This window comes from Acidiphilium multivorum AIU301, assembly GCF_000202835.1.
Lineage (GTDB): Bacteria > Pseudomonadota > Alphaproteobacteria > Acetobacterales > Acetobacteraceae > Acidiphilium > Acidiphilium multivorum.
The window spans coordinates 3334505-3390296 of sequence record NC_015186.1 but is presented as its reverse complement, the minus strand read 5'-3'; the positions used below and the strand labels follow the sequence as shown (position 1 = coordinate 3390296).

General features: G+C 70.7%; 54 protein-coding genes, 1 pseudogene and 1 riboswitch (1 of these 56 only partly in view). Of the genes and pseudogenes, 23 read left to right on the top strand and 32 right to left on the bottom strand.

Going from position 1 to position 55792, the window contains the following annotated elements:
- Nucleotides 1–329: 329 nt before the first annotated feature.
- The 7 genes from ACMV_RS15475 to ACMV_RS15445 form a co-directional block, all read right to left on the bottom strand.
- Complete coding sequence (locus tag ACMV_RS15475; RefSeq protein ID WP_013641022.1) at nt 330–1268, bottom strand: ABC transporter permease; 939 nt, start codon at nt 1266–1268, stop codon at nt 330–332.
- Between the two features lie 9 nt (nt 1269–1277).
- Nucleotides 1278–2240, bottom strand: a complete 963-nt coding sequence (locus ACMV_RS15470) for an ABC transporter permease (RefSeq protein ID WP_013641021.1) — start codon at nt 2238–2240, stop codon at nt 1278–1280.
- A complete protein-coding gene (locus ACMV_RS15465) occupies nt 2230–3789 on the bottom strand; it encodes a sugar ABC transporter ATP-binding protein (protein WP_013641020.1) in 1560 nt (519 codons plus the stop codon). Before ACMV_RS15465 ends, ACMV_RS15470 begins: the two co-directional genes overlap by 11 nt.
- On the bottom strand, nt 3711–4799 hold the full coding sequence (locus tag ACMV_RS15460) for an ABC transporter substrate-binding protein (protein WP_007424332.1): 1089 nt from the start codon (nt 4797–4799) through the stop codon (nt 3711–3713). Before ACMV_RS15460 ends, ACMV_RS15465 begins: the two co-directional genes overlap by 79 nt.
- Nucleotides 4800–4985: 186 nt before the next feature.
- Nucleotides 4986–5924 carry a 3-hydroxyacyl-CoA dehydrogenase gene (locus ACMV_RS15455; protein ID WP_013641019.1) on the bottom strand — a complete coding sequence of 313 codons (939 nt, stop codon included), beginning with the start codon at nt 5922–5924 and terminating at the stop codon, nt 4986–4988.
- A 45-nt stretch (nt 5925–5969) separates the two neighbouring features.
- Nucleotides 5970–6914: a BKACE family enzyme gene (locus tag ACMV_RS15450; protein WP_007424330.1), complete on the bottom strand. Its 945-nt coding sequence runs from the start codon at nt 6912–6914 to the stop codon at nt 5970–5972.
- Between the two features lie 114 nt (nt 6915–7028).
- Complete coding sequence (locus ACMV_RS15445; protein ID WP_081479261.1) at nt 7029–7910, bottom strand: LysR family transcriptional regulator; 882 nt, start codon at nt 7908–7910, stop codon at nt 7029–7031.
- Between the two features lie 116 nt (nt 7911–8026).
- Between ACMV_RS15445 and ACMV_RS15440 the strand changes: the two genes are divergently transcribed.
- Together ACMV_RS15440 and ACMV_RS15435 are read left to right on the top strand one after the other, a co-directional pair.
- Nucleotides 8027–8905, top strand: coding sequence for an aldo/keto reductase family oxidoreductase (locus tag ACMV_RS15440; protein ID WP_012040303.1), 879 nt, complete (start codon nt 8027–8029; stop codon nt 8903–8905).
- A gap of 166 nt (nt 8906–9071) precedes the next feature.
- Nucleotides 9072–9926: a DUF2189 domain-containing protein gene (locus tag ACMV_RS15435; RefSeq protein ID WP_013641016.1), complete on the top strand. Its 855-nt coding sequence runs from the start codon at nt 9072–9074 to the stop codon at nt 9924–9926.
- A 70-nt stretch (nt 9927–9996) separates the two neighbouring features.
- Here ACMV_RS15435 and ACMV_RS15430 read toward each other — a convergent pair whose 3' ends face one another.
- Nucleotides 9997–10884 (bottom strand): LysR family transcriptional regulator ArgP, encoded by an 888-nt coding sequence (locus tag ACMV_RS15430; RefSeq protein WP_013641015.1) that lies wholly within the window; start codon nt 10882–10884, stop codon nt 9997–9999.
- A gap of 74 nt (nt 10885–10958) precedes the next feature.
- On the opposite strand from ACMV_RS15430, the gene ACMV_RS15425 reads away from it, so the two are divergent.
- Complete coding sequence (locus tag ACMV_RS15425; protein WP_007424325.1) at nt 10959–11591, top strand: LysE/ArgO family amino acid transporter; 633 nt, start codon at nt 10959–10961, stop codon at nt 11589–11591.
- Between the two features lie 110 nt (nt 11592–11701).
- Here ACMV_RS15425 and ACMV_RS15420 read toward each other — a convergent pair whose 3' ends face one another.
- The gene (locus ACMV_RS15420) at nt 11702–12877 is read right to left on the bottom strand and encodes a fumarylacetoacetate hydrolase family protein (RefSeq protein WP_013641014.1); all 1176 of its coding nucleotides are present in this window, start codon (nt 12875–12877) and stop codon (nt 11702–11704) included.
- A 106-nt stretch (nt 12878–12983) separates the two neighbouring features.
- The gene (locus ACMV_RS15415) at nt 12984–14345 is read right to left on the bottom strand and encodes an amidase (protein ID WP_013641013.1); all 1362 of its coding nucleotides are present in this window, start codon (nt 14343–14345) and stop codon (nt 12984–12986) included.
- Nucleotides 14346–14529: 184 nt separating this feature from the next.
- Here ACMV_RS15415 and ACMV_RS15410 point away from each other — a divergent pair, with 184 nt between their 5' ends.
- Complete coding sequence (locus ACMV_RS15410; RefSeq protein ID WP_013641012.1) at nt 14530–15333, top strand: tetratricopeptide repeat protein; 804 nt, start codon at nt 14530–14532, stop codon at nt 15331–15333.
- Between the two features lie 62 nt (nt 15334–15395).
- Here ACMV_RS15410 and speB read toward each other — a convergent pair whose 3' ends face one another.
- The gene (gene speB / locus ACMV_RS15405; RefSeq protein WP_007423713.1) at nt 15396–16310 is read right to left on the bottom strand and encodes an agmatinase; all 915 of its coding nucleotides are present in this window, start codon (nt 16308–16310) and stop codon (nt 15396–15398) included.
- A 28-nt stretch (nt 16311–16338) separates the two neighbouring features.
- On the bottom strand, nt 16339–16788 hold the full coding sequence (locus ACMV_RS15400; RefSeq protein WP_012040298.1) for a hypothetical protein: 450 nt from the start codon (nt 16786–16788) through the stop codon (nt 16339–16341).
- Between the two features lie 94 nt (nt 16789–16882).
- Between ACMV_RS15400 and ACMV_RS15395 the strand changes: the two genes are divergently transcribed.
- Both ACMV_RS15395 and ACMV_RS15390 read left to right on the top strand, forming a co-directional pair.
- The gene (locus tag ACMV_RS15395; protein ID WP_012040297.1) at nt 16883–18556 is read left to right on the top strand and encodes a formate--tetrahydrofolate ligase; all 1674 of its coding nucleotides are present in this window, start codon (nt 16883–16885) and stop codon (nt 18554–18556) included.
- Between the two features lie 13 nt (nt 18557–18569).
- Nucleotides 18570–20660, top strand: a complete 2091-nt coding sequence (locus tag ACMV_RS15390; protein WP_013641011.1) for a S9 family peptidase — start codon at nt 18570–18572, stop codon at nt 20658–20660.
- Here ACMV_RS15390 and dnaQ read toward each other — a convergent pair.
- Both dnaQ and purU read right to left on the bottom strand, forming a co-directional pair.
- Nucleotides 20624–21331: a DNA polymerase III subunit epsilon gene (gene dnaQ, locus ACMV_RS15385; protein WP_013641010.1), complete on the bottom strand. Its 708-nt coding sequence runs from the start codon at nt 21329–21331 to the stop codon at nt 20624–20626. The two genes, ACMV_RS15390 and dnaQ, sit on opposite strands and share 37 nt — an antisense overlap.
- 26 nt (nt 21332–21357) lie before the next feature.
- A complete protein-coding gene (gene purU, locus ACMV_RS15380) occupies nt 21358–22209 on the bottom strand; it encodes a formyltetrahydrofolate deformylase (RefSeq protein WP_007422984.1) in 852 nt (283 codons plus the stop codon).
- A 113-nt stretch (nt 22210–22322) separates the two neighbouring features.
- Here purU and ACMV_RS15375 point away from each other — a divergent pair.
- Nucleotides 22323–22937 (top strand): annotated as a pseudogene (locus tag ACMV_RS15375) (DsbA family protein).
- Nucleotides 22938–22974: 37 nt separating this feature from the next.
- On the opposite strand, the gene ACMV_RS15370 reads toward ACMV_RS15375, so the two are convergent.
- The gene (locus ACMV_RS15370) at nt 22975–23676 is read right to left on the bottom strand and encodes an SDR family NAD(P)-dependent oxidoreductase (protein ID WP_013641007.1); all 702 of its coding nucleotides are present in this window, start codon (nt 23674–23676) and stop codon (nt 22975–22977) included.
- A 92-nt stretch (nt 23677–23768) separates the two neighbouring features.
- Between ACMV_RS15370 and ACMV_RS15365 the strand changes: the two genes are divergently transcribed.
- Nucleotides 23769–24599, top strand: a complete 831-nt coding sequence (locus tag ACMV_RS15365) for a shikimate dehydrogenase (RefSeq protein WP_013641006.1) — start codon at nt 23769–23771, stop codon at nt 24597–24599.
- Nucleotides 24596–25243 carry a dephospho-CoA kinase gene (gene coaE, locus ACMV_RS15360; protein WP_013641005.1) on the top strand — a complete coding sequence of 216 codons (648 nt, stop codon included), beginning with the start codon at nt 24596–24598 and terminating at the stop codon, nt 25241–25243. Before ACMV_RS15365 ends, coaE begins: the two co-directional genes overlap by 4 nt.
- Here coaE and ACMV_RS15355 read toward each other — a convergent pair.
- Together ACMV_RS15355 and ACMV_RS15350 are read right to left on the bottom strand one after the other, a co-directional pair.
- Nucleotides 25224–26441: a polyhydroxyalkanoate depolymerase gene (locus ACMV_RS15355; protein ID WP_013641004.1), complete on the bottom strand. Its 1218-nt coding sequence runs from the start codon at nt 26439–26441 to the stop codon at nt 25224–25226. The two genes, coaE and ACMV_RS15355, sit on opposite strands and share 20 nt — an antisense overlap.
- A gap of 223 nt (nt 26442–26664) precedes the next feature.
- Nucleotides 26665–27543 (bottom strand): hypothetical protein, encoded by an 879-nt coding sequence (locus ACMV_RS15350; protein ID WP_231295293.1) that lies wholly within the window; start codon nt 27541–27543, stop codon nt 26665–26667.
- A 113-nt stretch (nt 27544–27656) separates the two neighbouring features.
- Between ACMV_RS15350 and queE the strand changes: the two genes are divergently transcribed.
- From queE to phbB, 5 genes are all read left to right on the top strand, one after another.
- Nucleotides 27657–28292, top strand: a complete 636-nt coding sequence (queE, locus tag ACMV_RS15345; protein ID WP_013641002.1) for a 7-carboxy-7-deazaguanine synthase — start codon at nt 27657–27659, stop codon at nt 28290–28292.
- 2 nt (nt 28293–28294) lie between these two features.
- Nucleotides 28295–28651 carry a 6-pyruvoyl trahydropterin synthase family protein gene (locus ACMV_RS15340; RefSeq protein WP_013641001.1) on the top strand — a complete coding sequence of 119 codons (357 nt, stop codon included), beginning with the start codon at nt 28295–28297 and terminating at the stop codon, nt 28649–28651.
- A 10-nt stretch (nt 28652–28661) separates the two neighbouring features.
- Entirely contained in the window at nt 28662–29132 is a 471-nt protein-coding gene (locus tag ACMV_RS15335) for an OsmC family protein (RefSeq protein ID WP_013641000.1), read from the top strand.
- On the top strand, nt 29129–29833 hold the full coding sequence (locus ACMV_RS15330) for a GNAT family N-acetyltransferase (protein WP_013640999.1): 705 nt from the start codon (nt 29129–29131) through the stop codon (nt 29831–29833). The genes ACMV_RS15335 and ACMV_RS15330 overlap by 4 nt, the downstream gene beginning before the upstream one ends.
- A gap of 107 nt (nt 29834–29940) precedes the next feature.
- Nucleotides 29941–30663 carry an acetoacetyl-CoA reductase gene (phbB, locus tag ACMV_RS15325; protein ID WP_007422894.1) on the top strand — a complete coding sequence of 241 codons (723 nt, stop codon included), beginning with the start codon at nt 29941–29943 and terminating at the stop codon, nt 30661–30663.
- Between the two features lie 69 nt (nt 30664–30732).
- Here phbB and ACMV_RS15320 read toward each other — a convergent pair whose 3' ends face one another.
- From ACMV_RS15320 to ACMV_RS15305, 4 genes are all read right to left on the bottom strand, one after another.
- Nucleotides 30733–31518, bottom strand: coding sequence for an enoyl-CoA hydratase (locus tag ACMV_RS15320; protein ID WP_013640998.1), 786 nt, complete (start codon nt 31516–31518; stop codon nt 30733–30735).
- Between the two features lie 21 nt (nt 31519–31539).
- Nucleotides 31540–33525: an elongation factor G gene (locus ACMV_RS15315; RefSeq protein WP_013640997.1), complete on the bottom strand. Its 1986-nt coding sequence runs from the start codon at nt 33523–33525 to the stop codon at nt 31540–31542.
- Nucleotides 33526–33550: 25 nt separating this feature from the next.
- Nucleotides 33551–34177, bottom strand: coding sequence for a hypothetical protein (locus ACMV_RS15310; protein WP_013640996.1), 627 nt, complete (start codon nt 34175–34177; stop codon nt 33551–33553).
- Between the two features lie 64 nt (nt 34178–34241).
- Nucleotides 34242–35852 (bottom strand): gamma-glutamyltransferase family protein, encoded by a 1611-nt coding sequence (locus ACMV_RS15305; RefSeq protein ID WP_013640995.1) that lies wholly within the window; start codon nt 35850–35852, stop codon nt 34242–34244.
- A gap of 88 nt (nt 35853–35940) precedes the next feature.
- On the opposite strand from ACMV_RS15305, the gene ACMV_RS15300 reads away from it, so the two are divergent.
- Nucleotides 35941–36294, top strand: coding sequence for a tRNA-binding protein (locus ACMV_RS15300; RefSeq protein ID WP_007422888.1), 354 nt, complete (start codon nt 35941–35943; stop codon nt 36292–36294).
- A complete protein-coding gene (gene gpt, locus ACMV_RS15295; protein ID WP_007422887.1) occupies nt 36294–36782 on the top strand; it encodes a xanthine phosphoribosyltransferase in 489 nt (162 codons plus the stop codon). Before ACMV_RS15300 ends, gpt begins: the two co-directional genes overlap by 1 nt.
- A gap of 252 nt (nt 36783–37034) precedes the next feature.
- Here the strand turns inward: gpt and ACMV_RS15290 are convergent, their stop codons facing one another.
- From ACMV_RS15290 to ACMV_RS15250, 9 genes are all read right to left on the bottom strand, one after another.
- On the bottom strand, nt 37035–38420 hold the full coding sequence (locus tag ACMV_RS15290; RefSeq protein WP_013640994.1) for a lyase family protein: 1386 nt from the start codon (nt 38418–38420) through the stop codon (nt 37035–37037).
- Nucleotides 38421–38443: 23 nt separating this feature from the next.
- Nucleotides 38444–39190: an amino acid ABC transporter ATP-binding protein gene (locus tag ACMV_RS15285; protein WP_039888436.1), complete on the bottom strand. Its 747-nt coding sequence runs from the start codon at nt 39188–39190 to the stop codon at nt 38444–38446.
- Nucleotides 39183–39911 (bottom strand): amino acid ABC transporter permease, encoded by a 729-nt coding sequence (locus tag ACMV_RS15280; RefSeq protein ID WP_012040280.1) that lies wholly within the window; start codon nt 39909–39911, stop codon nt 39183–39185. The genes ACMV_RS15285 and ACMV_RS15280 overlap by 8 nt, the downstream gene beginning before the upstream one ends.
- A gap of 15 nt (nt 39912–39926) precedes the next feature.
- Complete coding sequence (locus ACMV_RS15275; RefSeq protein ID WP_013640992.1) at nt 39927–40757, bottom strand: ABC transporter substrate-binding protein; 831 nt, start codon at nt 40755–40757, stop codon at nt 39927–39929.
- The gene (locus ACMV_RS15270) at nt 40754–41707 is read right to left on the bottom strand and encodes a hypothetical protein (protein ID WP_231844434.1); all 954 of its coding nucleotides are present in this window, start codon (nt 41705–41707) and stop codon (nt 40754–40756) included. The genes ACMV_RS15275 and ACMV_RS15270 overlap by 4 nt, the downstream gene beginning before the upstream one ends.
- A complete protein-coding gene (locus tag ACMV_RS20040) occupies nt 41704–42270 on the bottom strand; it encodes a LysR family substrate-binding domain-containing protein (protein WP_331429021.1) in 567 nt (188 codons plus the stop codon). Before ACMV_RS20040 ends, ACMV_RS15270 begins: the two co-directional genes overlap by 4 nt.
- An 8-nt stretch (nt 42271–42278) precedes the next feature.
- Nucleotides 42279–42599: a LysR family transcriptional regulator gene (locus ACMV_RS20930; RefSeq protein WP_013640989.1), complete on the bottom strand. Its 321-nt coding sequence runs from the start codon at nt 42597–42599 to the stop codon at nt 42279–42281.
- A gap of 217 nt (nt 42600–42816) precedes the next feature.
- The gene (gene uppS, locus ACMV_RS15255; protein WP_013640988.1) at nt 42817–43668 is read right to left on the bottom strand and encodes a polyprenyl diphosphate synthase; all 852 of its coding nucleotides are present in this window, start codon (nt 43666–43668) and stop codon (nt 42817–42819) included.
- A gap of 48 nt (nt 43669–43716) precedes the next feature.
- Complete coding sequence (locus ACMV_RS15250) at nt 43717–44484, bottom strand: COG4705 family protein (protein WP_231295292.1); 768 nt, start codon at nt 44482–44484, stop codon at nt 43717–43719.
- 240 nt (nt 44485–44724) lie between these two features.
- Between ACMV_RS15250 and ACMV_RS15245 the strand changes: the two genes are divergently transcribed.
- The 4 genes from ACMV_RS15245 (at nt 44725) to ACMV_RS15230 (ending at nt 51248) form a co-directional block, all read left to right on the top strand.
- A complete protein-coding gene (locus ACMV_RS15245; protein WP_013640986.1) occupies nt 44725–45654 on the top strand; it encodes a dihydrodipicolinate synthase family protein in 930 nt (309 codons plus the stop codon).
- 159 nt (nt 45655–45813) lie between these two features.
- Nucleotides 45814–47217, top strand: a complete 1404-nt coding sequence (locus ACMV_RS15240; protein WP_013640985.1) for a TolC family protein — start codon at nt 45814–45816, stop codon at nt 47215–47217.
- Nucleotides 47214–48134 (top strand): hypothetical protein, encoded by a 921-nt coding sequence (locus ACMV_RS15235; RefSeq protein WP_012040273.1) that lies wholly within the window; start codon nt 47214–47216, stop codon nt 48132–48134. The genes ACMV_RS15240 and ACMV_RS15235 overlap by 4 nt, the downstream gene beginning before the upstream one ends.
- 9 nt (nt 48135–48143) lie before the next feature.
- A complete protein-coding gene (locus tag ACMV_RS15230) occupies nt 48144–51248 on the top strand; it encodes an efflux RND transporter permease subunit (RefSeq protein ID WP_013640983.1) in 3105 nt (1034 codons plus the stop codon).
- Between the two features lie 18 nt (nt 51249–51266).
- Here the strand turns inward: ACMV_RS15230 and ACMV_RS15225 are convergent, their stop codons facing one another.
- Both ACMV_RS15225 and ACMV_RS15220 read right to left on the bottom strand, forming a co-directional pair.
- Complete coding sequence (locus ACMV_RS15225; protein ID WP_172637336.1) at nt 51267–52565, bottom strand: PQQ-dependent sugar dehydrogenase; 1299 nt, start codon at nt 52563–52565, stop codon at nt 51267–51269.
- Between the two features lie 174 nt (nt 52566–52739).
- On the bottom strand, nt 52740–53315 hold the full coding sequence (locus tag ACMV_RS15220; RefSeq protein ID WP_013640981.1) for a hypothetical protein: 576 nt from the start codon (nt 53313–53315) through the stop codon (nt 52740–52742).
- Between the two features lie 248 nt (nt 53316–53563).
- Nucleotides 53564–53674: riboswitch (guanidine-I (ykkC/yxkD leader) on the top strand.
- 81 nt (nt 53675–53755) lie between these two features.
- On the opposite strand from ACMV_RS15220, the gene ACMV_RS15215 reads away from it, so the two are divergent.
- The 3 genes in view from ACMV_RS15215 to ACMV_RS15205 are tightly spaced (at most 8 nt apart) and all read left to right on the top strand, a layout consistent with a single transcriptional unit that may run on beyond the window.
- Nucleotides 53756–54835, top strand: coding sequence for a putative urea ABC transporter substrate-binding protein (locus ACMV_RS15215; protein ID WP_013640980.1), 1080 nt, complete (start codon nt 53756–53758; stop codon nt 54833–54835).
- An 8-nt stretch (nt 54836–54843) separates the two neighbouring features.
- A complete protein-coding gene (locus tag ACMV_RS15210) occupies nt 54844–55662 on the top strand; it encodes an ABC transporter permease (protein WP_013640979.1) in 819 nt (272 codons plus the stop codon).
- Nucleotides 55659–55792: the 5' portion of an ABC transporter ATP-binding protein gene (locus ACMV_RS15205; RefSeq protein ID WP_013640978.1), read on the top strand. Its footprint extends 670 nt past the window's final position; only the first 134 of its 804 coding nucleotides appear in the window; its start codon is at nt 55659–55661; its stop codon lies off the right edge, out of view. Before ACMV_RS15210 ends, ACMV_RS15205 begins: the two co-directional genes overlap by 4 nt.

Sequence of the window (55792 nt, the reverse complement as noted above, 5' to 3'; positions counted from 1 at the left end):
AATATCCTTAATCAATTACTATTTTTCGGTACACTCATGGATATATCGCGCGCCAAGACAGTTGGTGGGCCTCGACGTAGCCAATCCCGCTGAGTGGTCCAGATTTAAAATTATTACATGTTCACATGATACGCTTGGAGTTCGTGCCCGAGATCAAAGTTAGTCTATTGCTCTTCCGGCCTCGGTTGGGGAAATTTAGGATTTTAATAGCATGATATCCCGCCAAAGTAAGATGGTTCAGATGGCCAGCCTCTGAGCATCCCGCGTTTTCCGTGCAGATCATCTTGCGCTTCTGTTCATCTGAATGCCGTGCCCGCCGGAACGGCTGGTCATGTTCCCTGTGGCGTCGCGACGGCGAGGACACCGATGATGACGCCGCCCGTCGCGATCAGGCGGACACCCTCAGGCATGTGCAGCAGGTTGAGCATCGTGACGAGCAGCCCGAGCAGCATGGCCGAGCCCCAGAGGCCGGGCGGGGCCGGGTCGCCGCCGGCGATCGAGGTGCCGCCGATCACGACAACGGCGATCGACATCAGGAGATATTCGCGCGCCATGTCGAGCGAGGCGCCGCCGGAATAGGCGGCGAGCAGGATGCCGGCGATGGCGGCGAGCAGGCCGGAGGCGAGATAGACCAGCGAGAGCGCACCTCCAACCCGAAAGCCGGCGAGCGAGGCCGCCCGGCGGTTCTGCCCGAGAGCGAGCACCGCCCGACCCGCCCGCGTGCGCTGGAGCCCGACCGCGCAGGCGGCGGTGAGCAGGATGAACAGCACCGTCATCGCGGAGACGCCCAGCACGCGGCCGGACGTGAACGCCGCGAGCAGCGGCGAGGGCTGCGTCACCGCGTGGCTGGAATAGGCGATGGCGGCGGACTGGTAGATGAAGCCGGAGGCGAGCGTGCCGACCATCGGCGGGATGCGCAGCAGGCGGATCAGCGCCAGATTGAAAAGCCCGGCACCGAGGCCGATGAGCAGGCCGAGGGCGAGGCCGGAAAGCAGCCCGGCATTGCTGCCGTGCATCGCGCCGGTCGCTAGATAGCCGGCGAGCGTCATCACGCCGGGGATCGACAGGTCGATATTGCCCGGGCCGGCGGTGATCACCAGCATCTGCCCGAGCCCGGCGATGACAAAGAATGTGGCGAATTGCAGCGCGATCGAGAAGGTCTGGAAACTGCCGGCGCCGGCGGCGATGACCACGATCGCGAAGTAGACGACCGCCGCCGCGAGATAGGACCAGATCCAGCGCGGAGCGTTCGCGAAGCGTTGTCCCATCCGCCGCTCCTATGCCGTCCGCGCCAGGGCGCGCAGGCCGAGCACCACGATCAGGATGCCGCCCTCCACGCTGAGCTGCCAGCTCGTCGAGATGTTCACGAAGGACAGCACCGAGCCTGTGAGCAGCATGATCAGCGTGCCGGTGACGGTGCCGACCGGCGAGACGTCGCCGCCCACGAACTCGCCGCCGCCGACGATCACCGCCGCGATCGAGGTCAGCGTGTATTGCGCGCCCACCGTCGCGTCGCCGGAGGTGTTGATGCCATCCAGCAGCAGGCCGGCGATCACGCCGCAGGCCCCGGCGATGCCGTAGAGCAGCATCCGCCCGCGGGCGAGCGACCAGCCGGCCTGCTCGACCGCCTTCGCATTACCGCCGATGCCGCGCAGGACGGCGCCGCGCGCGGTGCGCATCAGCAGCAAATGGCCGAGGAGCGCGGCGCCGGCGAGCACGAGGATCGGCAGCGGCACCAGCGGCGGCGAGAGGTTGACGAAGCCGGCGATGAGGGACGGCGCGCCGCCGCCGGGCGAGGGCAGCAGCAGCAGGGCGCAGCCGAGCCAGATGAACGAGGCGCCCAGCGTCACCACGATCGAGGGCAGCCGGCGAACATGGATCAGCCCCCCCATCAGCGCGTAGGCGCCGATCGCCGCGGTGAGGGCGAGGAGGCCGGCGGCGGGGGCGCGGACCAGCAGCGTCGCCGCGATACAGGATGTGAGCGAGATGAACGGGCCGATGCCGAGATCGATGTCATTGATGGCGATGACGCACATCTGCGCCATGCTGGCGAAGACCGCCGGCATCGCGAGATCGAGCAGCAGGCCGATGCCGAAATAGCTGAGGATCGCCGGCCGTATCCAGAAGATGATGCCGAACATCGCGGCCAGGGCGGCGACGGGCAGGGCGATCTTGAAGCGCGGCAGGGCGGCTGCGAGGGCGGGTTGGCCGGCGGGTATCGCGGACGGGTCAGCCGGCACGGGCGAAGCCGCCCCCGGGCGGCGCCGAGGCAAAGGAGGCACGGATCACCCGGTCTTCCGAATAGGCGTCGCGGTCGATCGCGTCGGTGATCCGGCCGCGGCTGAAAACATAGACCCGGTCGCACTCGGCGAGCTCGGCGTTCTCGGTGGTGTACCAGAGGATGGCATGGCCGCCGGCGGCGTGCGCGCGCATCCGCGCGTAAAGCTCGCGCTTGGTGCCGACATCGACACCGCGCGTCGGATCGTCGAGCAGGAGGATATCGGCCCCGGAGGCCAGCGCGCGGGCAACCAGCACCTTCTGCTGGTTGCCGCCGGACAGGCGGGTCGCGAGATGGGAGACGGAGGGCGTGCGGATCGCCAGGCTCCGCGCCCACGCCTCGGCAAGGGCGCGTTCGGCGGCGGGATCGATCAGGCCGAAGCGGGAGAGCCGGCCGAGCGCGCCGGCGGAGATGTTGCGCATCACCGACCAGAGCGGAAAGATTCCCTCGCTGGCGCGGTCGCCGCTGACATGGGCGATGCTGCCATTGACGGCGAGGCCGCGCTCGCGGTGGCGGGCGGCGGCGAAGACCCGGTGCAGGAACGCCCGCTGGCCATGACCGGCGAGGCCGGCAAGACCGACGATTTCGCCGGCATGAACGCGCAGCGGCAGCGACTCGCCGTCCTGCCCCGCGGCCTCGACGCGCGGCACGCCGGCGCTGCGCGCGCTGCTGGCATCGCGCCCGGCGGGAGCGCGCACCTCGCCCATCATCGCGACAAGCCGGTCTTCGTCGAGCCCGGAGGCGGGCGCCGTGCCGACGATGCCGCCATCGCGCAGCACGACGATATCGTCGGCATAGGCCAGGATTTCGGCGAGGCGATGGGAGATGAAGACGCAGGCGATGCCGCGGGCGCGGGCGGCGCGCGTGAAGTCGAGGAGCTGGGTTGCGGCGTGGCCGGCGAGAGACGCGGTCGCTTCATCGAGGATGACGAGGCGGACCTTCTCCTCGGTCTCGCTGAAGGCGCGGGCGATTTCCACCATCTGCCGTTCGCCGATCGACAGCGAACTGACCTGGCGGTCCGGGTCGATTCCGTGGCCGGGAAAGATCGCGTCGAGCGAGGCGCGGATCAGGTGCCGGGCGCGCCCGCGCCAGCCGGCGCCGCGCAGGCTCCGATGCATGATCCCGACATTCTCGAAGACGGTGAGGTTGGGGCAGAGCGAGAGTTCCTGGAACACGCAACGTATGCCGAGCGCATGCGCGGCACGGACGCCATAGGCGGGGATGGGCGCGCCGGCCACCGCGATCGCGCCGGAGGATGGCGGCAGGGTGCCGGCGATGATCTGCATCAGCGTGGATTTTCCCGCGCCGTTATGGCCGACGATGCCGAGCATCCGCCCGGCATCGATGTCCAGATCCACCCCTTGCAGGGCCCGCACGCTGCCGAAGTCGCGGGCGATCGCCGCGAGCCGGATCAGGGGGGCGGCGGCTGCGGTCAGTGCAGCGTCTCCGGGCCGGGCGAGGCCGGCGGCGCCGTGTGGTGGAGATTCGCCGCGATCAGGCGTTCCGTCCATGTCTGGCTGTAGAGCGGTGTCGCGACAGCGCCCTGCGGCAGCACCTTGAGCCAGCTCTGCAGCTGGTTGGCGTGGATCTGCAGCAGCGGGACGTTCACCACTTTCGGCACCTTCGCGCCGGCGAGGATCTGCTGGGCAACCCAGAAGGCGATGGATGACACGCCGGGCGCCGAGGAGAGCGAGATCGTGTGGTATCCGCCCGGCTTCTTGTCCAGCTTCGCCCAGAGCGAAAGCTCGACCTGGCGGTTGCCGAAAATGATCAGCGGCGTTCCCCGCCCGGCGGCCATGAAGGCTTCGTAGGTGCCATAGCCATCGCCGCCCTGGGTAACGACGGCCTCGATATGCGGCAACGAGGGCAGCACGCCGGCGACGGCCTTCTGCGCGATGCTCTGCGTCCAGTCGCCGTGGACGGAGCCGACGATCTTCATCTTCGGATATTTCCTGAACGTCTCGACGATCCCCTTGTGGATATCGGTATCGACAGAGGTTCCGGCGATGCCGCGGACTTCCAGCACATTACCCTTGCCGTGCAGGGATTTCGCGACGAAGCGGGCTTCGATCTGCCCCATGTGAACGTAGTTGTAGGCGACCTTGTAGGCGCAGGGGGCGGTGACGAGACTGTCGAACGCGACGACGACGATGCCGGCGTGGCAGGCCTTGGCGATGACGCCGTTCAGCGCCGTGGGCGAGGCGGCGTCGATCACGATGGCCTTCCAGCCCTCGAGGATCAGATCCTCGATCTGGGATTCCTGCTGGGAGGCGGAATTGTCGGCGTTGACGATCTTGGTTTTCGCGACGATGCCGCCGGAGATGGCCTGGTGGCTGGCTTCCTTCCACATCTTGAGCATCTGCTGGCGCCAGCTGTTGCCGGCGTAGGAATTGCTGAGGGCGATGCCGTCATGGGCGGTTGATTTCGCCATGGCGCGAGGGATGGCGAGGCCGGTGACGAGGGTAGCGGTCGAAGCCAGAGCCAGGGCGAAGCCGAGAGGGTTTCCAGTCCGCCGGGTCATGATCGTTTCCTTTCCCCATCGGCGCCGCCCTCATTGCTGCGGGCGATCATCGGCCAGGGCGAACGCCGGATTTCTGTTTCTTGTCGGATCTCGACCTTAACACCACGAACCGGGTGACCAAAGCGATGTTTGCATCCCGGTCGTGGACCGGCGGTACAATTATTCCGGATCGGGCCGATCGGGAAATCAGCCGGCCGCCGGATCTTGCGAACTGCGCTTGTGAGCCATGAGGGCCATCAGCCGGCGGTCGCGCCAGGCCGAACGCTCGGCAAGCCGGTCGGCCGGGAGCGCGACCCGCCGCTGGCGCTCGACCTCGGCGATCAGCGCGTCGTCCCAGCCGAGATCGACGCCGCGCGAGCCCGCGATGGTTTCGTACATCGTCCGGAAGCGCCGCGCGTAGTCGGCGACGCCGCCGGGCGCGTTCAGGTCGATCGTCTCGAACGGACCCATGAAGCTCCAGCGCAGGCCGAGCCCGGCGGAGACGGTGCGATCGACGTCCTCGACCGACATGATCCCGTCCGCCACGAGCTTCCAGGCCTCGGCGAGGAGAAGCCCCTGCAGGCGGTTGAGCGCGAAGCCCTCGATTTCCCGCGTCAGTTCGACGGGTTCCTGGCCCACGCTTTCCATCAGCGCGCGCACGCGCTGCACCGTTGCCGCCGCCGTCCACGGCGCGGGAACAAGTTCGACGACCGGAATGAGATAGGGCGGGTTGACCGGATGGGCGATCAGGCATCGCTCGCGGCAGCCGACATGATCGGTGAAGGCGGACGCCGGAATGCCGGACGATGAGCTGCCGATCAGCGTTTCGGGGCCCACCACCGCGTCCAGCGCCGCGAAGATCTGGCGTTTCTGCTCGACCGTTTCGAAGACGCTCTCCTGGATGTAGGCGGCATCGACGACGGCATCGGCGAGCGACGCCGCCACGCGGACGCGCTGGCCGGCCGCCGCAGCATCCTCGATCAGGCCGACCTCTTCGAGGGTTTTCAGCCGGTCGCCGATCAGGCCGATGGCGCGGTCCGCGCCGCCCTCGACCGCATCGTACACGGCAACGTCATGTCCCGCGCGGGCGAACACGATGGCCCAGGCCGAGCCGACGAGGCCGGCACCCACAACCGCAATCTTCATTCCACTCTCCAATTCAGCCGATTATGTCGCAGCCAGACCCGTCGCTCAGAACGCGACCCGGTCGGCGCCCTTGAGGGACAGGATCTGCCGCGCTTCGTCCGGCGTCGCGATCTCGAGGCCGAGTCCCTCGAGGATCTGCCGGACCTTGCGCACCTGCTGGGCGTTGGATTCCGCGAGCTGGCCGGGGCCGATCCAGAGCGAGTCCTCCAGCCCGACGCGGACATTGGCGCCCATCGCCGCGGCCTGCGCGGCGATCGGCATCTGATTGCGTCCCGCCCCCAGGACCGACCAGCGATACTGGTCGCCGAACAGCCGGTCGGCCGTCCGCTTCATGTGCATCACGTCCTCAGGATGCGGGCCGATACCGCCGAGAATGCCGAACACCGTCTGGATGAACAGCGGCGGCTTCACCAGGCCGCGCCCGAGGAAATGCGCGAGATTGTAGAGATGCGCCGTATCGTAGCACTCGAATTCGAAGCGCGTGCCTGCCTCGCCGAGCGTGCGGAGCACGAATTCGATATCGCGGAACGTATTGCGGAAAACCAGGTCGCGCGAAGTCTCGAGCGCCTCCCGCTCCCACGGATGCTTGAAGTCCTTGAACCGGTCGAGCATCGGGAACAGGCCGAAATTCATCGACCCCATGTTCAGCGAGGCAACCTCCGGCCGGAACGTCGCGGCCGGCTGCACCCGTTCCTCGACCGTCATGTAGGGCGCGCCGCCCGTGGTCAGGTTGATGACGGCGTTGGTCCGCTGCTTCACCCGCGGCAGGAAGCGCCCGAATGCCTCAGGCGACTGGTCGGGCCTGCCGGTTTCCGGATCACGCGCATGCAGATGCAGGATTGCCGCCCCCGCCTCCGCGGCAGCGACCGCCGAATCGGCAATCTCCTCCGGCGTCACCGGCAGATGCGGCGACATGCTCGGCGTGTGTATGGCGCCGGTGATGGCGCACGTGATGATGACCTTCCGCCCCGTTGCGCCCGATAGGCTCATGACCGACCTCCCTGTGCACCGTGTCTTACCAAGCAATTCCGTCAGCCGGCAAACCTCGCCGGACGCGCGACCGTTGGTGCGCCCGCTTCGACAAGACGAAGGCGGCGGCCGGGCCTATCCACCGGCCTGCCGCAGGAAATCGACAAACGCCTTGAGCGGCGCCGGCAACAGGCGCCGGCCTGAATAATAGAGAAACGGGCCGGAAAACGCCTGCCACCACGGTTCCAGGACCGGCTCGAGCATGAAGCTGTCGAGATGCGGCCGCAGCCAGTCCTCGAAGAGATAGATGATTCCGGCACCGGCAAGGGCCGCCGAAATCGCAAGATCGGCGGCGGTTCCGGAACTGACCAGCAAGGGGCCGGCCGGATCGATCTTCACGATCTCGCCGTCGCGCTCGAACTCCCAGGGTGGCATCGCGCCGCTGCGGAACCGGCCCCGTATGCAGGCATGGGCGAGCAGGTCGCGCGGGTGCGCCGGCCGGCCCCGCCGGTTGAGATAGGCGGGGGCGGCGGCCGTCGCGAAACGCTGGACGCGCGGGCCGATCGGCACGGCGATCATGTCCTGTTCCAGCCGCTCGTCATAGCGGATCCCGGCGTCGCACCCCGCCGCGACGACGTCGACGAAATCATCCTCGGCAACGATCTCCACCCGGATCTCCGGGAACGTGGCGAGGAAGGGCGGAAGAATGGAAGGCAGGACCAGCCGGGCCGCGCTGACGGGGACATTGAGCCTCAGTGTTCCGGCGGGTCGGGCACGGAAGACGTTCACCACATCGAGCGCGTCCTCCACCTCCCGCAATGCCGGGCCGAGCCGTTCGATGAGCTGCGCCCCCGCGTCGGTCGGCACGACGCTTCGTGTGGTCCGGTGCAACAGCCGCACGCCGAGCGCGGCCTCGAGCCGGCGCACCGATTCGCTCAGGGCCGACGCGCTGGCGCCGCTGACGCGCGCGCCTTCGCGGAAGCCACCGGCACGCGCCACGGTCATGAAGGCGTTCAAGGCGTCGAGATCAGGTCCGATTGTTCATGTTCCCGCACAAGCCGTATGGATTGTAGCGGATTATCATGCGGATGGTCAGTCGCCAGCTGTGATCCATCCACAGCATGGAGAAGATCATGTCCAGCATAGACCCGTCCGGCACCTTCACCCTCGGCGACCGGCCCGTCAGGCGCCTCGGCTACGGCGCGATGCAGCTCGCGGGGCCGGGCGTTTTCGGCCCGCCCCGGGACCCCGAGGCTGCCCGCACGGTATTGCGCGAAGCCGTGGCCGCCGGGGTCAATCACATCGACACCGCCGATTTCTACGGCCCGCACGTCACCAACCAGCTGATCCGCGAGGCGCTGCATCCCTACGCTGACGACCTCGTCATCGTCACCAAGGTTGCCGCGCGCCGCGGCGATGACGGCTCCTGGCTGCCGGCCCTTGCGCCCGCGGAACTGACCCGGGCCGTTCACGACAATCTCCGCAATCTCGGCCTCGAACGGCTGGAGGTCGTCAATTTCCGCAGCATGCACGCCGTGCACGGCCCGGCCGAGGGCTCGATCGAAGAACCGGTCTCCGTCCTCGCCGAACTGCAGCGGCAGGGGCTGATCCGCCATGTCGGGCTGAGCAACGTGACGCCCGGACAGATCGCGGAAGCCCGCCGGATCACCGACATCGTCTGCGTCCAGAACCACTACAACCTGGCGCATCGCGACGACGACGCCCTGATCGACGCGCTGGCGCAAGAGCGGATCGCCTATGTGCCGTATTTCCCGCTCGGCGGCTTCACGCCCCTGCAGTCATCGAAACTCTCCTCGGTGGCCGGACGCCTCGGCGTGCCGCCGATGCAAGTGGCGCTGGCCTGGCTGCTCCGGCGGTCTTCGAACATCCTGCTGATCCCGGGCACGGCATCGGCGGATCACCTGCGGCAGAACCTGGCCGCCGCGGGCCTCGATCTGTCGGCGGCCGACTGCGCCGAACTGAACGACATCCAGGGCGCCGAACCGGCATGACCTGATCGCCCCGCGTCCCCGTCGCCCGCGGCGGGCCGGCGAAAGCCAACCGCCGCCGCTCGCCTCTGCCATGCGATCGGAGCATGACGGTTGCGGCGCGCCCGTCGGTTGTTCCGCGGGGCGCGAAGCACCACCCAATCTTTCGAGATCCGGGGGGAGTGTCGCCATGCATATCCGCAATCCGATCGAATGGGCGCTGTCGGCGCCGGGGCACGCCGTGGAGGAAATCGGCGCCGCCGATGGCGAGACCTACTGGGCCGAGGCGAAGACGCTTCCGGTGAACATCCGCCGGATCGGCATCGAGGATCTGGCCGTGGCGCTGCGCCGCGGGTTCGAGGATTTCGAAGCCGACCGAACCGATATCGTCGTCCTCGCCCTCGTCTTCCCGATTGCCGGTCTCTTCCTCAGCGCCGTCGTCGCGAACGAACATCTCCTGCCGCTCGTCGTGCCCCTGGTGGCCGGCTTTGCCCTGATCGGGCCGCTGGCGTCGGTCTGGCTGATGGAATTGAGCCGCCTGCGCGAGTCCGGCCGCACGCCGAGGGTGATCGAGGCCGCCGGCATCCTGCGTTCGCCGCAGATCGGCGCGATCCTGGCGATGGGCGGCCTGCAGATCCTCCTCCTGCTCCTGTGGCTCGGGGCGGCGGAATTCATCTACATCCGGACCCTCGGGGCGGCCGAACCGCGGTCCTTCGCGGCTTTCGTGGCGGCGGCACTGACCACGCCCGCCGGCTGGGCGATGATGGCCGCCGGGCTTTGCACCGGCTTCGTGTTTGCGGTCGCGGCGCTGGCCATCGGCGTCACGTCCTTCCCTCTGCTGCTCGACCGACCCGCCGACATGCCCGCGGCGCTCGGGATATCGATCCGGGCGCTGCGGCGGAATCCGGCAATTCTCGGCCTGTGGGGACTGATCGTCCTGGTCGGCCTCGCACTGGGCGCCGTTCCCGGATTGCTCGGCATCGCCATCGTCCTGCCCATCCTCGGGCATTCCACCTGGCATCTCTACCGGCGCATCATCGACTGAGTGGCGGCGGCCAGGAACGTGCGTAGCGCCGGCGTCACCGGGCCAGACCGGCAGCACATAGGGGCGAAGATCAATTGTCGAGCCATTCGGCGGCGGTGGCGCAAACCGCGCGGGTCAGTGTCTCCAGCGCCCTCGCGTGCAGACGGGCCACGGTCCAGTACAGCTTCACGTCGATCCGCAGGCCGGGCGGCAATTCGGTCAGACGCCCGGCGGCGAGATGCGGCTCGGCCAGCGGCGCCGGGTGCAACCCCCAGGCCAGCCCGGCGATGCAGAGGTCCAGAAAGGCATGCGTCGAGGGAATCCAGTGCGTCGGCGCGGCAAGCTCGACGCCGTGCGCCTCCGATGCCCAACGCGCCTGCCACGCGTCCCGCCGGTCGAACTGCATGTGCGGTGCCCGCATGAGCGTGTCCCGGTTCACGCCCCCGACAAAATGCCGCGCCATGAAATCCGGGCTGGCGCAGGAGACATAGGGCAGCGCACCGAGCAGGATCGTCCGGCAGCCCTGCACGGGTTCGGGATCGGCCGTCACCGCGGCCAGCACCTCGCCCGAGCGCAGCCGGTCGGCCGTATGGGCCTCGTCATCCAGCGCGAGGTCGAGCAGGATCCCCGCGCCGCGCCCGAACGCGGCGGCCGCCTGAGGAAACCAGGTTGCCAGGCTGTCCGCATTCACGGCCACTTTCAGCGTGAGCGGCGAGACCGCCCCCGTCAGGGCGAGGGCCGGCGCCAGATCGTCCTCGAGAAGCCTGACCCGATCGAGATGCGCGCAAAGGGCACGGCCCATATCGGTGGGAACACAGGGTTGCCCGCGGACGATCAGAACCGAGCCGAGCCGTTCCTCAAGGCCGCGCACGCGCTGGGAAACCGCCGAAGCGGTGATTCCCAGCGCGTGCGCCGCGCGTTCGAAGCTGCCCTCGCGGATCACCGCGCCGACGGCGGCCAGGGCGGAATAATCAAGCATCTCTGAAGTATCGCTTAATCGACCTTAGAAAAACAAGCTGTCCTAATGTGCGGGCCAGCCTCATAGATCCACCCATGACAAATCTTCTTCCCCCGTTCCTCACCGGGTTCGCCTCGTCTGCCGCGCTCATCGTCGCGATCGGCGCCCAGAATCTCTTCGTCCTGCGGCAGGGGCTGCGGCACGAACATGTCGGCCCGATCGTGCTGTTCTGCGGCGTCGCGGATGCCGTGCTGATCGTGGCCGGCGTGAGCGGCGTGGGCGCCTTTCTGGGCGCCGCGCCCCAGTTCACGGCATTGCTCGCCCTCGGCGGCGCGGCGTTCCTCGCCTCGTACGGCCTGATCGCATTGCGCCGGATGCTGGTTCCCGCCGCGGTCACGATGGCCGAAAACGGCAGCCTCACCCTACGCCGCGCCCTCGCCGCCACGGCGGGCTTCACCTTCCTGAACCCGCATGTCTACCTGGATACGGTGCTGCTGCTCGGCACGATCGGATCGGCGCAGCCCGCCCCCCTGCGCCCGATTTTCGTCCTTGGCGCCGTCTGCGCCAGTTTCTCCTGGTTCACGGCGCTGGGCTACGGCGCGCGCATCCTGAAGCCCGTCTTCGCAAGGCCCGCCGCATGGCGCGTGCTGGATGCCCTGGTCGGCATCACGATGCTGGCGCTTGCCGCCTCGCTGATCGTCCGCGTGGTTCTGGGGTCGGCGCCCTGATGTCGTCCCCCTGACCGCGAGATACCGAGGGCCGCCGATCCAGCGCCGCCGCCCGTCGGAGACGCGCCAACCACCTCATCGCGGGCGCGGGCGAATCGGGCCTCAGCCGATCAGAGCAGGCCGCGCGCGGCGAGGCTGCGCATAAGGTCGAGCGTGCCGAAGCGCCAGGGCGCGCAGTCAGGGCAGGGCCGCACGCGGTTGCGCAGCCGCCCCAGCCGGGCCGAGGCGATGGTGACGAGATCGCCGTCCTTGTGGGTGAAGCCCTCGCCCGGCCGGTCGCGGTCCTGGATCGGCGCGAACATCGTCCCCAGCATCAGCACGAACCCGTCCGGATACTGGTGGTGTGCCCCGGCGGCGGCCTCGACCAGATCCGCCGGATCGCGGCTGATCTCGGTCATCGAGCTCATCCCCTCGAGGCGGAACCCGTCCGCCCCCTCGACCGTGAGGTCGAGCCGCGCGCGGCGGACATCGTCGAGCGTGAAGCCCGCGTCGAACAGCCGCACGAAGGGGCCGAGGCCGCAGCTCGCGTTGTTGTCCTTCGCCTTGCCGAGCAGCAGCGCCGAGCGGCCCTCGAAATCGCGCAGGTTGACGTCGTTGCCGAGCGTCGCCCCCACGATCCGCCCGGCCGGCGAGACCGCGACGACGATCTCCGGCTCGGGATTGTTCCAGCTCGAACCGGGATGGATGCCGACATGCGCGCCGAAGCCCACCGCGCTCATCGGCTGGCCCTTGGTGAAGATCTCGGCATCCGGGCCGATGCCGACCTCGAGATATTGCGACCACAGGCCGCGCTCGATCAGCGCCGCCTTCACCGCCATCGCCTGTTCCGAGCCGGGGCGCAGGGCACGCAGGTCGGCGCCGATCAGCCGGTCGAGATCGGCGCGGATCTGCGTCGCCTTCTCCGGCGCGCCGCGAGCCTGTTCCTCGATCACCCGCTCCAGCAGGCTGACCACGAAGGTGACGCCCGAAGCCTTGACCGCCTGCAGGTCGACCGGCGCGAGCAGCCAGGGGCGCGACGGATCGCGCGTCGCCTCGTCGCTGTTGGCGAGAATCTCGTCGACGCGCCCGATCGTCTGCCCCGCCGCCGCGCGGGCGTGCCCGGCCGGGTCGTCGAGGGCGAACAGCGCGGAGGACGTCGGCACCGCGCGGCTGGTGATGTCGATCAGCTCGGCGCCGCGCAGCGCCACCACCACCGGCCCCACGCCGGGCAGCCAGGCGCGGCCGACCAGGGCCGCGCGGTCGGCATCCTCGGGCAACGCGTCGTCCACACGGATCGGGTCTGTCATCTGCGGTCTCCCCCTGTCATTGGCCGGTCGGCCCCGCCGAGCATAGAGCGCCACGGCGGTGGCGCAACGCGACGGCGGGAATGGGCGCCCTGCGCGGCGCGCCCGGTCAGGCCGGGCCGAGCGCCTCGATCGCGGCGGCGATGGCGAAGATCCGCCGGTCCGTCTCCGCCACGCCGCAGACCATCAGCCCCACCGGGGCCGCGCCGGGCGCATTGAGCGGCAGCGAGATCGCGCAGCCATCGATCATGTTGATCAGCGTCGGGTTGCGCAGCACCCGCAGATTGGCCGCGGTGAAGGCCGCGTCGTCGTCGAGATCGGCGATGCGCGGCGGCAGGATGGCGACGGTCGGCATCAGCAGCGCGTCATGCGGGGCGAGCCGCGCCCGCGCCCGCGCCACCAGATCGGCGCGGCCGGCCAGCAGGTCGATGTAATCCGCCGCCGAAAGTTCCGCCCCCCGGCGCAGCCGCACCAGCACGCGCGGATCATACGCCTCGGCACCGCGCGCCAGCAGCGGGCGATGCCAGGCATGGCTCTCCGCCGCGGTCAGCCCGCCGCGCGCGTTCAGCTTCGCGACCTCGGCGAATTCCGGCATGGCGATGGTCTCGATCCGCGCCCCCGCCGCGGACAGGCGGCGCAGCGCCGCGTCGAACCCGGCGGCGACCTCGTCGTCCAGCGTATCGAGCGCGACGTCGCGCGGCACCGCGAGCCGCAGCCCGGCCAGTTCCGCCGGCGCCGGCGGGGCTTCCGGCGTGCCTGCCATGATCGAATCGAGCAGCGCGCAGCAGCCCACCGAGCGCGCCAGCGGCCCGACCGAGTCGAGCGAGGACGAAAGCGGCACCACGCCCTCGCGCGGAATCCGCCGCGCCGTCGGCTTGAAGCCGACGAGATCGTTGAACACCGCCGGAATCCGGCACGAGCCGCCGGTGTCGGTGCCGATGCCGGCATGCGCCATCCCCGCCGCCACCGCGACCGCCGAGCCCGAGGACGAGCCGCCCGGAATCCGCCGCTCCTCGCGCCGCCAGCGCGCCGGCGGCGTGCCGTAATGCGGGTTGGTGCCGATGCCGGAATAGGCGAACTCGGTCATGTTGGTGCGGCCGATCGGCACGAAGCCCATCCGCCGCAGCCGGGCGATCGCGGGCGCGTCCTGCGCCGCCGGCCCGCATCCCGCCAGCACCTTCGAGCCGGCGCGGGTCTCCTGCCCCGCCATGTCGAACAGGTCCTTCACCGCGATCGGGATGCCGGCCCAGGGCGAGGGCGCCATGCCGGCGCGGCGCATCGCGTCGAACCCCGCGGCCGCCGCCCGCGCGCCCGCCGCATCGACCGAGATGAAGGTCAGCGCCCCGTCCCCCGCCGGATCGGCGATCGCGGCGAGGCAGTCCTCGACCAGTGCTGCGGCGGTGGTGCGCCCCGCTTCAAGGTCGCGGGCAAGACGGTCGAGCGTGGGCAGGCGGGACTCTCTGTCGGTCATCGGGATCGGCTCTCCTGTGCGGCGTCGGCGCAAGTCTCGCCGCGCGGCGCGAAGCTGTCGAGACCCGGCAGGCGACCGGCGCGGCACGCCAGCGCACGGATCTGTGATTTGCAGCGCCCCCTGCCTATATTGGCGGCACGGGCTGGCGCTTTTTCCCACCACCACCGGCCCGCGGAGGTCCCTAATGAAGGGGTTGAAGATCTTTCGCACCATCCTGCTGGCGGCGGCCCTGTTCGCGGGGGCCGGGCTGTCCCTCGCCCCGGCGCGGGCGGCATCGCCGACGCCGCAGCAGATCCAGGCGCTGATCGCCGGCGGCCATCCCGACGCCGCACTGGCCGATCTGCGCGGCGCGCTGCGCGCCCATCCGCAGAGCGGCGTCGCCTGGTACCTGAAGGCCGAGGCGGAGGACGCGACCGGCCGCATCGCCGCCGCGCGCGCCTCGCTCGCGCGCGCCGAAGCCTATGCGCCCGGCCTGCCCTTCGCCGATCCGGGCCGCGTCGCCGCGCTGAAGGCGCATCTCGCCGCCGCCCCGGCCGCGCCGCGCAGCGGCGTGCACGTCCATCCCGCGGTGCTGGTGATCGGCGGGCTCGTGGTGCTGTTCCTGCTGGTGCGCTGGTTCGGCCATAACCGCCGCGCGATGCAGGCACCCTGGCCCGGCGCGCCCGGCTACGGCCCCGGCGGCATGCCACCGAACGGTGCCCCGCCCTATGGCGCTCCCGGTGGCGGGATGGGCGGCGGCTTCGGCGGCGGCGGGCTCGGCAGCTCGCTGATGACCGGTCTCGCCGCCGGCGCCGGCTTCGCCGCCGGCGAGCGTATCATCGACGGACTGGCCGGCGGCAGCCACGCGGGCACGCCGATGATCGATCCCTCCGGCGGCGACCCCGGTGCCCCGCCGCCCGACCGCGATGACGGCCTGCTCGGCAATCCCGGCTGGGACAGCGGCGATGCCGGCGGCGGCAACGATTTCGATCCCGACAACAACTGGTAGGCCGGCGCGCCTGAACGCGCGGCGTCAATGGCCCGGCATCCCCCGATGCCGGGCCTTTCGTTTCAGCGCCCCTGCGAGGCGAGCAGGGCGAGATACTCCCACACCATCGTCGCCCCGGCCAGGGCGGTGATCTCGCTCACGTCATAGGCCGGCGCGACCTCGACGAGATCCATGCCCACGAAATCGATCCCGCCGAGCCGGCGCAGCAGCGCCTGCGCCTGCCACGATGCCAGCCCGCCGATTTCCGGCGTGCCGGTGCCCGGCGCGAAGGCGGGATCGAGACAGTCGATGTCGAAGCTGAGATAGGTCGCCCCCGTCCCCGCCACCGCGCGGATCCGTTCGGCGACGCGGTCCACCCCCTGCTCATGCACGTCCTGCGCCGAGAGGATCGTCACCCCCTGCGCCAGCGTCCAGTCATGCGCCTCGTTGAGCAGCGGCGAGCGAATGCCGATCTGGATCATCCGGCGCGGATCGACCAGCCCCTCGTTCAGCGCGTGATAGAACACCGAGCCATGGCTGTAGACCTGGCCGAAATTCTCGGCCCAGGTGTCGGCATGGGCATCGAAATGCACGAGCCCGACCGGCCCGCCGCGCGCCTTCGCCAGCGCGCGCAGCAACGGCAGGGTGATGCCGTGCTCGCCGCCCAGCGCCACCAGATGGCCGATCTGCGCCGCCTGCGCCTCGATCAGCGCGAGGCTGCCCGGCAGATCGCCGAGGGCGATGGCGAAATCCCCGGCATCGGCAAGGTCCATGTCATCGACCATGACGCGGTAGTGCGGATGGTGGTTGCCCGCCAGCATGCGCGAGGCGACGCGGATCGCCGCCGGGCCGGACCGCGTGCCCGCGCGGTTGGTCACGCCGACATCGAGCGGAATGCCGGCCACCACATGGGCCGCGTCGCGCGCGCGGCGATCGAGCCCGAGAAAGGTGGGAAATGTCGCGAAAGTCGGCGCGTCGGCGCCCTGAAACTGTGTCATGGGCGCAGACTAGCAGTCGGTTCGCGGCCTAGTCGAGCCGCGGTTCGATCCGCCGCGGCGGCACGCCGCGCGGCGCCGGACTACGGGGGCGGGGGGCTTCGCGGCCGAGGGGTTCACGCGCCGGCGCCTCGCGCGGCGGGGCCGGGCGGGGCGGCTCGGGCATCGGCGGTGGCGGCGCGGCGGCGGCCGGACGCCGGACCGCCGGGCGGTCATACCCCGCGGCGCTGCGCGGCAACGGGTCGTAAAGCCCGTCATCCACGGTCACGCCGCGCAGCGGTTCCGGCAGCCGCATCGTCAGGATGCGCAGTTCCTCCTGCACCTGATCGAGCTGTTCCTCGATCGCCTCCAGGCGGGATTTCACGCCGAACACCGAGAACGGCATCGCCAGCATCGCCAGCGCATAGAGCAGGCCGACGAGCAGCAGCACCAGCCCGAGCCAGGCAGGCATCCAGGCCGGGAAGGAGAACGGCAATGTCATGAGCGCTATTTACCGGTGCGGGACACCGCACGGCAAGCCTTGCCTTCCCCATGGCCGCGCGGACATAAGACGGAAAGGAAAAACGGGAGGATTCATGGCGTCGGATCTGGACATCGCACGCGCTTCACGCCTGCGCCCGATCGGCGAGATTGCCGCCGCCGCCGGCATACCGGCCGAGGCGCTGATCCCCTATGGCCGCTACAAGGGCAAGGTGGATGGCGGCTTCATCCGCTCGCTCGAAGACCGGCCGGACGGCGCGCTGGTGCTCGTCGTCGGCATCAGCCCGACGCCCGCCGGCGAGGGCAAGACGACGACCTCGATCGGCCTCGGCGATGCGCTGCGCGCCGCCGGCGCAAAGGCGATGATCGCCCTGCGCGAGCCCTCGCTCGGCCCGTGCTTCGGCCAGAAGGGCGGGGCCACCGGCGGCGGCCGCGCCCAGGTCGCGCCGATGGAGGAGATCAACCTTCATTTCACCGGCGATTTCCACGCCATCACCAGCGCCAACAACCTGCTCGCCGCGATGCTCGACAACCATGTCTACTGGGGCAACGAGCTTGGCATCGACCCGCGCCGGATCGCCTTCCGCCGCGCCATCGACATGAACGACCGCGCCCTGCGCCAGACGGTTCTCGGCCTGGGCGACGGGGCGAACGGCGCCGCCCGCGAGCAGAAATTCGACATCACCGTCGCCTCCGAGGTGATGGCGATCTTCTGCCTCGCCCGCGATCTCGACGACCTGCAACGCCGCCTCGCCCGCATCGTCGTCGCCGAGCGGCGCGACGGCTCGCCCGTCACCCCGGCCGATCTCAAGGCCGTCGGCGCCATGGCCGCCCTGCTGCGCGACGCGCTGCAACCCAACCTGGTGCAGACGCTGGAAGGCACGCCGGCACTGGTCCATGGCGGGCCCTTCGCCAACATCGCCCATGGCTGCAACTCGGTCATCGCCACCCGCACCGCGCTCAAGCTGGCCGACATCGTGGTGACCGAGGCCGGGTTCGGCGCCGATCTCGGCGGCGAGAAATTCCTCGACATCAAGTGCCGGCAGGCCGGGCTCGCGCCCTCCTGCGCCGTCGTCGTCGCGACGATCCGGGCGCTGAAGATGCATGCCGGGGTGGCCAAGGCCGATCTCGGCGCCGAGAATCCCGGCGCGGTCGCGCGCGGTGCCGCCAATCTGCGCCGCCACGTCGCCGCCATGCGCGCCTTCGGCCTGCCGGTGATCGTCGCGATCAACGGCTTCGTCACCGATACCGGGGCCGAGCGCGAGGCCCTGCGCGCAGCACTCGACGAGGATGGCGGCGCGCGGATCTGCTTCTGCACCCATTGGGCCGATGGCAGCGCCGGCGCCACCGACCTCGCGCAGGCGGTGATCGAGACGATCGCGGCGAAATCCGCCCGCTTCGCCCCGCTCTACCCGGACGACATGAAGCTGCCGCACAAGCTGCGCACCATCGCCCAGCGCATCTACGGCGCCGACGACATCGAGCTCTCGCCGCTGGCGGCCAAACGCCTCGCCCGGTTCGAGGCGCAGGGATACGACCACCTGCCGGTCTGCGTCGCCAAGACGCAGTACAGCTTCACCGCCGATCCGGCCCGCCGCGGCGCGCCCACCGGCTTCACCGTGCCGATCCGCGATGCCCGCCTCTCCGCCGGCGCCGGCTTCGTGGTCGCCCTCGCCGGCGATGTCATGACCATGCCCGGCCTGCCGCGCATCCCCGCCGCCGAGGCGATCGGGCTCGACCCCGATGGCGCGATCCATGGCCTGTTCTGAGCGTAGGGCCCCCATGAACACGCCGAACGCGCCCCAACCCACCCCGCCGGCGGCCGCGCGCAAGCCGGTCCGCATCGAACAGCTCGGCCGGGTGCGGACCGATGACTATGCCTGGCTGCGCGATGCCAACTGGCAGGCGGTGCTGCGCGACCCCGCCGCCCTCGATCCCGAGATCCGCGCCCATCTCGTTGCCGAGAACGCCTATACCGATGCCGTGCTCGCCGGCACCAAAGACCTCCAGACGACGCTGCTCGCCGAAATGAAGGGCCGGATCAAGGACGACGACTCGACCGTGCCCGCGCCGCACGGCCCCTACGCCTATTACCGCCGCTTCGATCCGGGCGCCGAGCATCCGGTCATCGCCCGCACGCCCCGCGCCGGCGGCGCCGAACAAGTGCTGCTCGACCTGCCAGCGCGCGCGAAGGGCCATGCCTTCTTCTCCGCCCCGGCGGTCGCGCACAGCGACGACCACCGCCTGCTCGCGTGGGCGGAAGACACCCAAGGGTCGGAAGTCTACCGCATCCATGTCCGCGAGATCGAAACCGGCGCCGAGCCCGCCCCGCCGATCGAATCCTGCAGCGGCGATTTCACCTTTTCCCCCTGCGCGCGCTTCATCTTCTGGGTCTTCCGCGACGATCACGGCCGGCCGACCAAGGTGTTCCGCCGCGCCCTCGCCGATGGCGGCGACACGCTGGTCTACGCCGAGCCCGATCCCGGCTTCTTTCTCGGCGTCGAGACCAGCCTGTCCGGCGGCTCGATCCTCGTCTCCGCCGGCAACCAGGACACCAGCGAGGTCTGGCGCATCCCCGGCGACGACCCGACCGCGCCGCCCGCGCTCATCGCCCCGCGCGAGCCCGGCCTGCGCTACGATGTCGATGATGCCGGCGACCGGCTGATCATCCGCACCAATGCCGACGGCGCGGTGGATTTCAAGCTGGTCGAGGCGCCGCTCGATGCCCCGGGCCATGCGCACTGGCGCGACCTCGTGCCGCACCGGCCGGGCCGCTACCTCGTCGGCGCCTTCGCGCTGAAACACCACATCGTCCGGCTCGAACGGATCGAGGCGAACACCCGCATCATCGTCGCCCCGCGCGATGGCGGCGCCGAGTGGGAGATCGCGCAGGACGAGCCGGCCTATGTGCTGCGCGCCGAATCCGGCCTCGAATACGACACCGCGACGATCCGCTACGTCTATTCCTCGCCCACCACCCCGCGCCAGACCTTCGACTACGATCTGGCCACCCGCACGGCGATCCTGCGCAAGACCCAGGACATTCCCTCCGGCCACGACCCCGCGCGCTACGAAACACGGCGCATCGACGCCATGGCGGCCGATGGCGCGTCGATCCCGGTGACGGTGCTGATGCGCCGCGGCCAGGCGCTGGACGGCGCGGCCCCGCTGCTGCTCTACGGCTACGGCGCCTATGGCATCCCGATGGAGCCGTGGTTCCGCACCTCGATCCTCTCGCTGGTCGATCGCGGCTGGATCTTCGCCATCGCCCATGTCCGCGGCGGCACCGAGAAGGGCTGGAACTGGTTCCTCGGCGGCCGCGCCGCGCACAAGATGAACAGCTTCACCGATTTCATCGCCGCCGCCGAGGCGCTGATCGGCGGCGGCTATGCGCGGGCGGGGAACATCGTCGCCCAGGGCGGCTCGGCCGGCGGGCTGCTGGTCGGCGCCGCCTTCACCATGCGGCCGGATCTCTGGGCCGGGGTGATCGCCGAAGTGCCCTTCGTCGACGTGCTGAACACGATCTCGGATGACACGCTCCCCCTCACCCCGCCGGAATGGCCGGAATGGGGCAACCCGATCACCGATCCCGCCGCCTATGACACGATCGCCGCCTATTCGCCCTATGACAACCTGGCGGCGCGCGCCTACCCGCCGATCCTGTGCACCGGCGGCCTGTCCGACCCGCGGGTGACCTACTGGGAGCCGGCGAAATTCGTCGCCCGCCTGCGCGCGCTCGCCACCGGCCCCGCGCCGGCGCTGCTCAGGATCGACATGGAAGCCGGCCATGCCGGCGCCGCCGGCCGGTTCGACGCGCTGAAGCAGACCTCGCTGAATTACGCCTTCGCGCTCTGGTCGGTCGGTGCAGCCTGATCGAGCCGCCAGACCGGCTCCTTCAGCTTCTCGATGAACGCCTCGTGCGCGGCCAGCTCCGCCGCACTCGCGACGATCGGGCGCGGCGTGCGCGGCCCCTCGCTGCGATATTCGACGAGGCGGATCGTGCTCTCGGCGGCAAGGTCGAGCCCGCGCTGCCGCCCGCCGGTCAGCTCGACATAAACCTCCGCGAGCAGCTTGCAGTCGAGCAGCGCGTTATGGGTGGTGCGGGCGGAGAGATCGATGTCGAAGCGCCGGCACAGCGCGTCGAGCGAGTTCGGCATCCCCGGAAAGCGCTGCTTGGCCAGCGCCAGCGTGTCGATCATCCTCGCCCTGTCGAGGGCGGCGCGGCCGATACGGGCGAACTCGGCGTCGAGAAAGCCGAAATCGAACGGCGCGTTATGCGCGACCAGCGGATCCTCAGCGAAGAACTCCAGCAATTCGGCGGCGATCTCGGCGAATTTCGGCTTGCCGGCGACATCCGCGCTGGTCATGCCATGCACCCGGCTCGCCTCGGCGGGAATGTCGCGTTCGGGGTCGATCAGCGTGTGGAACACCTTGCCGGTCGGCAGGTCGTTCCACAGCTCGATCGCCGCGACCTCGATCACCCGGTCGCCGCCAAGCGGCTCCAACCCCGTCGTTTCCGTATCGAACAGCACCGCGCGCGACATCGCCGTTTCCCCCCCCCTTTTTTGCTCTAGCCGGCGAACACCACCGTCTTGCTGCCGCTGATGAACACCCGCCGCTCCAGATGGCCGAGCACGGCGCGCGCCAACACCCGGCGCTCGATGTCGCGCCCCTTGCGCACCAGCGCCTCTGGCGTGTCGCCATGCGAGATGCGCTCGACATCCTGCTCGATGATCGGCCCCTCGTCGAGCGCGGTGGTGACATAATGCGCCGTCGCGCCGATCAGCTTCACCCCGCGCGCATAGGCCTGGTGATAGGGCTTCGCACCCTTGAAGCCGGGCAGGAAGGAATGGTGGATGTTGATGCAGCGCCCGGCCAGCTTCGCCACCAGCCCGTCCGACAGCACCTGCATGTAGCGCGCGAGGATGGCGAGTTCCGCGCCGCTCTCGCGCATCAGCCGCCACACCTCGGCCTCCTGTTCCATCTTGGTATCCGGCGCGATCGGCAGATGATGGAAGGGAATCCCGTCGAGATCGAGATGGGCGTAGCTCTCGCGCGGATGGTTGGCGATCACGCCGACAATGTCCATCGGCAGTTCGCCGATCCGCTGCCGATAGACCAGGTCGACCAGGCAGTGATCGAACCGCGAGACGAGGATCATCGTCCGCATCCGGTGCCCGCTTGGGGTGATCTCCCAGTCCATCCCGAACTCGCGCCCGACCGCGGCGAACTCCGCCTCCAGCCCGGAGGAAGGCGCGTCGCCCACCGGGGCAAACACCACGCGCATGAAGAAGCGCCCGCTCGCCCGGTCGTCGAATTGCTGCGCCTCGCGGATGTCCTGCCCGTGCGCGTGCAGGAAATGGCCGACGGCGCCGACAATGCCGGGCCGGTTGCGGCAGGAAAGGGTCAGGATGGAGCTCATGCGGTTCGGTCTCTCCGGAGTGCGGTGGTCGCCGCCGGGCCGCCCTTGGCGCCGGCACGCTGCTTCCCTATCAACATGGGCGCAGCACGCAAGCAGCGCGGAGGAAAACGCCCATGGCCGCCACCATCACCTATGTCTTCACCAGCCATTCCCCCTGGACCTATCTCGGCCACGCCGCCTTTCTCGACATCGCCCGCCGCCACGGCGCGGCGGTGGAGTATCGCCCGGTGCCGCTCGGCGCGATCTTCGCCGAAACCGGCGGCCAGCCGCTGGCCAAGCGCCACCCGGTCCGCCAGCGCTACCGTCTGGTCGAGCTGCAACGCTGGCGCGCCCGCCGCGGCCTCCCGCTCAATTTGCACCCGCAATTCTTCCCGGTGGACCCGGTGCTGGCGGATCGCCTGGCCATCGCCATCGCGGAAGCTGGCGGCGACCCCGACCCGTTCCTCCGCCGCGTCTTCGCTGCGGTCTGGGCCGAGGAGCGCAACCTCGCCGATCCCGCGACCATCGCCGACCTCGCCGCCGCGTCCGGCATCGGTCCCGAACTCCAGGCCCGCGCCGGCACACCCGAAATCGAAGCCGCCTAACAGCGCAACCGCGAGATGGCCGAGGCCGCCGGCGTGTTTGGCGCGCCCTCCTACATCCTGAACGGCGAGCTGTTCTGGGGCCAGGACCGGCTCGACCTGCTGGACGACGCGCTGGCCACCGGCCGCCCGCCCTATAGGGCCTGATCTACCACGGCACCGCCTGAAGTGCCTGTGCCGTCACCTACCACGGCACCGCCTCGCCGCGATGGTCGAAAAACCCGCCGCTCTCGGCTGAGGTAAGCCGGTCGATCACCGCCAGCAGCCGCGCCGCCGCCACCTCCGGCGCCTGCACGTCGAGCCCGCTGGCGGCGAAAGGGGACGAAAGCCCCGTCGCCACCGTGCCCGGATGCAGCGCGACGCAGATCGCCGCCGGCGACCGCCGCGCCAGCTCCACCGCGGCCGTCCGCACGAACTGGTTCAGCGCCGCCTTCGACGCGCGATAGCCATACCACCCGCCGAGCCGGTTATCGCCGATGCTGCCAACCCGCGCCGACAGCGTCGCGAACACCGCCCGCCCCTCGCGCGGCAAGGCCGGCAGCAGATGCTTCATCAGCAGCGCCGGGCCGATCGCGTTCAGTGCGAAACTGCGGGCAAGGCGCGCCGCGTCCAGCTCGCGCAGGCTCTTCTCCGGCATCTGTGCCGCATCGTGCAGGAAGCCGGTCGCATCGATCGCGAGGCGAATGGCGCCCCGCGCCGCCACCGCCCGCACCGCGTCGGCAATGCTGGCCTCATCGAGCAGGTCGAAGCGCGGCGCGCTGCCCCGCCCGAGCCCGATCACCGCGGCGAAACGCCGATCGCCCGCAAGGGCTGCCACCAGCGCGCCGCCAATGCCGCCGCCCGCGCCGAACACCACCGCCACATCATCCCGTCCCGTTCCGTCCATCGCATCCCTCCGCCCTGTCGCGGATATGGCGCGGAACCGCCGGCGCGAAACCGCCCCTTGCCGCCGGCGCCGCTTCATGATCGAAACAGCTCATGATCCTTTCCGGCCACGCACGCCTCGCCGGGGTGATCGGCTATCCGGTCGCCCATTCCCGCTCGCCCCGCCTGCACGGCACCTGGCTCGAACGCCACGGGATCGACGGCGCCTATCTCCCGCTCGCCATCGCCCCGGACGATTTCGCCGCCTGCGTCGCCGCGCTGGCGAAAATGGGCTTCGCCGGCGCCAACGTGACGATCCCGCACAAGGAAGCCGCGTTCGCCGTGTGCGACCGCGTGGCCGACAGCGCGCGGCGCGCCGGGGCGGTGAACACGCTCGTCTTCACGCCCACGGGGATCGAGGGCGCGAATACCGACGGGTCGGGCTTTCTCGCCAATCTGCGCGCCCATGGCGTGAACCCCGCCGCCGGCCCGGCGCTGGTGCTCGGCGCCGGGGGGGCGGCGCGGGCGATCGCCACCGCGCTGCAGGATGCGGGGGCGGCGGTCACGCTGTGCAACCGCTCGCCGGAGCGCGCGGCGGCGCTGGCGCGGGAATTCGGCCTCGTCCACATCCCCTGGGAGGCGCGGTCGGCGGCGCTGGCGGACCACGCGCTGGTGGTCAACACCACCTCGCTCGGCATGGCCGGGCATAATCCGCTCGAACTCGATCTCGCCCGCGCCGCCCCCGGCATGGCGGTGGCGGACATCGTCTACGTCCCGCTGGAAACACCGCTGCTGGCGGCGGCGCGGGCGCGCGGCCTCGTCGCGGTCGAGGGGCTCGGGATGCTGCTGCACCAGGCGGTGCCGGGCTTCGCCGCCTGGTTCGGCGTCACCCCGGTGGTGGACGATGCGCTCTACCGCGCCGTCGCGGCCGACCTGATGGGATGAAGATCATCGGCCTCACCGGCGGAATCGGCATGGGGAAATCCACCGTCGCTTCACTCTTCCGCCGCCGCCACGTGCCGGTGTTCGATGCCGATGCCACGGTCCGCGCGCTGCAGGCGCCGGGCGGGGCGGCGCTTGCGCCCATCGCGGCGGCGTTTCCCGGCGTGGTGCGCGCCGGCGTGCTCGACCGCGCCGCCCTGCGCGCGCATGTGCTGGCCGATCCCGCCGCGCGGCGCCGTCTGGAAGCGATCATGCACCGCATGGTGCGCGCGGCGGAGACAAAATTCCTCGCCGCCGCCCGCAGGCGCGGCGCCCGCGCCGTGCTGCTCGACATTCCGTTGCTGTTCGAAACCGGCGGCGAGGCGCGGGTCGATCTCGCACTCACGGTCTCCGCGCCGCGCGCGGTGCAGATCGCGCGGGTGCTGCGCCGCGGCCTGCCCCACGCCGAGATCGAGCGGATCATCGCCCTGCAAATGCCGGATGCCGAAAAACGCCGCCGCGCCGATGCGGTGATCGCCACCGGCCTGTCCCGCCACCACACGGTGCGGCGCGTCCGCCAGCTCATGGCGACGCATGTGTTTCGCCCCGCGCCGCCAGCCCGCCGCCCCAGGCGGTTGCGCCAGCCGTTCAGCCGGCGGCGGCGATGACCTCGCGCAGCTGCGGATAGATCTCGTTCGCCCAGCGCGAGCCCGAGAACACGCCGTAATGGCCGACGCCGAGCTGGAGATGGTTGCGCTTCTGCGCCGGTTTCAGCCCGGTGCAGAGATCGAGCGCCGCGACCGACTGGCCGGGCGGGCAGATATCGTCCCGCTCGCCCTCGACGGTGAAGACCGATGTCTTGCGGATCGCCGCCGGGCGCACCGTCTGGCCGCGCCAGCTCAGCTGGCCGCGCGGCAGATCGTGCCGCTGGAACACGCGCTCGACCGTTTCGAGATAGAATTCCGCCGTCAGGTCCATCACCGACTGGTATTCGTCGTAGAACTTGCGATGCGCCGCCTCGCTCGCGTCATCCTCGGTGACGATGGCGCGGAACTGGCGCAGATGCGCGCCGATATGCCGGTCGAGATTCATCGACACGAAGGAGGCGAGCTGCACGAAACCGGGATAGACCGCCCGCCCCGCCCCGGCGAAGCGGCGCGGCACGGTGGTGATCAGGTTGCTGCGGAACCAGGCGATGTCGCGGGTCTTGGCGAGGTCGTTGACCTTCGAGGGGTTGCGCCTGGTATCGATCGGCCCGCCCATCAGCGTCATGCTGCGGGGCGCCGCCGGATCGCCGGCCTCGGCCATCAGCGCGGTCGCGGCGAACACCGCCACCGCCGGCTGGCACACGGCGACGACATGCGCCCCCGGCCCGATTTCGCGCAGGAAGTCCATGATATGCGCCACATATTCATCGAAGCCGAAGCGCCCCGCGCTCACCGGAATGTCGCGCGCGTTCTTCCAGTCGGTGATGAAGACGTCGTGATCCTGCAGCATGACCTCGACGGTGTTGCGCAGCAGGGTCGCGAAATGGCCCGAAAGCGGCGCCGCGATCAGCACGCGCGGGCCGGGTGAGGCAGTCTCCTTGCGGAAATGCAGCAGGTCGCCGAAGGACGTTCCGCTCACCACCGTCTCGGTCACGGGAATGTCCCGCCCGCCGGCGCGCACGCTGGCGATGCCGAACTCCGGCCGGCTATGGGAAATGCCGCTATTGCCGAAAATCTCCAGTGCGGCGCGCGTCGCAACCGGCAGGGTCGGGATTCCCGCCGGCGGCGTCAGCAGGTCGATCAGCGGCGCCATCGCGCGCGCCGCCATCCGGAACGGGGCCAGAAGATCGTCCTGCGTCTGGTAAAGGTCATACATCATGGGCGCAAACCGCCTTTCTCGTCACGCCAGTCTGGCGCCGAAAAGTTCAAGGTTCCGTAAACGGATCCGGGACTGCGGACGCAGCTCACCCCGCCATTCGGCATAAATCTGCCCTGCATCCGCCGGAGTCCCCCTGCCGCTCCCGGGCCGATTCGCGTGGCACGGGCATTGTGTTACATTCCTTTTACAATATGGGTGAAGTCTCGCCAAAAAGAAAGCGCTGTCATGCGCGGCCGCGCAGACGGTGCAGCGCCCGCCGCAGCGGGAAGAGGGCCCGCCACATCGTGCTGCGCTCGATCGTCTCGGCATGCCGCCGCGCCGCCGCCGCGGCACCACTCGCCTCGGCCAGCCGCCCCTCCAGCGCGGCCATTTCCCGGCGAAGCCGGCCGATTTCGCGGTTCAGCGCCACCCTGTCCAGCCGTTCGAGCGTCGAATCCCGCCCGCCCGGCCCCACCCTCACCTTTGCCGGGTCGGCAACGCGGGCATGCGCGGCCCGGGCCGAAGCGGCATCCACGCTCGCCGGAAGAAGCGGGGCGAGCGCGCGGTAGAGATAGTCCGCGTCCTCGACGAGGCGCGGGAACGAAACCATCACCACCTTCACCTCCGCCGCGACGAGTCGCTCCAGCAGATGGTGGAAGCCGAGGGCGAGCACCCGCGCCTGGTCGAGCGGATGCAGCGAATAGACGATCCCGCCCGGCGTCCGCCCGCGATGCGCCCAGGGCCGTTCCATCACCGCCGGCCAGTCGGGCTCGGCCGCCATGTCGCGCAATTCGAGAATGGTCCGGCTCGCCGCCACGTCCATCAGGTCGCGCATCGGCACGATCACGCCATCCAGCACGATGCCCGGATCGGCCAGCAACTGGTCGATGAACTCGGACACCCAGGGCGATTTCACGACATAGGGCATGTCCGCATCCAGCGCGGGCAGCGGCAGGTTTTCCGCGCCGGCATTGGCCTCCTCGTCCCAGGCCGCATGCTCGCCGAAGCGGGAGAAATGCGTCTCCATCCCCAGCGCGTCGAACCAGCGGACGAGGAAGGACGTGCCGCTCCGCCCGGTCCCGGTGATCAGCAGATGATGCTTCGGCGAGTTCGTTGCGTTCATGCGCATGATCGTGCCGGGACGGGCGCGCCGGATCAAGCCGCGCCACGCGGCGATGGCGGCAATGCCGTGCTCCCTGTCGCCAGAGCGGCGGATGTGCGGTAGATGCCGCCATCATGGCCTATAGCGTGAAGGAAATCTTCCCCACCCTGCAGGGCGAGGGGCGCAATGCCGGCCGCGCCGCGGTGTTCTGCCGCTTCGCCGGCTGCAACCTGTGGTCCGGCCGGGAGGAGGACCGCGCCAGTGCGACCTGCCGCTTCTGCGACACCGATTTCGTCGGCACCGACGGACCGGGCGGCGGCCGCTTCGCCGATGCCGCCGGTCTCGCCCGCGCCATCCAGGCCGCTTGGCCCGCCGCCTGCACCCGCGACGCCCTCGTCGTCTTCACCGGCGGCGAACCGCTGCTCCAGCTCGATGCGCCGCTGATCGAAGCGGTGCATGACGCCGGCTTCGAAATCGCGGTCGAGACCAACGGCACGATCGAACCGCCGCCGGGCATCGACTGGCTCTGCGTCAGCCCCAAGGAAGGGGCCGAGCTGGTGGTGCGCCAGGGGTCGGAGCTCAAACTGGTCTATCCCCAGAAGGAGGCGACACCCGAGCGCTTCGCCGGGCTCGATTTCGCGCATTTCCTGCTCCAGCCGATGGACGGGCCGGATCGCGCGGCCAACACGCGCGCCGCCATCGAATACTGCCTCACCCATCCGCAATGGCGCCTGTCGACGCAGACCCACAAATATCTCGGCATCCCCTGACCATGCACGAAATCACCAAGGAATTCCGCTTCGAGGCGGCCCACACGCTGCAACGCCAGATCGCCGCCGAGGCGAGCCGCCGCATCCACGGCCATTCCTACCGCGCCACCGTCACCCTGCGCGGCGCGCCGGATGCGAGCGGCATGCTGATGGATTTCGGCAGGCTCGGCCAGCACCTCGCCGCGATCCGCGAGGCGCTCGACCACCGCTTCCTCGACGAGGTGGAGGGCCTCGGCCCGGCAACGCTGGAAAACCTCGCCCGCTTCATCTGGACGCGGCTCGCGCCATCCTGCCCGGGCCTCGCCCGCGTCGCCGTCTTCCGCGATTCCGAAGGCGAATCCTGCGCCTACAGCGAATAGGGACACAGGCTTGAGCCGGCTGCACCGCTACGCCACCACCCTGCGCTGGACCGGCAACCGCGGCACCGGCACCAGCGCCTACGCCGCCTATGGCCGCGAGCACGAGGTGGAAGCCGACGGCCGGCCGGACCTCGCGCTGACATCCGATCCCGCCTTCCGCGGCGATCCCGCGCGCTGGAACCCCGAACTGCTGCTGCTCGCCTCGCTCTCCTCCTGCCACCAGCTCTGGTATCTGCATCTCTGCGCCGAGGCCGGGATCGCCGTGCTGGCCTACGAGGATCGCGCCGAGGCGGTGATGGAGGAGGAAGCCTCCGGCGCCGGCCGGTTCGTCGAGGCCATCCTGCGCCCCGTCGTCACCATCGCGCCAGGCAACGACGCCGCCCGCGCCGCCGCCCTGCACCGCGATGCCGGAGCAAAATGCTTCATCGCCCGGTCGATGAACTTCCCGGTCCGCCACGAACCCGAGATCCGCACCGCATGACCGAAACCAACGCCTATGGCCAGATCGTCGGCGCGCCCGTCCCCGGCTGGACGCCGCGCCCGCTTCCCGACGCCGCCGGTTTCGAGGGGCGCTATTGCCGGCTGGAACGGCTCGACCCCGCACGCCACGGCGCCGGCCTCATCGCCGGATTCAGCGCCGCACCGGACGACCGGGACTGGACCTGGTGGCGCACCGCCCGCCCGGCGGACGAACCCGCCTTCCGCGACTATGTGGATTCCATGGCCACAACCCCCGGCCGCGTCGCCTATGCCATCATCGAGGCGGCAAGCGGCCAGCCCGCCGGCCACGCCGCCTTCATGAACATCGCCGCGGCCAACGGCGCGCTGGAGATCGGCTCGATCAACTTCACGCCGCTGCTCCGGCGCCACCGCGCCGGCACCGAGGCACTGTTCCTGATGCTCCGCCACGCCTTCGACGACCTTGGCTACCGGCGCGTCGAATGGCAGTGCAACAGCCTGAACCTGCCCTCCCGCGCCGCCGCCCTGCGTCTCGGCTTCACCTTCGAGGGCATCTTCCGCCAGAACGCCGTCACCCAGGGCCGCAACCGCGACACCGCCTGGTTCTCCATCCTCGATTCCGAATGGCCCGACCGGCGCGCCGCCCTCGATGCGTGGCTCGCGCCGGACAACTTCGACGATGCCGGCCGCCAGCGCCGCAAGCTCTCCGCCTTTCGGACATGAAACTACGCTAACCGATTGATTTCGATCATGGACAGTCCTCCGGAACCAGTCCAGACTGCCTCCCGCTTCCGATTGTCGGACGCCTGATCCACAGGGAGGATTTCAGCATGTCACGAATTGCACTCGTCACCGGCGGCACGCGCGGTATCGGCGCCGCCATCAGCGTCGCGCTGAAGGCGGCCGGCCGCACCGTCGTCGCCACCTATGCCGGCAACCAGACCGCGGCCGAGAATTTCACGGCCGTCCACGGCATCGAGACGGTGAAATTCGACGTCGGCGATTTCGAGCAGACCATCGAGGCGATCGGCCGCGTCACCAGCCGCCTCGGCCCGATCGAGATTCTCGTCAACAATGCCGGCATCACCCGCGACGCCACCCTCGCCCGCATGACCCGCGACATGTGGGATGCGGTGATCGACACCAATCTCGGCTCCTGCTTCAATCTCTGCAAGGCGACCTTCGACGGGATGAAGGAGCGCAAGTTCGGCCGCATCGTGAACATCGGCTCGATCAACGGCCAGGCCGGCCAGTACGGCCAGGTGAACTACGCCGCCGCGAAATCCGGTATCCACGGCTTCACCAAGGCGCTGGCGCAGGAAGGTGCCCGCTTCGGCATCACCGTCAACGCCATCGCCCCCGGCTATGTCGATACCGACATGGTGCGCGCCGTGCCGCCGGAAGTGCTGGAAAAGATCATCGCGAAAATCCCGGTCGGCCGCCTCGGCCATGCCGAGGACATCGCCCGCGGCGTGGTCTTCCTCACCGCCGACGAGGCCGATTTCATCACCGGCTCGACCCTGTCGATCAACGGCGGCCAGCACATGTACTAACGCTCTGCTCCGGCCCCGGTTTTTCCGCCGGGGCCGGATCTGAATGCGGTCCTATCGTCCGGGACGGAACTATTTTTTCCGGTCGAGGAAGCGGGAAATCCCCTCCCGCGCCGCCGCGTCCTGCATGTTGCAGGCCATCGCCTCGCCCGCCACCTCATAGGCCTCGGCGATGCCGAGCTCGATCTGCCGGTAGAACTGCGCCTTGCCGATGGCGAGGGCGGCGCGCGGCTTGGCGAGAATCTGCTCCACCAGCCGCGCCACCGCATCGTCCAGCTCGGCATCCGGCACCGCCTCGTTGATCAGGAAGCGCCGCGCCGCCTCGGCGGCATCGATCATCCCGCCGGTGAACAGCATCTCCAGCGCGGCCTTGCGCGGCACCGCGCGGGCGAGGGCGACGCTCGGCGTCGAGCAGAACAGGCCGAGATTAATGCCCGAAACCGCGAAGCGCGCGCTCGCCGCCGCCACCGCGAGGTCGCAGCTCGCGACGAGCTGGCAACCCGCCGCCGTCGCCACCCCCTGCACCCGCGCGATCACCGGCACCGGCAGCCGCTGCAAGCCGAGCATCACCCGGGTGCAGCGGGCGAAGAGGTCGCGATGCGCGTCCGCCTCCTCGCGCGCGATCATCTCCCGCAAATCGTGCCCGGCGCAGAAGGCGCGGCCATTCGCCGCCAGCACCACCACCCGCGCGCCCGCATCCGCCGCGATCTCGCCGATCGCCGCATCGAGCGCGGCGAGCAGCTCGTCGGACAGCGCGTTGAAGCTCGCCGGCCGGTTGAGCGTGAGCGTGACCACGCCCCGCGAATCCCGCCCGATCAGCAACGGCGCGGCCAGCGTGCCGGAACCATGCGTATCCATCTCTGCTCCTTGTCCGTGAATTCAGGTCGCCGCCGCCTGCGCCACCTTCTCGGCCAGCCGCGGCGGCGCTTCCGACAGATGCTCGAAACTGTGGACGAAACTGCCGAGCCCCGCGGTCTGCGACCGCAGCTCGACCGCCAGCCCGTGCAGTTCCGCCGCCGGCAGCAGCGCCTCGGTATCGTCCCAGCCAGGCCAGCCCGCGCGCTCGGCATAGCCCAGGATCTGGCCGCGCCGGCCGGTCAGCAGCCGCTGCACCCCGGCGGTGAAACCGTTCGGCGCGCTCACCGTAATCCGGTGGATCGGCTCCAGCAGCACCGGTTCGGCCTTCGCCAGGCCTTCCGCCATGCCCGCCCGCGTCGCCGAGCGGAACGCCATGTCGGAACTGTCCACCGCGTGGAACCCGCCATCGACCAGTGTCACCGCGATATCCACCACCGGATAGCCGAACGGCCCGCGGCGGGTCGCTTCCTCGGCGGCGTCGGCCACCGCCGCGATATACTGTTTCGGCACCGCACCGCCGACGATGCGGTCGTTGAAGGCGAACCCCTCGCCGCGCCCGCGCGGCTCGATTTCCAGTTTCACATCGGCGAACTGGCCATGCCCGCCGGTCTGCCGCTTCAGCCGCGCGTGCTCGCGCACCGGCCGGCGGATCGTCTCGCGGAAGGGCACGCGCGGCCGCGCCGTCCGCACCGCGACGCCGGAGAGCCGCTCCAGCCGCTCCACCGCGCTGCCGACGTGAATTTCACCAAGCCCGGCGAGGCGCGTTTCGCCGGTTTCACCATCGCGGGTGAGCCGCAGCGCCGGGTCTTCCTCCAGCAGCTTTTCCAGCCCGCCGGCGAGCTTCACGTCGTCCTTCCGCTCCGCCGCGGCGATCGCGACCTCATGCAGCGGCGGCGGCGGCGCGGGGAACGCCAGTGCCGGCGCCGCCTCGCCCAGCGTGCCGCCGGTCGCCACCCCTTCGAGCCGGCCGAGTGCCACGACATCGCCGGCCCCGGCCTCGGCCACGCGCTGCAATTCACCCTCGGCGAAGCGCATCATCCCGCCGATCCGCACGCCGCCATAGCTCGCCCCGTCGCGCAGCGCCCCGCGCCAGACCCGGGCGAAGGACAGCTTGCCCGCCGCCCCGCGCCAGCTCGTGCGGAACACCTGCGCCAAGGCCGGCCCTTCGGGTGCGATTCCATGCCGCGCCGCCGTCGCGCCCACATCCGGCGCGTCATGCCGCAACGCCTTCCACAGCCGCAGCACGCCATGCGCATGCTCGGCCGCGCCGAACATGACCCCCGCCAGGCTGCGCGCCTCCATGTCCTTGCGGAAATGGCTGTAAAGCTCGGCGGGCGTGGGTGTCGCCCCTTCGATCACCTGTTCGAGCAGTTCGTCATCCCGGTCCGCGAGGCTGTCGATCAGCGCGTCATGCGCCGCCTGCTCGGTCTCGGCCACGGCCGCCGGCAGCCCGATCCGCTCGGACGCCGCATCCGGCCGGTAGCGGAACGCCCGTTCCGAGAGCAGGTCGACATAGCCGATGACCCGTTCGCCCTCGCTTATGGGCATCTGCCGCGGCACGAGCTGCACCGCGGTTTCCGCCTGCATCGCCGCCACCAGCGCCTCGGCCGGCGCGCTCAGCGCATCCACCTTGTTGACGAAGACGAGGAAAGGCACGCCGGAGTCCTCCAGCATGCGGAACACCGGCCGCAGCGCGATCGCCCGCGACGGGTCGGGTTCGGCCACCACGACGGCGAGATCCGCCACCGCGAGCGCCGCCGCCGCCTCGTGCACGAACTCCACCGATCCGGGACAATCCAGCAACGCCCATCGCTCGCCGAGGAAATCGCAATGGGCCGGCCGCATCTCGTGGGAGGAACTTCGCTCGCGCCCGCCGCGCCTTGCCTCGCCACCGCCGGCCATCTCGACCAGCGCGGCGCTCAGCGTGCTCTTGCCGCTTCCCTGCGGACCAACCAGGGCGACGGCGCGCGGCCCGTGCGGGGCCGCTCCGTGGGCGGGGTCTTCCATGTCCTTGTCCTCCCGGCGCCGCCCACTATTCGCCCTTTTCGCCGGAATTCAAACCGGAATTTTTCTCCTCGCCATAGATATGCTCATAGAGTGCCGGATAATTCCGCTTCAGTCTGTTGGCCGCGTAACCGATCTGTTTCGAATCGGCCGGCTGGCGCAATTCCGCGTCGGTCGCCAGTTCCCACTCGCCGGGGCGCGACCGCGGATCGAGCCACCGCCATCTCGAAAACCCGCGCAGCCAGCGGAACAGCACGGCGACCATCGCCGCCATGACGATCATCTGCACGATCAGCCCGATGCGCGCGAACGGGCTCGGCGTGGCGAGCGCGATCGCCAGGGACGCCAGGAACGTCGCGCCATAGGCCGCATACATCCCGAGCCGCAGCCAGCGGAACAGCGCCAGCATCCGCACCTTGCCGCGCCCCATCCCGCCCATGACGATGCGCATGGCCGCCACCGCGACAATGGCGAAAGGCCAGACCACGTAGAGCATGAACGGCCCGACGAACCCGGCGCCCCAGATCAGCTGCGCGAGAAAGACGAGGATCAGCGCGGGCATGAAGCCCAGCACGGCCACGCCGGTCACCGCCATCGGCATCAGCGCCGCCACCGGCGGCGGCCGCGGCCGGTCCCCCGGCCCGCCGCCGTTCATCGCACCGCCAGTCGCGAACGGCGACCGCTCCGATGCGACGCGATGATGGCCGCGCGGCGCGGCATCAATAGCCGAGCGCGCAGCCGTCCTTGCGCGGGTCGGACCCGCCGATCAGCACGCCGCGCCCGCGATCGATCCAGATCGCCTGGCCGCCGCCATGCGGCCGCGCATCCGGCCGGTCGTCGCGCACCACCTTGTGGCCGCGCGCGACCAGGCCTTCGAGGGTCGCCGCCGGCACCGACCGCTCGACCTCGACCTGCCCGCCGAAGGGGAAGACGCGGGCGAGATCGAGCGCCTCCTGCACGTCGAGCCCGTACTGGCGCATGTTGGTCACCAGCCAGGACTGGCCCATCGGCTGGTAATGCCCGCCCATCACGCCGAACGGCATCACCGCCTCGCCGCCCTGGGTCGCCATGCCGGGGATGATCGTGTGCATCGGCCGCTTGCCCGGGGCGATGCAGTTCGGATGGCCGCGCTGGATGCGGAAGCCCATGCCGCGATTGTGCAGCACCACGCCGGTATCCCCGGCGAGAATGCCCGAGCCGAAGCTCTCGTAGGTCGAGTTGATGAACGAACAGGCATTGCCGTCCTCGTCCACCACGCAGAGATAGACCGTGTCGCGATGCAGCGGCAGCGCCGTCTCGCCGGCGTGCGGCAGGTCCACCATCGCCCGGTCGTCGCGGATCAGCGCCCGCAGCCCGCCGAGATAGTCATCGCTCAGCAGATGCGCGACCGGCACCTCCGCCTGGTCCGGGTCGGCCAGCAGCGCGTCGCGATCGCGATAGACGAGGCGCGCCGCCTCGATGTGCCGGTGCAGCCGGATCGGCCCCATCGGCCCGTCCGGCGCCGGGCCGAACCCTTCGAGAATGCCGAGCAGCATCAGCGCCAGCAGGCCCGAGCCGTTCGGCGGGCATTCCCAGATCGTCAGCCCGTCGAAATCGCGCCTGATCGGGGTGACGAATTTCGCCGCGGTGCGGCCGGCGGCGAAATCCGCCTCGGCATGCACGCCGCCGCGCGCCCGCAGTTCGGCCACGATCGTGGCGGCAATCGGCCCCTCGTAGAACGCCTTCGCCCCGTCCTTGGCGATCGCCCGCAGCGTGCGGGCAAGCTCGGGCTGGCGGAACATCGTGCCTGCGACCGGCGCGGCGCCGCCCGGCAGCAGCGCGGCGGCGCCGCTGCGGCGCAACTTGCCCTCGGCAATCTTCCAGTCGAAGGCGACGCGCGGATGCACCGGATGCCCCTCCTCGGCATAGCGGATCGCCGGCGCCAGCGCCGCATCGAGCCCGCGCCGCCCATGCGCCGCGAGCAGCGTCTCCCAGGCGGAGACGGCGCCCGGCACGGTGACGGCATGGGCCGAGATGTTGTCGAACTGGGCGATTCCCTGGGACTCGAAATAGTCGATCGTCGCGCCGGCAGGGGCGCGGCCGGAGCCGTTCAGCGCGATCACCTCGGGGCTGCCGGCCTTCTTGTAGAGGCAGAAGCAGTCGCCGCCGATGCCGGTCGATTGCGGCTCGATCACGCCGAGCACCGCCGCCGCCGTCACCGCCGCATCGAGCGCGTTGCCGCCCGCCCGCAAGGCGTCGAGCGCGGCGAGGGTCGCCGCCGGCATCGAGGTCGCCGCCATCGCCCGCCCCGCGTAAACCGCGCTGCGGCCCGGAAAATCGAAATCGCGCATTCTCTGGACACTCCTGTAACGATCTGCCGAATCAAATCGCACTCCGCCGCCGGATTGACAATGCGCCCGCGCTGGCCAATGCAGCCTCATGGCCGAGAACCCGCCCCCGACGATCACCTATGACGATTTCGCCCGTGTGGACATCCGCGTCGGCACCATCGTCGATGCCAAGCCTTTCCCCGAGGCCCGCAAGCCCGCCATCCGCCTGTGGATCGATTTCGGCGGCGCGCTCGGCGTCAAGCGCTCCTCGGCGCAGATCACCGTGCATTACGCGCCGGACCGGCTGATCGGCCGGCAGGTCTGCGCCGTGGTCAATTTCCCGCCCCGCCAGATCGGCCCCTTCATGTCCGAGGTGCTCACCCTCGGCATGCCGGACGAAAACGGCGAGGTCGTGCTGATCCGCCCCGATTTCACCGTGCCCGACGGAGGACGCCTGTTCTGATGGCCACGCATTACTACACCGTCTCGTGGGACCAGCTTCACCGCGACTCCAAGGCGCTGGCCTGGCGGCTCAACGCGCTGGCGCCGTTCGATGGCATCGTCGCGATCACCCGCGGCGGGCTCATCCCGGCCGCCATCGTCGCCCGCGAGCTGGAATGCCGCCTGATCGAGACCGTCAGCATCGTCACCTATGACGAGGAGCGGATCGGCAAGCCCACCATCACCAAGCCGCCCACCGCCGCCGGCGACGGCGCGGGCTTCCTGATCATCGACGATCTGGTCGATACCGGCACCACCGCGCGCGAGGTGCGCCAGCTTCTCCCCCGCGCCCATTTCGCCACCGTCTACGCCAAGCCGGCCGGCAAGGCGCTGGTCGACACCTTCATCACCGAGGTCTCGCAGGACACCTGGATCCTGTTCCCCTGGGACACCGAGCCGCAATTCGTCGCCCCCATCGCCCGCGCCGGCACGCCGCCGCGCGGGGCCTAGTGTCCCGCCCCTGAAATTCGTGGATGAATTTCAGGGACAAGCAGGCCGCTGAACGATTGTTTTTTACTGTCCACTTTGAATCTGGTGGATCGGGCCGATGATGAATCGGCCCGGCTCTCCCTCCATCGCCTGCGGGTGAATTCGTATGGGTGAGGGCCTCGAGCCGGCGGGACCGTGCGTGACCGCCGGCAGGTTCCCGGCCCGGCGCACTCCGAGGCCGCGGCCCGGCGGCGCCAGGCGGGAGCCGGTTCGTCAGGCCAGCGGCCCCGTCGACGCGGAGCCATTCGCCCTGTCGCGCAGCCGCGCCGCCGCCGCCCGCGCCGGGCCGACCATTCCGCGCGCCAGCGCGACGCTCTGGCCGATATAGGACGAAGGGTCGAGCGCGTCCCTGACCATCGCGGCATCGAAGCGCCCGGCCGCATCGGGGGCAGCGGCGATCAGCGTCGCAAGATCCCCGCCGGTTTCCACCGCTTCGGCAATCGCCTGATGGACGATATCGTGCGCCACGGTTCGGCCGAGCAGCGGCGCCAGCGCCATCATCGCATTCTCGGAGGCCATGAACGCGCCCGACATCGCGAGGTTGCGCCCGATCGCCGCCGGCCGCAGCCGGATCGCCGCCAGCAGTTCATCCATCTGCGCCGCCAGTTCGTAGGCCAGCGGGCAGGCCTGGTCGATCAGCGCCGAGAGCATCTGGTTGTTCGCGCCATCGCCCTCGAAACTCGGCTGCATCGCCTCCAGCGCCAGCGGCACCTGCGCGCGCACCCGCGCCGAAAGCGCGATCACATGCACCGCGATCTTCGAGTTCACCTTGTGCGGCATGGTCGACGAGCCAATCACCTCCTCGCCGAGATCCTCGATGACCTCGCCGAACTCGTCCGACATCATCACGTAGAGATCCCGTGCGATCTTGCCGCAGGTCGCCGCGAACATCCCGAGGAGCAGGACGTATTCGGCGAAGGTGTCGAGCCCGGCGCGCGAGGGGATCTCGTGCCAGCCGAGCCCGAGCCGCGCCGCGAGCCGGCGGTTCAGCTCGGGTCCGGCCTCGCCCACCGCATGCATTGCTCCCACCGCGCCGCCCCATTGCGCGCGGAAGACGCGCGGTGCCGCCTCGCGGAACCGCTCCTCATGGCGGAGAAATTCCTCGATCCAGCCCCCTGCCTTGAAGCCGAAGGTGATCGGCAAGGCGTGGCGGATATTGGTGCGGGCCACCGTCACCGTCCCGGCCTCGGCCTCGGCGAAGCCGGCGAGCCGGTCGAGGATCGCGGCGAGCCGGCGCATCAGTGCCGCGTGCGCCCGGCGCATCAGCAGGACCCGGCCGGTCTGCACCACGTTCTGCGTCGTCGCCCCCCAGTGAACGAAGCCGCCGGCCTCGCCCGCGCAAGCGCGCGAGAGCAGCCGAACCAGCGAGACCACCGGCGCGCGCGTCTTGGCGATATCCGCCGCCAGCGCCGCCTCGCCGATCGTCTCCAGCCGCGCCCGCGCGGCGATCTCGCGCGCCGCCTCCGCCGGGATCATGCCGAGCTCCGCCTGCGTCGCGGCGAGTGCGGACTCGACATCGAGCCAGGACTGCCAGACCGACTGGCGGCTGAACAGCGCCGCGATCTCGGCCGGCGCGGGTGGGGGGACGTTCTCGGTCATGGGCATATTCCTGTGGGCGGGGATCAGAGAACCTGGTCGAGAAACTGTTGCAGCCGCGCGGTCCCGGGATGATCGAACAGGCGGTCCGGCGCGCCCGTCTCGACGATCCGGCCGCGATCCATGAAGACCACCTCGCCGGCCACCTCGCGGGCGAAGCGCATCTCGTGGGTCACCACCAGCATCGTCATTCCCGACAGCGCGAGATCGCGCATCACGTTGAGAATGCCCTTGACCAGCTCGGGATCGAGTGCGGAGGTCGCCTCGTCGAACAGCATGACCGCCGGCTCCATCGCCAGGGCGCGCGCGATGGCGACCCGCTGCTGCTGCCCGCCCGAAAGCTCCGCCGGCCGCCGCCGCTCCAGCCCCTCGAGCCCGACCGCGCGGAGCTGCGCGACCGCCCGCGCCTCGGCCTCTTCCCGCGCCATCCGCCGCACCCGGCGCAGCGCCAGCGTCACGTTGTCCATCACGTCGAGATGGCTGAACAGGTGGAAATGCTGGAACACCATGCCGACCCGTGCCCGCATCGCGTCGACATCCGTGCCCGGCCCGGTGATGTCCACGCCGTCGATCAGCACGCGCCCCTCGTCCGGCCGCGCCAGCAGGTTCGTGCAGCGCAGCAGCGTCGACTTGCCCGACCCCGACGGCCCGATGATGCAGGTTGTGCTCCCGCGGCGGACATCGAGCGAGATCTCGCTCAACACCTCGGTCGCGCCATAACGCTTGGTCACCTGCTCGAACCGCACGGCCACGCCGTTCGCCGCGTCAGACATCGGCGCGCCCTCCCTGCCGCTCGCCGCGCAGCCGCCGCTCCCACGCATTCACCGCGTAGGTCATCGGCACCGTCAGCGCGAGATACAGGATCCCGGCCGCGGTGAGCGGCGAGAGATTGGCGTTGTTGATCGCCGAATCCTGCGCGATCGAGAAGATCTCCCGCTGCGACGAGGTCAGCCCCAGCAGGAACACCAGCGCCGTGCCCTTGATCACCAGGATGAACTGCCCGGTCAGCGGCGGCAGCACCCGGCGGATGCCCTGCGGCAGGATGATGTCGCGCATCGTCTGCCACCTGGTCATGCCCAGCGTGCGCGCCGCCTCGATCTGCCCGCGCTCGACGCTCTGCAGCCCGGCACGGAAGATCTCCGCCATGTAGGCCCCCTCGATCAGCCCGATCGAAAGCGCGGCGTAGGCATAGGTATCGTTGCCGAACAGGCTGAGCCCCGCGATCGGCAGCCCCTGGCCGATCAGGTAGATCGTCAGGATGTGCGGCAGCCCCCGCAGGATATCGACATAGACGCGGCAGGCGAGCCGCACCACGGCCGGCCGCGCGAGCAGTCCGGTCGCGATCGCGAGCCCCACCACCATCCCGATCAGCGAGGCCAGCACGGCGAGCAGGATCGTGTTCGGCAGGCCGACGCGCAGCAGCGTCGGCATCACATGCGCGATCATGTGCGCGTCGAAGAACGTCTGCTGAATCCGCGCCAGCCCCCGGAACATCGGCGCGCCCCGCGCTCAGGCCTTCGCCGGCGGCTGGTGCGGCATGCCCGGATAATCCTTGTAGAGCTGATCCGGAATGCGCACCGCCGGCGGATTCCACTTCACGAACAGCTTCGTGTAGGTGCCGTCCTTCATCAGTTCGCCGATCGCCCTGTCCATCGCCTTGAGCAGCTTCGGATTGCCCTTCGCCACGGGATATTCGGCAACGCCCGTGGTCACGGTCTGCGACGCGACGAGACCGGGATGCTTCTTCACCAGCGCGTTCGCCGTCGCGAGCCCGGTGAAGAGTCCGTTCACCTGGCCCGCGATCAGCGCATTCAGGCTGGCGGCGATGTTCGGGAACTCCCGCACCTTCACCCCCGGCGCGATGTGGCGCAGCAGCGGGATCAGCGCGCTGCCCTGGGTGATCGCCACCGTCTTGCCGGACGCGCCGTCCACTTTCCCGATCGCCGCCCCGCTCCGGCTCACCAGCCGCGCCTGGCCGTAGCCGATCGGCGTGGTGAAGGCGACCGCCTTCTGCCGCGCCGGCGTCACCAGCGTCGCGAAAGCCGCCGTGTCGTAGATGTGGTTCCGCACGCCCGGCAGCATGCTGGCGAAACTCGTCGCGACGAACCTCACCTTCAGCCCGAGCTTCGCCGCGATCGCCTCCTCGAACTCCACCAGAAAGCCGGTCGGCTTGCCGTCGGCGATGAAGGAGACCGGCTTGTCGTCGGTCCGGTAGGCGACGGTGAGCACCCCCCTCGTGATCGTCGGCGGCGGCGCGGCGGCGAGGGCCGGCACTGCCATCCCCGCCGCGAGCCCGGCCGCCATGGCCGCGAGACCCAGTGCGTTTCTGCGTGTGGTCATCTGGTTTCCTCCTCCTGATTGTTCCGCGCCGCGCCGAGCACGGCGTCGCGCGCCGCCGCCGCGGCGAACAGGGCGCCAGGGTCGTGCCCCACGCCCTCGATCTCGATAAGCCGGTGCCGCAGGGCCGCACCCTGCCGCGCCGCGAGATGAGCGATATAGTTGCGCCCGCGCGCCAGCCGGTGCGGCCCCTGCGCCAGCGCCGGCGGCGTGCGGTCGAGCATCCGGTGTTCCGGGTCGCAGTCGCGCCGCCCGAGCAGATAGACCACGTCGCGCCGGGCATAGCGCGCCTCGATCGCCGCATCGTCGAGCGCCCCGCCATAGGCAGGCCGCCCCGCGAGCCCGTACTTCCACGGCCCCGCCGCCGGCCCGAACCAGACATACGAGGCCGGGTTGGCGACGACGTAGCGCACCGCGTCGCCGAGCGGCGAGAGCACCGCATGCCGGTGCGCGAGCTGGCCGCCGGCCGAATGCCCCGCGATCACGATCTCGCTCACCAGCGGATACGCCGTGCGATCGGAAAAATGCCCGATCAGCGCATCGAGGACCGAAAACGCGTCGAGCCCGGCCGGCGCCACCGCCGCCCCGCCCTCGATCCAGATCCGGTCGGGCCAGCGCGCGAGCCGCGCCGCACCCTCCACCCCCGCCAGATCCGCTGCGATCGGGAATTGCGGCACCGCCAGCGCCAGCGTGCCGAGCCGGTCGCCAAACGCATCTGTCGCGATATCGGCATATTCGATGCAGTCCCGCCGCGCGCCGTGCAGCACGATCAGCGCCTGCCGCGCGGCCGCCCCCTCCGCGCCGCGGAACACCGCCGGTACGCTGAAACCGCTCGCGCCGGGCGCGAACCGCTCCGGTGCGAGCATAGCCCGCTTCACCGCGATGCCGAGACGTTCCTCCATGCCTTCGTGATACCGCACCGCCCGGCGCGGCCAATCAGCGATTCCGGTCAAATCGATAAGGAGCTCTTATCGACAAGCCGGCGGGCGAGGCGAAGCGTGGCGCGCAGGGCGGGCGCGGTATCGCTGCGGCGGTAGATGAGGATGAGGTCGGTGACGATGCGTTCGCGCAGCGGCCGGTAGGCAACGCCCGGCACCACGAAGCGCGCCATCGTTTCCGGCACCATGGCGACGCCGATGCCGGTGCCGACAAGGCAGAGCATCGTGGCGATTTGCGGCACGGTCTGCACGGTGCGCGGCGCAAAGCCGGCGGCGGCGCAGGCTTCGGCGGTGAGGCGGCGGAGGCCGCCGCTCGGTTGTTCGATGTACTGGATGAAGGGGTGTTCGGCGAAGGCGGCGAGCGGCAGCGGCCCGGCATCGCGGCGGGTGCTGGTTTCGGCGACAGCGATCATCATGCGTTCGCGCGCGAGGGTGAGGGTCGCGAGGGCGGGGTCGAGGGTCGGCAGCGGCGAGCGGACAATCCCGAGATCGAGGCGGGTTGCGGCGAGGTGCTGGACCTGGATCGTGCCGGAGACCTGGTCGATGCGGAGCGCGATTTCCGGTCTGGTGGTGTCGATCGCGCGGATCAGGGCGGCGAAGAGAGGGTGGAAGGCGGCGGAACCGACATAGCCGGCGGCGATGGCGCGGCGCTGGCGGCGGCGCGTTCGGCGCGGTCGGCCTGGGTGACGATCGCCCGCGCCTCGGGCAGCAGGCCGAGCGCGGCGGCGCTGGGCCGGATGTTGCGGCCGGCGCGATCGAAGAGCGACAGGCCGAGCGCGGTCTCGATCGCGCGGATGAGCTGGCTGAGGGCCGGCTGGCTGATGCCGAGGCGTTCGGCGGCATGGCCGAAATGACCCGCATCCGCCGCGGCGACAAAGGCGCGCCAGTGGCGCAGTTCGACCTGCATCGGCGTTTCCGGCCCCGCGTGAAGACAACGGGAACAGCGTATGCGCCGGGGCGGGTGCTGGCAAACCCGGCTCGGGGCGCACGGTCAGGCGGGCCCGCTACCAGCCCTGGTGTCCTGCCCCTGAAATCCGTGGGTCAATTCCAGGGACAAGCAGGCCGCCAAACCGTCGTTTTTTCTGGTGTCCCGAATCTGAAATCGATCAGGATCGGAACGTGCTCTAGCGGCCGAAGCGGCGGTCGCGGCGCTGGAAGGCGCGGATCGCCCGCAGGTAGTCGATCCGCCGGAAGGCGGGCCAGGTGGCGTCGCAGAAATGCAGTTCGCTGTGCACGCTCTGCCAGAGCATGAAGCCGGAGAGGCGGATCTCGCCGCTGGTGCGGATGATCAGGTCGGGGTCCGGCATCCCGCCGAGATAGAGATGCCGGCGGATCGCCTCCGGGCTCACCGCGGCGGCGGCGGCGGCGCAGTCCATGCCGGCCCCGGCGCATTCGGCGAGCAGGGCGCGCACCGCATCGGCGATCTCCTCGCGCCCGCCATAGCCGATCGCGAGCGTGACCGTCATGCCGTCATTGCCGCTGGTGGCGTCCTCGGCGGCGTCGATCGCGGCGAGCAGGGCGGGGGGCAGGATGTCGCGCCGGCCGATCGCGGCGAGGCGGACGCCGCGGCTGCGGATGTGCGGATCGGCGACGAGCGCGCGCATCTTGGCCTCGACGGCGCCGAGAATGCCGCCGACCTCCGCCTCCGGCCGGCCGAGATTGGCCGGCGAGAAGACCCAGAGCGTGATCATCGGAATGCCGAGCTCGGCGCTCCAGGCGAGGATCTCGTCGAGCTTGGCGGCGCCGAGGCGGTAGATCTCGCCCGGGTCGCTGAGCCCGGCGAGGCGGGCGTGGCGGCGGTTGCCATCGAGGATGATGCCGACATGGTGCGGCAGCGGCCCCGCCGCCACCTCGCGGGCGAGCCGCCTCTCGTACAGGCGATAGACCAGGCGCCACACAAGGCGTCTTGCGGCCTCGGACAGTCTGGGGCGGCGGGATGCGGCCGCGCGCGGCGCACCGGCCTGTTCGGCGAACATGCCGTCTTGTGGCCCCCGCGCCGCCGCAATGCAAGCCGCCGTCTGCGGCTATTCGGCGGCGATCGCCCCCGGCCCGGCCCGGCGGTGGCGCAGGCAGATATGGCCGACCGCCAGCGCCACAGCGACGGTGAGCATCGCCGCGACGGCCGGCGTGCCGAACCCGAGGCCGCTGCTGCTCACCGGCTTGTCGAACCAGTCCGCGAAGGAGGCGCCCATCGGCCGGGTCAGGATATAGGCGGTCCAGAACGCCGCGACCTCGTTCAGCCCGAACAGCCGCCGGGCGAGGCCGGGCACCGCGAACAGGGCGGTGAACAGGATGGCGGAGTTCAGGTAGCCGAGGCCGAAGGTCGATGCCGTGAGGTCGCCGGCGGCGGTGCCGAGGGCGAAGGTGGCGATCACGGTGGCCCAGTAGAACGCCTCGCGCCGCGGGGTGGCGACGGTGTGGATCGACAGCGTGCGTTCCGACAGGCTCCAGGCGCCGAGGATCACCACGAGGCTCGCGGCGAACATCCCGGTCGATACCGGATAGGGCACGCCGAGGACGACATGGATGACATCCGCCACCATCGTGCCGAAAATGCTGACCATCACGACCAGCAGCCAGTAGATCGCCGGCACGTAGCGCCGGGTCGCGAATTGCAGGGCGAGGGCGGCGAGAAAGCCGAGCCCGCCGCCGATCACCGCGAGATAGGGATTGGTGTGGAAGACCAGGAAGTCGGAAGTGGCCTCGCCCATCGCGGTGGAGAGGATCTTCGCGACCCAGAACGCCAGCGTGATCTGCGGCACCTTGGCGCCGTAATAGCGCCGCTTGTCCATGCGCATGAAAGTCCTGGCCCAGCCCACTGCCGATGGTCTCCCCTTCCCCGTTGCCGACCCGTCCGGAATGGCGGCCCCGCCGCATGACTGCAACCCCGCGCCGCGGAATGTGAACGCCCGCCGGCGGATTGACTTTTCCGCCGGGGACGGGAAGCTGCCGCGCGGCGCGAACCCAAGCCGGGGACCGCCGCCGCCGGACCGCATCTCTGCGCCGGCGCAACCAGCAGCCTGGGAACGACCATGACCGAGACGCAGACGAGACCGCGATACAGGGGTGTGTTCCCCGTGGTGCCGACGATTTTCGACGAGTCGGGGCGGCTCGATCTCGACGGCCAGTGCCGCGCCGTGGATTTCATGATCGATGCCGGCTCGGACGGGCTGTGCCTGCTCGCCAATTTCTCCGAGCAGTTCGTCCTCGGCGATGACGAGCGCGAGATCCTGATGAAGCGGATGCTCGAACACGTCGCCGGCCGCGTGCCGGTGATCGTGACCACAAGCCATTTCAGCACCGATATCTGCATCGAGCGCAGCCGCCGCGCCGAGGCGATGGGGGCGGCGATGGTCATGGTGATGCCGCCCTATCACGGTGCGACGATCCGCGTCGGCGCCGCCGGGCTGTGGGATTTCTTCCGCCGCCTGTCGGATGCGATCCGCATTCCGGTGATGATCCAGGACGCCCCCGTGGCCGGCACGCCGCTGCCGGCCGAGCTGCTCGCGCAGATGGCGCGCGAGATCGCGCAGATCGCCTATTTCAAGATCGAGACGCCGCAGGCGGCGGCCAAGCTGCGCACCTTGATCGAGCTCGGCGGCGCCGCGATCGAGGGGCCGTGGGACGGCGAGGAGGCGATCACCCTGCTCGCCGATCTCGACGCGGGGGCCACCGGCGCGATGACCGGCGGCGGCTATCCCGACCTGATCGGCCCCATCGTGCACGCCTATCTCGCCGGCCGGCGCGACGAGGCGGTGGCCGGCTACGAGCGCATCCTGCCGCTGATCAACTACGAGAACCGCCAGTGCGGGCTGATCGCCGCGAAGGCGCTGATGCGCGAAGGCGGGGTGATCCGCAGCGAGGCGGTGCGCCATCCCCTCGCGCCGCTCCATCCGGCGACGCGCGACGGGCTGCTGGAAATCGCCCGGCGGCTCGATCCGCTGGTCCTGCGCTGGGGCTGAGGGCCGCGCTCTCCGGCAACCGGCTGGCAACCTTGTGAACCCGCCGGCATTGACTTGGCATGCCGGCCCGCTCACTGCCTCGGCTCGTTTTCCCGCGATCCGCGCGGGGCGGTTTGCACGGAGACGTTGCATGGCACGGCACGAACGGAGGTATCGCGGTTGATCGGGTCCGCCGGCCATGCGCCCGGCCCCCGGCATCGCGGACTTTTGCCCGCGCTGCGGCGGGTCGCCCCGCTGCTCGCCCTGGCGCTGGCGGGCTGCGCGCACGTCCGGCCCGCGCCGATCGACCCCGCCGCCGCCGCCGCCGCGCTGACCGCCCGCCGGCTCGACCAGCCCGGCCTCGTGCGGTTTCTCGACGCGATGGGCGAGCCTCCGCACGGGCGTTTCGGCCTGCGGGCGCTGACGCTGGTCGCCGTCTACGAGCGGCCGGACCTCAGGATCCGCACCACGGAAGCCGACGTGGCGGCCGGGCAGGTCGTGCGCGCGCGCCAGCTTCCCAACCCGACGCTGTCGCTGTCGCCGACCTTCAACGCCACCCAGCCGGTGCCCTCGCCGATCAAGGTCGGGCCGGTGATCCAGTTCCTGGTCGCGAATTTCGGCGCGCGGCAGGCCGGGATCGCGGCGGCGCGGGCGCGCGAGGCCGCCGCCCGCGATGTCATCGCCGCCGCTGCCTGGCGGGAGCGGTCGGCGGTGCGCGATGCGCTGCTGACCTTGTGGCTGGACCGGCGCGCGGCGCGGCTGCAACGCCTCGCGGCCCGCGAGGCCGGGCAGGCGCAGGCGCTGATCGCCCAGCGCGCCACGGCGGGCATGCTGGCCGAGACCGTTCTCGCCCGCGCCGAGGCGGCGGCCGATCGCGCGCGCTTCGCCGCGGCGGAGGCGGCGGGCCGGATCGGCGCCGACCGCGCCCGCCTCGCCGCCGCGATCGGCATGCCGGCGGCGGCGCTGCGGGGGGTGTCGCTGTCCTTCGCCGCCTTCGCCCATCCATCGGCCCCGGCGCCGGACCGCTGGCCCGCCCTGGTCCGCGCGGCGATCACGGCGCGGCCGCAGGTCGCCGCCGCCCTCGCCCGCTACCGCGCCGCCGACGATGCCCTGCGCCAGGCGGTGGACAGCCAGTTCCCCGGCATCTCGATCGGCCCCGGCTATCATTACGACCAGGGCGACAGCAAGTTCATCCTCTCGCTCTCGCTGCCGCTGCCGGTGCTCAACCAGCACCAGGGGCAGATCGCCATCGCCCGGGCGCAGCGCCGCCTCGCCGCCGCGAAGTTCGAGCGGGCGCAGGCGCGTGTGCTGGCGCAGATCGACGCGGCGGCGGCGGCCTGGCGGGGCAGCCGGGACACGCTGCTGGCGGCGCGGCGGCTCGATGCCATCGCGGCGCGGCGCGCGGCGCAGGCGGCGCAGGCCTACCGGCTCGGCGCCACCGGCCGGCTGCGCCTGGTCGAGGCCGAGGGGCAGGCGATCCTCGCCCGCGAACAATTGCTGACCGCCGAGGGCCAGCGCCTGCGCGCGCTCGCCGCCCTGGCCGACGCGCTGCATCATCGGGTTTTCAGGGAGGTGTCCGCATGAGGCGGCGTGTCGCGGGAATGGCAATGGCGGCGTTCCTGGTGCTGGGCGCCGGCGCGGCGCGGGCGGCGGGCGGCGTGACCGTCGACGCGGCGACGCTGCGCAGCGGGCTGATCGTCACCGCGGTGCCCGCCCTGCACACCGAGACGCCGATGATCGCGGCCTATGGGCGGGTGATCGACCCGACGCCGGTCTTCACCCTGCGGAGCCGGATCGTCGCGGCGCGGGCGGCGGATACCCTCGCCGCCGCCACCCTGGCCCGCACGCGCCGCCTCTATCACGCCGCGGGCAATGTCTCGGAGGCGAGCGTCCAGCAGGCCGAGGCGGGGGCGACGAGCGCGCGGGCGCGGCTCGCGGCGCTGCGGTCGGCGGCGGCGGCCCGCTTCGGCGCCGCGCTCGGCGCCGCGATCGCCGGGAACGGCGCGCCGTTCCGCGCCATCGAAGCCGGCGGGTCGCTCGTCTCGGTGGTGCAGGGCGGCGCGGCGCTGAACCACCTGCCCGCCGCCGCGACGGCGCGGCTGGCGAATGGCGGGACGGCGGCGCTCCATGCCATCGGCCCGGCGGGGCAGCTGCCGCCGGGGCTGCTCGGCCAGGCGTTCCTGTTCACCGGACCGGCCCTGCCCGTCGGCACGCCGCTCGCGGTGTCGCTGCCGGCGGGGCGGACGATCGCCGGATATGACGTGCCGGTCTCGGCGCTGGTCTGGCACCATGACCGCGCCTTCGCCTTCGTGCGGACGGCGCCGCGCGTCTTCACCGCCGTTCCGCTCGGCGGCACCGGCTCGCTGCGGCGGGGCGATGCGCCGGGCACGCGCTTCGTGCCCGCCACGGCGCTGCCGCGCGATCCCGCCATCGTCGTGCGCGGGGCCGGGCTGCTGAACTCGATGCTGGCGCGGACCGCCGGCGCCGCCGGCGGGACCTGAGACCGGCCCATGCTGTTGTCCGCCATCGTCCGCGCCGCGCTGCGCTACCGGCTCGTCGTCGTGCTGCTGGTGGGCGGGCTCGCGGCGATCCAGATCGCGCGGCTGCCCGGCGCCCGCTACGACGTGTTTCCCGAATTCACCGCGCCGACGGTGGTGATCGAGACCGCCACACCCGGCTTCAGCGCGTTGCAGACCGAACAGCTGGTCACCGACCGGCTGGAGCGCCGCCTCACCGGCCTGCCCGGCCTCGCGCGGATGCGCTCGACCTCGGAGGCCGGGCTGTCGGTGGTGCATCTGGTGTTCCACGGCGGCACCGATCCCTTCGGCGACCGCCAGCGCGTCGCCGGGCGGCTGGCCGAACTCGGCGGCGCGCTGCCGGCGGGGATCGTGCCCCGGCTCGCGCCGATGCAGTCCTCCACCGGCACGGCGCTGGAAATCGGGCTCTACCCCACCGGGCACATGTCGCTGGAGCGGCTGACGGCGATCGCCGAGACCGAGGTGCGGCCGGCGCTGCTGGCGGTGCCGGGGGTGGCGAATATCGTGATGTTCGGCGCGCGGCCCCCGCAATTCGACGTCGCCGTGCGGCCGCGCCGCCTGCTGGCCACCGGCTTCACCCTGGCGGCGGTGGCGCGGGCGGCGCATGCGGCGAGCGCCGTGCTCGGCGCCGGGTTCATCGACAGCGGCGCCCAGCGCCTCGTCCTCGCGCCGGAGGGGCAGGCGCGCAACGCCGCGGCGCTGGCGGCAAGCTGGCTCGGCGCGCGCGATGGCGTGCCGGTGAGCCTCGGCGATGTCGCCCATGTGCGGATCGCCACGCCGCCGCGGTTCGGCGCGGCGCTGATCCATGACCGGCAGGGGCTGCTGCTGCTGGTCTCCTCGCTCTATGGCGCCAACACGCTGAAGGTCGCCAACCAGGCGGCGCACGTGATCGCGCGGCTGACGCCGGGGCTGCGGGCGGAGGGGGTCGGCGTCGATCCGCGCGCCTTCACGCCGGCGGCGTTCATCCGCGTCGCGCTGCTCGATCTCGGCCATGTGCTGCTGATCGGCGCGGCGCTGATCCTGCTCGTGCTGCTCGTCGCGCTGCGCGACTGGCGGGCGGCGCTGATTTCCTTCGTCGCCATTCCGGTGTCGCTGCTGGCGGCGGTCGGGGTGATCACGGCGCTCGGCATCACCCTCAACACCATGGCGCTGGCCGGCCTCGCGATCGCGCTCGGCGAACTGGTCGACGACGCGGTGGTCGATGTCGAGAACATCACCCGCCGCCTGCGGGAGAACCGCGCCGCCGCCGCCCCGGCGCCGAGGCTGCTGGTGATCCTCCGCGCCTCGCTGGAGGTGCGCAGCGCGATCGTGTTCGCGAGCGCCGCCGTCGTCGTCGCCTTCACCCCGGTGATCGCGCTCGGCGGCGTGGCGGGACGGCTGTTCGCGCCGCTCGGCATCGCCTATATCGCCGCGATCGCGGCCTCGCTCATGGTGGCGCTGGTGGTGACGCCGGCGCTCGCGGCGCTGCTGCTCGGGCGCGGCGATGACGGGCGGGCGCACACGCCGCCGATCGTGCTGCTGCAACCGGCCTACCGGCGGGCGCTGGCCGGCCTCGAACGCTGGGGGCGGCTCGCCGCCGTGCTGGCGGTGGCCGTGGCGGCGGTGGCGGCGGTCAGCGCGCCGCTGCTCCAGGCGCGCTTCCTGCCGCGCTTCCGCGAGAACGACGTGATCGTCCACTTCCTGGCCGCCCCCGGCATGTCGATCGACGCGATGCTGGCGATCGGCCGCCGCGTCGTCGGCACGATCGACCGCCTGCCCGAGGTCGCCAGCGCGGTGATGCATATCGGCCGGGCCTCGATGAGCAACGGCCATGCCGGGGTGAACAAGGCCGAGATCGACATCACCCTCAGCCGAACCGGCAACCGCCACGCCGCGCGCTCGACGCGCCGGATTCTCGACGCGGTCGACGGCATCCAGGGGCTGGCCTGGTGGACCCACACCTTCCTGAGCGAGCGGATCGACGAGAGCCTCGCGGGGGTGACGGCGCCGGTGACGGTATCCGTCTACGGGCCGAACCTCGCCCGGATCGACGTCGCGGCGCAGCGCATCGCCGCCGCGGCGCGGCACCTGCCGGGGGTGCGCGCGGCATCGCTCGCCGCGACCCAGGCGGAGCCCACCCTGTCGGTGACGCTCGATCGCGCGGCGATGCTGCGCTATGGCGTGACGGCGCGCGCGGCGCTCGCGGCGCTGCGGATCGCCTATGCCGGCACGGTGGTCGGCCATGTGTATCGCGGCACGCTGGTCGAGCCGGTGGTGGTGACGCTGCCGAAGGCGCTGCGCCGCGAGCCGGCCTCGGTGGGCGACCTGCCGGTGGCGGCGTCCGGCGGGATGGTGGTGCCGTTGCGGCGGATCGCGCAAATCGGCCAGACCCGCGGCCCGGCGCAGATCCTGCACGATGACGGCCGGCGGGTGCAGGTCGTCACCGTGCAGACCGCGCACGGGCGGTCCGCGGCGGTGGTCGCGGCGCTGCGCCGGCGCATCGCCGGGCTTGGGCTCGGGGCCGGAATTTATGTGCAGTATGGCGGCACCGCGATCGCGGGCGGGGCGGCGCGGCGCTCGCTCGTCGTGCATGCGGGGATGGCGCTGGGCGTCATCCTCGCGCTCATCGCGCTGGCGCTGCGCGACGCGCGGGCGGTGGCGCTGATCGTCGGCATCCTGCCGGTCGCCTTTGCCGGCGGCGTCGCGGCGGTGTGGATCTTCCTCGCCGGTCATCTCGGCCTCGGCGCGATGGTGGGGCTGGCGACGCTGTTCGGCCTGACGCTGCGCAACGGGCTGCTGCTGCTGATCCACATGCGCCGGCTGGTGCTGGAGCACGGGATGGACTGGTCGGCGGCGACGGCGCGCGCGGCGGCGGCCGACCGGCTGCCGGCCATTGTGATCACGGCGAGCGTGACGGCCCTCGGGCTGCTGCCGCTGGCGATCGCCGCCGGCTCCCCCGGCGATGCGATCGAGGGGCCGATGGCGATCGTCATTCTCGGCGGGCTGCTGACGGCGACGCTGCTCTCGCTGTTCGTGCTGCCGGTGCTGGCGCCGCGCCTCGCCCGGTTCCGCCCGCCGGAGGATGACGGCCTCGGCTGACGGCAGGGCGCGCCGGCCTCAGGCGCCGGTCACCCGCCAGATCACGTCGCCGACATCGTCGGCCACGAGCAGGCCGCCATCCGGGCCGAGCGCGACGCCGACCGGCCTTCCATAGGACTCGCGTTCGTCCGCCGAGAGGAAGCCGCTCAGGATGTCGCGCGGCGGGCCGGCGGGGCGGCCATCGGCGAAGGGGATGAAGACGACCTTGTAGCCGCTCAGCGTGCTGCGGTTCCACGAGCCGTGCTGGCCGATCGCCATGCCTTCGGGAAAGCCGGGCAGCGCGCCGGCGGGCAGCCAGCAGAGGCCGAGCGAGGCGGTGTGGCCGCCGAGCGCGTAATCCGGCGTGAGCGCGCGGGCGACGAGGGCGGGGTCCTGCTTCACCCGGTCGTCCACCGTCTGGCCCCAGTAGCAATAGGGCCAGCCGTAGAAACCGCCCTCGCGCACGGTGGTGAGATAGTCGGGCGGGGTTTCGTCGCCGATGCCGTCGCGCTCGTTGACCACCGTCCAGAGCGCGCCGGTGCGCGGCTCCCAGGCGAGGCCGACCGGGTTGCGCAGGCCGGCGGCGAAGATGCGGCTGGCGCCGCTGGCAAGGTCGATCTCGTGGATGGCGGCGCGGCCTTCCTCCACCGCCATGCCGGCCTCGGCGATGTTGGTGAGCGAGCCGACGCCGACATAGAGTTTCGCGCCGTCCGGGCTCGGCAGCAGGCTGCGGGTCCAGTGGCCGCCGGGGTTGAAGCGGGTGAGCCGCCGCCCCGGCGCGGCGATGCGCTCCGCGCCGTTCGTGTAGGGGAAAGCCATCACGCCATCGGTATTGCCGACATAGAAGGTGTCGCCGACCAGGGCCATGCCGAAGGGCTGGTTGAGATTTTCCATGAAGGCGTTGCGGATTTCGGCGACGCCGTCGCCATCCGCGTCGCGCAGGCGGGTGATGCGGTTGGCGCTCGGCCCCATCGCGGCGGCGCGCTTCATCGTGCTGATCATCGCGTAGTCGAAGATCGAGGAGGGCGGGCGCGGCACCTCGCACGCCTCGGCGATCAGCACGTCGCCGCCGGGGAGCGCGCAGATCCAGCGCGGGTGCTGCAGGCCGGTGGCGAAGGCGTTGACCTTCAGGCCGGGAGCGGCCACCGGCGTGCGCCCCGCGGGCCAGCCGCGCGCCGTCGGCATCTTCAGGGTCGGGATGCTGCCCTGCGATTTCGCCGGCGGGATGGCCGGCGCGGTGCCCCAGGCGGGCTGGCGGGGCGCGTCCGACCGGCGGGCGAGAACGGCGGCGCCGCCGACCAGGGCGACGATCTGCGCGAAGATATCGGAAACGCTCACTTCATGCTTCTCCATGGATTTCAGGGCGGTGCGTCCGATCCGGGCGGACCGGAAACTGCCCTGTGCGAACAGTCACATCGTTTCGTTGTCGTGATGTTATATTGTTCGTCCATTTTCGCCGCATGACAAGTATCCGGCCGTTGGGCCGGACATGGGCGGGCCGCCTGGCGCGGATCAGCGACCGGGCGGGGCGCGGTTGCGGCGGGGCGGCGGCGCGCAGGCGGCGGGCGGGCGGAACCGGCGCGGCAGCGGTGCCAGCGCCGGGACGCGGCGGCTCGGGCGGGGGGCTGCGGCGTCGCGGCCGGATTGGCGCGGCGGGCGCGGCGGGAGGCGGAGCGGCGCGGGGAGTTTCACGCCGAGGCAGCGGCAGAGCGGGCGGAGGATGCGGCCGAGGCGCGGTTCCTCACCGATGCGGCGCTGCAATTCGGGATCGGCGAGCAGGGCGCGGAGCTGGCCGGCGGCGGCGATGGCCTCGGGGACCGGAGCGAGAAGCCAGGCGGCGCGGCGCGGCAAGGCGAGCCTTGCGGGATTGGCCGGCGGGCGCGCCCGGCGGCGAGAGGGACGCGGGCGCGGCGCAGAAACATCGTCGGCGCAGAGGCGGAGCAAAAATGTGGCGTAGCGGCGCAGGCGGGTCCAGAGCAGGATGGTGAGGGCGCCGCTCCCGGGGCCGAAGGCGCCGGCAGCCCCGCGCCGGGCGACGGCGTCGCACAGCGTGTCGATCAGGGCGCGGAAGCGGCGGGTGACATCCATGAACGGAACAAGAACATACTCGCGCCGGGGTGGGCAAGAATTTTGCTCCGTTTTTGCTTCTTCTGCTCCGCTCCCGTGCCACAGGGGCGGATCACGCCGGCGTCATCCGATTATTTACTCCGCATTTGCATATCTTGACATCTTTTGATGACTATTCTCGTTGCAATTTATGGAGATTCGACGCCGGCCGCCTATTTTATTTGCTTGCTTCTGCCGGTGCGTTCACCTCTGGCACGCCGGTTGCAGGAACAAAGCCGAGCTAGGGTTCCGGCCGGATCAAAAATCCGGCGCTGGTCCGAGAGCTTCAGCCGCGCGGGAGACATCCGCGCGGTCCACGGCGGGACAAAAGCCCGGGAGAGACTTTGGTGCGTGGGTGTGCATCGGTTTCTCCGTTCGCCCCCTCGCGCCGATCGATGCGATCGACGGTGAGGAGAAGACCGATGCTGACACGCAAGCAATTCATCAAGACGGGAGCCGGGGCGGCGACGGCGGCGGCGGTGCTGCCGGGCCTGCCTGTGGCGCGGGCCGGCGGAGCGAAGAAATTCAAGCTGGCCTGGACGATCTATGTCGGCTGGATGCCCTGGCCCTGGGCGGCGGACAAGGGGATCGTGAAGAAATGGGCGGACAAGTACGGGATCGAGATCGAGGTGATCGAGGTCGCGGATTATCCGACCTCGATCAACCAGTACACCGCCGGCGCGTTCGACGCGCTGACGATCACCAACATGGACACGCTGGCGGTGCCGGCGGTGGGCGGGGTGGATTCGACCTCGATCATCACCGGGGATTACTCTAACGGCAACGATGCCGTGATTCTCAAGGACAAGACGAAGTTCACCGACCTGAAGGGGCAGAAGGTGAACCTCGTGCAGTATTCGGTGTCGCAATACCTGTTCGACCGGGGGCTGGAAAAGCACCACATGAGCGAGCGGGACGTGCGCATCGTCAACACCTCCGACGCTGACATGGCGGCAGCGTGGATGACGAAGGCGGTGACCGCGGTGGTGACGTGGAACCCGATCGTGCAGGAGATCATGAAGAATGCCGACGCGCACGAGGTGTTCACCTCGGCGCAGATTCCAGGCGAGATTCTCGACCTGTGCATCGTGCGGACCGACGTGCTGAAGGCGCATCCGGAATTCGCGAAGGCGCTGACCGGGGCGTGGTACGAGACGCTGGGGATCATGCTGTCGGACAGCGCGGAGGGCAAGGCGGCGCGGACGGCGATGGCGAAACTTTCGGGCACCGACCTCAAGGGTTTCGATGCGCAGCTGAAGACGACGCATCTGTTCGCCGACCCGGCGGGGGCGGCCGCGTTCACCCGCTCGGCGCAGCTGGTGAAGACGATGGAATATGTCCGCACCTTCCTGTTCCGCCACGGGCTGATGGGCCAGGGCGCGACCTCGCCCAACGTGGTGGGGATCGCGTTTCCGGACGGGAAGATCCTCGGCGACAGGCGGAACGTCAAGTTCCGCTACACGTCGGACTTCATGCGGATGGCGGCGGCGAAAAAGCTCTGAGCCGGGCGATGCGCGTCATCAACCGCCATCCCCGGCCCGGCAGCGGACGGGTGCTGATGCTGCTGCCGTTCCTGCTGGTCGGGCTTGGCTACATCGTCGTCTCGACGATGCGGCACGAGGTCAATCCATCTGACAAGGTGTTGCCGACGCTGGCGCAGATGGCGGCGGGGATGCGGGAGATGGCGCTCACGCGCGACATGGCGACCGGGCAGTATCCGCTGCTCGCGGATACGCTGGCGAGCCTGCGGCGAATCCTGTCGGGGTTGGCGATCGCCACCGCGATCAGCTTCGGGCTCGGCATTCTCGTTGGCATGGTGCCGTATCTTCGCAAGCTGCTGCTGCCGTTCATCACCGCCTTCTCGATGGTGCCGCCGCTCGCGGTGCTGCCGATCCTGTTCATCATCGCCGGGATCGGCGAGACGGCGAAGGTGGCGCTGATCGTGATCGGCACGGCGCCCTATATCGTGCGCGACCTCGTGCTGCGGGTGGAGGAGCTGCCGCGCGCGCAGATGATCAAGGCGCAGACGCTGGGGGCGTCGTCCTGGCAGATCGCGCTCCGGGTGGTGGTGCCGCAGATGGCGCCGCGGCTGATCGACAGCCTGCGGCTCTCGCTCGGGCCGGCCTGGCTGTATTTGATCTCGGCCGAGGCGATCGCGGCACAGGACGGGCTCGGCTACCGGATCTTCCTGGTGCGGCGCTATTTCGCGATGGACATCATCATTCCCTATGTCCTGTGGATCACGCTGCTGGCGGTGGTGTTCGACGCGGCGTTGCGGCTCGTGCAGGCGAAGGCGTTCCCGTGGTTCGCCGGGGCGGCGCGGTCGTGAGCGGGGCGGCGGCGCGGCTGATCGAGGTGCGCGATGTCTGGCAGGTGTATGGCGCGCGGATCGTGCTGGAGCGGATCAGCCTCGGGATCGAGGCGGGGAGTTTCGTGACGGTCGTGGGACCGACGGGGTG

Bases quoted from the DNA above. Each gene is read 5' to 3' on its own strand.
- ACMV_RS15475 (WP_013641022.1), bottom strand. From the start codon at position 1,268: ATGGGACAACGCTTCGCGAACGCTCCGCGCTGGATCTGGTCCTATCTC.
- ACMV_RS15465 (WP_013641020.1), bottom strand. From the start codon at position 3,789: ATGGACGGAACGCCTGATCGCGGCGAATCTCCACCACACGGCGCCGCC.
- ACMV_RS15460 (WP_007424332.1), bottom strand. From the start codon at position 4,799: ATGACCCGGCGGACTGGAAACCCTCTCGGCTTCGCCCTGGCTCTGGCT.
- ACMV_RS15455 (WP_013641019.1), bottom strand. From the start codon at position 5,924: ATGAAGATTGCGGTTGTGGGTGCCGGCCTCGTCGGCTCGGCCTGGGCC.
- ACMV_RS15450 (WP_007424330.1), bottom strand. From the start codon at position 6,914: ATGAGCCTATCGGGCGCAACGGGGCGGAAGGTCATCATCACGTGCGCC.
- ACMV_RS15440 (WP_012040303.1), top strand. From the start codon at position 8,027: ATGTCCAGCATAGACCCGTCCGGCACCTTCACCCTCGGCGACCGGCCC.
- ACMV_RS15435 (WP_013641016.1), top strand. From the start codon at position 9,072: ATGCATATCCGCAATCCGATCGAATGGGCGCTGTCGGCGCCGGGGCAC.
- ACMV_RS15430 (WP_013641015.1), bottom strand. From the start codon at position 10,884: ATGCTTGATTATTCCGCCCTGGCCGCCGTCGGCGCGGTGATCCGCGAG.
- ACMV_RS15425 (WP_007424325.1), top strand. From the start codon at position 10,959: ATGACAAATCTTCTTCCCCCGTTCCTCACCGGGTTCGCCTCGTCTGCC.
- ACMV_RS15420 (WP_013641014.1), bottom strand. From the start codon at position 12,877: ATGACAGACCCGATCCGTGTGGACGACGCGTTGCCCGAGGATGCCGAC.
- ACMV_RS15415 (WP_013641013.1), bottom strand. From the start codon at position 14,345: ATGACCGACAGAGAGTCCCGCCTGCCCACGCTCGACCGTCTTGCCCGC.
- ACMV_RS15410 (WP_013641012.1), top strand. From the start codon at position 14,530: ATGAAGGGGTTGAAGATCTTTCGCACCATCCTGCTGGCGGCGGCCCTG.
- speB (WP_007423713.1), bottom strand. From the start codon at position 16,310: ATGACACAGTTTCAGGGCGCCGACGCGCCGACTTTCGCGACATTTCCC.
- ACMV_RS15400 (WP_012040298.1), bottom strand. From the start codon at position 16,788: ATGACATTGCCGTTCTCCTTCCCGGCCTGGATGCCTGCCTGGCTCGGG.
- ACMV_RS15395 (WP_012040297.1), top strand. From the start codon at position 16,883: ATGGCGTCGGATCTGGACATCGCACGCGCTTCACGCCTGCGCCCGATC.
- ACMV_RS15390 (WP_013641011.1), top strand. From the start codon at position 18,570: ATGAACACGCCGAACGCGCCCCAACCCACCCCGCCGGCGGCCGCGCGC.
- dnaQ (WP_013641010.1), bottom strand. From the start codon at position 21,331: ATGTCGCGCGCGGTGCTGTTCGATACGGAAACGACGGGGTTGGAGCCG.
- purU (WP_007422984.1), bottom strand. From the start codon at position 22,209: ATGAGCTCCATCCTGACCCTTTCCTGCCGCAACCGGCCCGGCATTGTC.
- ACMV_RS15370 (WP_013641007.1), bottom strand. From the start codon at position 23,676: ATGGACGGAACGGGACGGGATGATGTGGCGGTGGTGTTCGGCGCGGGC.
- ACMV_RS15365 (WP_013641006.1), top strand. From the start codon at position 23,769: ATGATCCTTTCCGGCCACGCACGCCTCGCCGGGGTGATCGGCTATCCG.
- coaE (WP_013641005.1), top strand. From the start codon at position 24,596: ATGAAGATCATCGGCCTCACCGGCGGAATCGGCATGGGGAAATCCACC.
- ACMV_RS15355 (WP_013641004.1), bottom strand. From the start codon at position 26,441: ATGATGTATGACCTTTACCAGACGCAGGACGATCTTCTGGCCCCGTTC.
- ACMV_RS15350 (WP_231295293.1), bottom strand. From the start codon at position 27,543: ATGAACGCAACGAACTCGCCGAAGCATCATCTGCTGATCACCGGGACC.
- queE (WP_013641002.1), top strand. From the start codon at position 27,657: ATGGCCTATAGCGTGAAGGAAATCTTCCCCACCCTGCAGGGCGAGGGG.
- ACMV_RS15340 (WP_013641001.1), top strand. From the start codon at position 28,295: ATGCACGAAATCACCAAGGAATTCCGCTTCGAGGCGGCCCACACGCTG.
- ACMV_RS15330 (WP_013640999.1), top strand. From the start codon at position 29,129: ATGACCGAAACCAACGCCTATGGCCAGATCGTCGGCGCGCCCGTCCCC.
- phbB (WP_007422894.1), top strand. From the start codon at position 29,941: ATGTCACGAATTGCACTCGTCACCGGCGGCACGCGCGGTATCGGCGCC.
- ACMV_RS15320 (WP_013640998.1), bottom strand. From the start codon at position 31,518: ATGGATACGCATGGTTCCGGCACGCTGGCCGCGCCGTTGCTGATCGGG.
- ACMV_RS15315 (WP_013640997.1), bottom strand. From the start codon at position 33,525: ATGGAAGACCCCGCCCACGGAGCGGCCCCGCACGGGCCGCGCGCCGTC.
- ACMV_RS15310 (WP_013640996.1), bottom strand. From the start codon at position 34,177: ATGAACGGCGGCGGGCCGGGGGACCGGCCGCGGCCGCCGCCGGTGGCG.
- ACMV_RS15305 (WP_013640995.1), bottom strand. From the start codon at position 35,852: ATGCGCGATTTCGATTTTCCGGGCCGCAGCGCGGTTTACGCGGGGCGG.
- ACMV_RS15300 (WP_007422888.1), top strand. From the start codon at position 35,941: ATGGCCGAGAACCCGCCCCCGACGATCACCTATGACGATTTCGCCCGT.
- gpt (WP_007422887.1), top strand. From the start codon at position 36,294: ATGGCCACGCATTACTACACCGTCTCGTGGGACCAGCTTCACCGCGAC.
- ACMV_RS15290 (WP_013640994.1), bottom strand. From the start codon at position 38,420: ATGACCGAGAACGTCCCCCCACCCGCGCCGGCCGAGATCGCGGCGCTG.
- ACMV_RS15285 (WP_039888436.1), bottom strand. From the start codon at position 39,190: ATGTCTGACGCGGCGAACGGCGTGGCCGTGCGGTTCGAGCAGGTGACC.
- ACMV_RS15280 (WP_012040280.1), bottom strand. From the start codon at position 39,911: ATGTTCCGGGGGCTGGCGCGGATTCAGCAGACGTTCTTCGACGCGCAC.
- ACMV_RS15275 (WP_013640992.1), bottom strand. From the start codon at position 40,757: ATGACCACACGCAGAAACGCACTGGGTCTCGCGGCCATGGCGGCCGGG.
- ACMV_RS20930 (WP_013640989.1), bottom strand. From the start codon at position 42,599: ATGCAGGTCGAACTGCGCCACTGGCGCGCCTTTGTCGCCGCGGCGGAT.
- uppS (WP_013640988.1), bottom strand. From the start codon at position 43,668: ATGTTCGCCGAACAGGCCGGTGCGCCGCGCGCGGCCGCATCCCGCCGC.
- ACMV_RS15250 (WP_231295292.1), bottom strand. From the start codon at position 44,484: ATGGACAAGCGGCGCTATTACGGCGCCAAGGTGCCGCAGATCACGCTG.
- ACMV_RS15245 (WP_013640986.1), top strand. From the start codon at position 44,725: ATGACCGAGACGCAGACGAGACCGCGATACAGGGGTGTGTTCCCCGTG.
- ACMV_RS15235 (WP_012040273.1), top strand. From the start codon at position 47,214: ATGAGGCGGCGTGTCGCGGGAATGGCAATGGCGGCGTTCCTGGTGCTG.
- ACMV_RS15230 (WP_013640983.1), top strand. From the start codon at position 48,144: ATGCTGTTGTCCGCCATCGTCCGCGCCGCGCTGCGCTACCGGCTCGTC.
- ACMV_RS15220 (WP_013640981.1), bottom strand. From the start codon at position 53,315: ATGGATGTCACCCGCCGCTTCCGCGCCCTGATCGACACGCTGTGCGAC.
- ACMV_RS15215 (WP_013640980.1), top strand. From the start codon at position 53,756: ATGCTGACACGCAAGCAATTCATCAAGACGGGAGCCGGGGCGGCGACG.
- ACMV_RS15210 (WP_013640979.1), top strand. From the start codon at position 54,844: ATGCGCGTCATCAACCGCCATCCCCGGCCCGGCAGCGGACGGGTGCTG.